Origin of the sequence: Roseovarius aestuarii (genome assembly GCF_019966515.1) — a bacterium.
GTDB classification, from domain to species: Bacteria; Pseudomonadota; Alphaproteobacteria; order Rhodobacterales; family Rhodobacteraceae; genus Roseovarius; species Roseovarius aestuarii.
The window spans coordinates 1-57,671 of sequence record NZ_JAIMIB010000009.1 but is presented as its reverse complement, the minus strand read 5'-3'; the positions used below and the strand labels follow the sequence as shown (position 1 = coordinate 57,671).

Genomic DNA, 57,671 nt, shown 5'->3' with positions numbered 1-57,671 from the left:
TGCCTTTCTGTACAGGCTTGGGACACAGCCCGCACGTTTAGCTGCAATCCGCTATCACAAAAATTGAAAAGTCGTGCCCCTTGCGGGTTTTCGAAATATGGAAGGGTTGCCTGTGACCTCGCGCACGACCACGTCGACCGTGACCTTTGTTTATCCATTCCTATTGCCTGGTTACTCCAATGAATTTCCCGCGAGCACCTACAAAATATTCGCGGAAGACGAACTTCTTACAAACCTTAGCTTCGCGGCATATCGCCGGACCGCCACGCATATACGGATCGAGCGGGCCGATGTCACGGGCCGGACCGAATTGCGACCGGTAGATCAGCACGACCTGGATTTGGCTCTTTCCCAAGACCAGTCCCGCATAAACCAACAAAACAACAGCGAAGCGGCGCTTTCTCCGCAGGAGGTAAATAAGTGACTTTTCCAGAATGGACCAAACCCGGCATCTATGGCGCCATCATAGGCGCAGTTGCCGTATCTATCATTGGCTTTAACTTCGGCGGATGGATGACCGGCGGTAATGCCGACAAGATGGCGAAAATGCATGCCAACGACGAGGTAGCGCAGGCCATGGTGCCCGTTTGCCTGGGAATGTCCGCTTCGGATCCGCAGCGGGTTGCAAAACTGGCGACCATCCGCGAGGCAAAAGGGTACAACCGGCGCAACGAGATCATGAAAACGGGCTGGGCGACACCACCTGGCACAGATACGCCGAACCGTGCACTGGCGGAAGCATGCATAGACGGGCTTGAACTTGATGCGTCGTAAACCAGAAAGGGTGGCAAGCAATTTTGCATCAGGGCAGGCTATCCGCATGCTGCCCACGCCTTTCGGCAATAAAGGTATGGCGATGCTTTTTGCAGGCACAATTTGCGCTCTGCTGGCATTTACAGTGCCGTCTTATTCGCAATCGGGGACTGGATCGATCCCAGGCAATGCGCATGCCAAAAGCTATGGTGAGGGATGGGAATGCGATCTCTCATATCGACTGGCAGGGGATCAATGTGTCGCCGTTATTGTGCCGCAAAACGCTTTTCCCACAAACCAAACCTACGGCGCGGGATGGGAATGCCATCACGGCTTTCAGGAAGTTAATGGGGGCACCTGTGTGGAAGTCGCTGTTCCTTCCGGTGGGTATCTTGATGCATCCGGGCAGCAGTGGAAATGCCTGCGCGGTTTCCGCAAAGTTGGCAAGACCTGCGAAGAAATTGAGCTGCCGGATCACTCCTATCTGTCAGAAGATACCTACGGCTCAGACTGGGATTGTGATCGGGGCTATGAGGCCAACGGAAATGAATGCGTTGCCGTCGTCGTGCCAGAAAACGCCTATCTGAATTCAAAAGGTTACGGCGCGCCCTGGACCTGTGAGCGCGGGTACATTGAGGCAGACCGCAAATGTGAAGCCGTTATCATACCCCAAAACGCTTACTTCTATGACGTGAGCTATGGCTCAGGTTGGAAATGCGACCGCGGATATGAGGCGGTTTCTGAAAACTGCGCTGAAATAATCCTTCCTGAGAACGCGCATCTCGACCGGTCTGGCAATCGATGGTCGTGCAACAAAAACTTCCGGCGTTCAAAGGGCCTTTGTCGTCTGAATAACTGACACGCTGGGCACAATTACCCAATACGCCACGCCAGGTCTCTCGGGAATGGGGTTCGGTGCGCGTGCAATTCAATCAAAAGGAAGAAATATGGACATCGAGCTCAGAATCTCAGATTCAAAAAAACGAAATTCTAGAGGGGCGCAAGCCCCGCCATCCGCAGAGGCTGGAAATTCAACGATCCCATCCAAAAACTTTATCTCAGAGGCACCAACCGCCATCGTCTATTGCGAAGGGAACTTCGGAAACACCGATGGCAAAACCGCCAACGGGCTTATCCGACATTCACAGGCATACCGCATCGTGTCGGTTATCGACAGCGAACACAAAGGACTGGATAGCGGGCAGGTCCTTGACGGTATCATCAATTTCATTCCTGTATTTTGTGATCTTGAGGCGGCTGTCGAGCATCAGGCATCCATTACCGACGCCTTTATCTACGGTATGGCCCCCTCAACCGGAAGGCTATCGCCGAAAGATCGAGGTATCGTTCTGGAGGCGATCGAATTAGGCATGAACATCGTCTGCGGATTGCACGAATATCTCAGCGATGATCCAGAGATCGCCGCCGCTGCCAGAGCGCGAGGGGTCACTATTAGGGACATCCGCAAACCGCGCCCGAGCAAAGACATGCGCCTGTTTGACGGCAGTATCGCTGGCGTGAAGGCGTTACGGATCACGGTTCTGGGAACCGATTGCGCAATCGGTAAACGCACGACTGCCACGGTGCTTGCCCGAGCGCTGAATGAGAAAGGCATCAAGACGGTACTCGTCGGCACGGGTCAGACCGGTCTGATGCAAGGCGCAAGATTTGGTGTTGCGATGGACGCGGTGCCGCCCCAGTTTTGTTGTGGAGAGCTTGAGCGGACGATTGTCGAGGCGTCGGTCGCTGAACAGCCCGAAGTCATTTTGATCGAAGGCCAGGGAGCGTTGAGCCATCCGGCCTTCTGCACTTCCGCCTTCATTTTGCGCGGCAGTCAGCCCCATGCGGTTATTCTCCAGCATGCCCCACGACGGGCCCATCGCTGTGATTTCCCCAATATGCCGATGCCCGATCCGGTAGATGAAATAGCCCTTATCGAAGCGTTCTCGGATACCAAGGTGATTGGTTGCACTCTCAATCACGAAGGCATGCAGGCTGATGAAATCCGGGTGGCGATCAACGAGCATACGACGAAACTTGGTCTGCCGGTCACAGATGCCTTGAGCCAGCCTGTGGATGAATTGGTTGCCATCGTTCTGAAGTCTTATCCCCATCTACAAAAAAATCCTGCCGTGGCCGCAGAATGACAGCACCGCGCATCGACGTAGATCTGGAGAAAATCCAGCTGAATGCTCAGTGCCTGGTCAACAGACTGAGGCCTCGGGGTATCGGTGTGACCGGTGTAACCAAGGGCGTTTGCGGCTATCCTGAAATCGCGAATGCGATGCTGCAAGGTGGTGTGGTCGGATTGGCGGATACGCGCATCGCGAATGTCGAACAGATGCGCAGAGCGGGTATTACGTGCCCGATTTCGATGCTCCGCACACCGATGCTAAGCCAGATAGACCGGATCACGAAGCACTGCGACGCCAGTTACAATACCGAGATTGCAGTGATCACATCTTTGGCAGAAGCAGCGCGGCGCCGAAACAAGGTTCACGGCATCATTCTGATGGTAGAAATGGGGGATATGCGCGACGGTATTGCCCCGGGCGACCTTGATACGATAGCGCGGGAGGTCATAAAAATGCCCGGCGTCGCTCTGAAGGGTATCGGCGCAAACTACGCTTGCCTCAACGGTACGGTCCCGGATGATAAAACGATGGCGGGTTTTTCGATGTTGGCAAATGACATCGAAGGCGCATGCGGTCCATTTATTGAAACGGTTTCCGGCGGCAACTCCGTGAACTTGCCATGGGCCATGAGCTCTCAAAAACCCGGTCGTATCAACGATCTGAGATTGGGCGAGGCGATCTTGCTCGGTGTTGACCCAATTTCAGGTCAACAAATCGGAGGACTGTATCGCGATGCATTCACGCTCATTGCTGAAGTGATTGAAACCAAATCCAAACCAGAGCCACCGACTGCGCCAATCGTTGAAACGGCCTCCTTAAGGTTACGGATCCTGCCTGATTGTTGCGACAAGAAGCGTTCGATACTCGCAATTGGACATCAGGATATTGATATTTCTGGTCTGGTGTTTCCACCAGGCGTCGCCCCAGTTGGCGCAACCAGCGATCACCTAGTGGTGGAAACGAACGACCACCGACTACAGGTCGGAAGCGAAGTCAGCTTTCAACTGAACTACAGTGCTCTGATGCGGAGCATGAGCGCACCAGGCATAGAGAAGATAATGCGCCATTCGGGGGCTTCACCCATACCTGATCTCGCGAAGCGCAATCGCTCTGAATTAGCCTTGGTTTAGCTCGAATGGAGGAAAAATTGACCAAACATCCTCAGGAAATAAATTTGACGGTGCAGTCAATCAATGATGTCCCCAAAGGCCGCACTTGTTTGAGATGCCGCCAAGTTTTTGACAGCGCAGGGTTCGGAGATAGAATTTGCCGTCGTTGCAAGGGAAGCAAGGTTTGGCGAGATGGCATTCCACCAACTTTTGGCTCGCCCAGCAAACGCTGAGTTTCCTCAGAATGCAATTGAATTTCTTGACTTTCTACCTGAGAAAACTCAGCTTTGTGCAGTTATCGGTGGTTCATACATTGCGCAGCTTTCGTTGTATTGGGGTGATCTGACCCTCTTCTGCGATAAGACAGTAGCTCTGGATTTGATTGGCGAACTGCAAGAGCCGCCTGCCAAAGTGGTTCGGATGTCATCCGTTCTGCCATGCTCAGCGCATCTTCCAACTCGACGCCAAGGTAGCGCACAGTACTATCGACTTTCGTGTGTCCAAGCAGGAGCTGAACTGCCCTGAGATTTCCAGTCTTGCGTTAGATCTCTGCCGCTTTTGTGCGGCGAAGAGAATGGGTGCCGTATCCGCTTGGGTCCAAGCCAATCGACGTGACTAAGTCTCGTACGAGTCGGCCATATTGGCGCGTAGAGATATGGGGGCGGTCATGGAAACGAATGGGAAACATGAAGCGGCAGCCGATCATCTCCGGCGACTTAATCCATGCGAAAATGGTATCGCGTGTATTTTCATTGAGTTCGAACTGAACCGGTCGCCCGGTTTTGCTCTGGATCACCGAAACCCGTTCACGAACGCGATCATCTTTGGCCAGATCGGTTACAGCGAGTTTTGCCAGATCGCGCAAACTGCCTGCAAGTTTGAGACGTGCACGGATCGCCCATACCTGCTTCGGAAGCAGCGGTCGTTTCTGACCGACGATCCGCCCCGTGTTCGAAGCTCGGCGTTTCGGGGTGACCGCGGGAAGTTGGACTCTCGGCATGGTTTGCCCTCCAATCCTCCCGCCAGACCCAGACATCAGCGCCCCGTTGACGCCTCAATCTACTAGTGGTTTGAATGGCCGTTGTCCGATTACATTTTGATTTGGCAATGCCACGGATGCATCGGGCTGGTTTGAGCCCAAACTGCTAAATGCTGCATCGCGCCCGAATGATATCCACCGGACATTAACACACATGGCAACCTTCCGGGTTATCCACTCAGAATCTGCCGAAGCGCGTAATCATCTGCGTTGTGTATGTGCTGGCGGTTTCGAGAGATGCATCGAATATCGAGCACCTACTCACCTTTTTATCTCAACATTTCTGATAATTTGTGACCGATCCTTGCTCGCATATCTGGGCTGCCACGATCAAGCCAGGCATCCGCATCCGAACGTTCAAGTAGTGTAGGGAACCAGTTCTCACTCAAATATCGGTCCTGGGTGTGTTGATCCGTCAGGTAAGAATTGTCCAACGCCGCACGCTTCACGACTTCGACAGCGATCGCATCTGCGTCCACCACACATCCTCCCGCCATCTGATTGGTCCAGCCGACCAGTTCATCGCACAATACCAGCATCTCGAGAGAGCCGGTGCGCCCTCCTGACAAGTAGCCCAGATTGTGTACAAAAGGCGTACTGGCCAGTGCCGCAATTGCCATGTTCGCTCCGGCTTCTGATGCGGCCTGGGCGTCAAAGTCATGCGAGTCGCTGCAACCTGCACCGATCCAGGATGGAATGCCTACCGAGTTAAAATAGTCTGCAGCGCCCAGACCGTTCAGCATGTATTCTGGTGATCCGTAAGCCAGGTCCGCTTGTCGCATGTCCATTGGCAATACAGCCGAGCCGCTGATGACCGGTGCGCCCGGTTCGGCCAACTGATGAACGACAATACCGGCGATGGCCTCTGCCGAGGATTGCGCGATGGCACCTGCCACGCTGATCGGGCTCGACATGCCGGGAAAGGTGGCCGGATAACAGACGATTGGCACGCGGGCTCGGGCGCCGTTAATGATGCGCTGGCAAAAGTCTTCTGGCAGCTTCAGGGGCGAAATGGGGCCCATCAGCTCGAGTGCGATCGGCTTGTCGGCAAGATTGCCCGCGCCACCCGCCAGCGTTTTCAGGTGGTCAAATATCCGGCCCTGGATTTCATCATCATGCGCCAGGATAACCGCTGGTTTGGAACAATGTTCCAAAAGTACCTTCGCGGTTTCAAGCGCTTCATCCTCGGCCGGAACATCACTTGGGTACCCAAGAGAGCACGACATCGCAATGTTGGGCAGTTTTTCGCAGACAATCGCCGTATTGCGTATGTCGTCCAACTGGCACGGCCGCAATTCACGGGTAACGTGGTCAAGAACACGCACGCAATTGTGCCCCGGAGCATAGGACGACAGCCTGGAGCTTGTATCAACGCTCAGGTTCCCGTTCAGGTCATAAAGCTTCACGCATCCCGGAACAGTTGAAAGAGCCCGGTGCACCAGGTCGGGCGACATCTGGATATATCCATTGGCAGCTTCTCGACAGCCCTGCTCTTTGAGCAGCATCGACCGGGCGCCAGCGTGTTCCACCTGCACACCAAAATCCCACAGGATCTTTAACACAGCCTCATGCACGGCACTTGCGTCTGTCTTGTTCAAAAGGGTCAGCCGATGGGTCTGCTCTTTCAGTTTGGCAATGCCCGACATATCAGCCTTCCGGCTGATGCGGGCCTTGCGAGAGCTTTCCCGGCGCCCACGGCGCGTTGTCTTTTCCTGGTCAATGGCGCTCATATTTTAAACCTGTGCTGTCTGTGTTCATCGGCGGATCCATCAACGCGAATGCGCTGTTTGGTGGTTTACGATCTGCTTCAGACTATCGGGTTTGATGCCGATGCTCTCACCTCCGAGCTGAATTCCCAAACCGTTGATCATCCTGACCCAATAGCCGAAACTCGCCGCAACCTGATTGGTCTGGACGATTTGCGCTTCGGTCAACCCGGCCTGCCTCAGCTGGTCGATATCCGCTTCGGTCATGTCAGCCGGGTTCAGGCTTAGTTTCCTGGTGTAGATGGCCATAGCCCGCATGTCGGGGTCGATTGCGTCCGATGCCAGATCACCACGTTCAAGGGCACTGAGAATGTCCCTGCCGGCCTCCCGGGTGGCGGCCGTATTCAGAAAATTTTCGCCATGATGCGCATGGGCGTAGGTGCATTCGGCCAGGATCGCGACATAAGTTGCAATGAATTCACTTTTATAAAGGCCGAGCGGGCTATCGTCTGAATGCAAAACCGCTCGGTAAAACTGATCGGCAGACAGCATCGGTGCTGGCCAGGCCAGCAATGATTGATACAGTCGATGCAACGTCCCATCTTCACGACAGATCATCGCCTTCATTTCGGGCGTCAGCGCATCGTCAAGGGTATTTTCGGTTTTGATCCAGCAAACATCATCCGCCATGTTGGGTATCCATTCAGTGTGTCGGTTATTCACAAACCGATGCTCTGGTTTGTTCGCAATTGCGTTTTGGTGATGTTGAAACGGGTTCTTACATCCGCCGTTTCGTCGGACAGGAACATCCTGACCTCACCATCGCGGATAAATTCTTCGCCATCGAAGCTGACAGTCGGGTCGATCACATGCCAATTGATCTCACCGGGAGGATAATCGCCGCAGGTGTGGAAGTGCAGATGGCGTGGGCTGCCGAAAATCATTCCATTCCAGCGCACCGGATCATCAACCGCCTTACCGTTGTAGATTGTCCCGGGGTTCAATCCTGCATGCCAGGAATGAATTTGCGTCTCATCAAGGTCGAATAGCTCTGCCACCATTTTTGAATGTGCGCGGAAGGCATCAACAACCTCGGGGTCGCCCTGCAGATCCACCGCATGACCGTCCGCGACCGTTACCGTGATTGGACTCTCCAGATGGAATACCTCGGGGGAGTAGGCATGCGTGTTGGTTCCCGTGACGAAACGGTTCAGAACAATCTGGCCGTTCATCGAGTTGGCCGGTACCGGCCGATGTACGCAGATCGGGAACAGGTTTACGGAAAAACTGCTGTCGGCCTTATCGGAAACGGTCGAAACTTCCGGCATGTCCCCGGATACATCCGTACCGGCTGGACAGGTCACGCGCCATCTTTTGCGTGTCGCCATTTCACTGTTAAACCGGCCAACCATTTCCTTCATGAAGGGATGCGGGAAGAGAGCCGCGTCCGAACCCAAGATCACATTGTCCAGAGTATAGATCATGGTTTTCGTGCCGTGCCCGGGTAACTCACGAAACCTCATCTGATCACCGATGCGGTTCATGAATACCGTGTGGTCGACATGGAGCATTGCCGCGCCCAATGCCTCCGGCACATCGTCGGGCCCATTCGCGCGTGGGGTCGACATCGTCAGAACGGTTGCGCCCATGTGTCGCGCGGTTTCTGCAATGGCCAACGGAACAGTGTCGTCAAAATATCCCAGCCCATATTCTTCTGAAACAAGAAGGATCGTCTCTCCCTTGTCCAGACCAACACAATTGATCAATAGATTCTGGGCACCCGATACAGCCTTGTCAGTCACCAGAATGCTCCCTTATGTCAGTCGAATACTTTTTTTTGTAACGTTACAATCACAAAAAATACGCGAAATGCAAGCTATAACTGATTTCGACATTCCCGATGGGTCATCTGACCCAAGAGTCGGCGAAACGCGTTACGCGGACGCACCGTCAATCAATTCGATCGGACAGGTAATCGTTGTTTGTGTAAACGTCCCGTGATCGAGGCAGTGCAACAATTCGTCGGCCCCGATCTCTCCCATCTTGTAAGCTGGTGAGCGAACGGTGGTCAGTCGAGGCCAGGACAGAAGGTGAAGTCCAAAGGCATTGTAACCTGTCACACGGACATCCTCAGGAACCGAAAACGAAGACTGCTTGAAATAGTCCAAAACGGCCAATGCCATCGTGTCGTTGATGCACATCACGGCTTCGGGCAGGCCGGAAGCGGCAACATAGTTTTTCAAGACCTGTTGAACGTCTTCGACGCCGCAATCACCACATTTCAGGACGCACACATTCTCCACACCAGCGTTTTTCAAAGTTGCAAACATGCCTTCTACACGATCATTCACGGCGGCCCATTCATTCAATCCACTGGTTAGAATGACGACGTGCTGCTTTGCGTTCTCCAGGACCTTTTCGGCCAGCGCTCGCGCTCCCGCGGTCTCATCCTGTTTTACGGTGCAAACGGTCGGTTTCCCGGCGCCAGGTATCTCAAGAAAAACCAGCGTAGGCTGATCAAGCTTCTGAATGATCTCGAATTGCGCCAAACGGTCTTTGTCGGATCCAGACAGCAAGACAGCGATGGCATCTGTTCTCAAGTTCTGAAGGAAGTTCGAGCTGTGAAAATCTTCGGGAGTGATCCCCTGCAAAAGTACGGAATATCCCTTCTGATTGAGCCGGTTGCTGAACCCCGAGATGATCTGGGTTGTGTATCCGTCCGACAAATAGTGGTCAGAGCGATCCACCACGACAATTCCGATCGACCAGGCTTGTGACGTACGCAAACTGTGAGCGCCGAAGTTCCTGCGGTAGTTCAATTCCGAGACTGATTTGCCGACGCGCTCGCGCATCTTATCCGACATCAAGTCAAACCTGCGATTGACGTAATTGGATACCGTCATCGGCGAAACCCCCGCATGTTCGGCGACCTGTTTCACAGTTGTGCGCTTGTTCTTGGCCATATTCTCACTGTGTTCAGCTTAAGAGTATTCAACTGTAACTATGCTCATCTCGCACGCAAGAGACATTAAGTCTTGCGTCAGGCTATCAGAAAACGCTCGGAACTCTATCCACAGGAATAACGGGCTGTCGAAGGTTAATATTTTTATTGTAACGTTAAAATAATAAGTTTAACGTTACAAGATCACAAGTTTAATAGCAAATGAGGTTGAAGAGATCCGGGCATCCAACTTGCGAAGCGACCTGGCGCCAAGCGCCAAGGTTTGTTGTCAGATTATGGGATATCTGGCCGCCAATAGTTGCTTCCTGCTTGTGCGCTGACACACGCGTATTTTCCCCAAAGCATCGGCTCTTGTCCGATTGGATTAGAAAATCGAAGTCGCGCGAATCCGGCTCATTTTCGGCATGGATGGGATTCCAATTTTCAACAGGGAGAAACGAAAAATGAAGGACAACAAAGATAGCACAGCTTTAAGTCGTCTATTGGCAGCAGGAAGAGGTCAAAGGATTTCGCGCCGCACCTTTATGGGCCATGCCACTGCGACCGGCTTGACCGCTTCGGCGGCTTCGGGGCTTTGGACATCCAAAGTTTCGGCAATGACACCCGCGCAGGGCGGTACGCTCCGTGTGGCGATCCATGATGCCAACACCACAGACACCAATGATCCCGGTCAATACATTTCGGTGTTCATGATCCATCTTGCTCATGCGTCACGCAGCTATCTTACGCAGGTCATGCCGGATTCAACCCTGGGCCCCGATATGGCTGACAGTTGGCGTGCTTCACCCGACGCGAAGGTCTGGACTTTCGAGTTGAACAAGGATGCTACATTCCATGACGGTCGCAAGTTCACCTCGAAAGATGCAGTAGCAACCATCCGGCATCATCTAGGAGAAGATTCAACGTCGGCCGCGAAGTCTCTGTTATCCAATGTCGTGGATGTCCGCGCCGACGGAGATCACACGCTGGTCATCGAACTGGATACAGGATTGGCAGATCTGCCATGGATTCTGACCGATTATCATCTGGCGATTGTGCCTGCGGACGGCGATGGAAATGCTGACTGGAAAGGTGGTATCGGTGCGGGGCCATACCGCGTGATCAGCTTTGAGCCGGGCGTCGGCGCAAATCTGGCGAAACACGAGGGATGGCATGGCGAAGGCGCATATTTTAATGCAATCGAGCTGCTGGCGATCAATGATCCGAACGCACGGCAGACAGCACTCGTTTCGGGCGATGTTGATGCGGTAAGCTCTGTGGATCTGAAGACGTTGTCCTTGTTGCAAAAACGCCCGGGCATCGAAATCCTAAACCTGCCCTCGGGGTCGGCCGTGACCCTTCCTATGCATGTAAACAAGGCGCCTTTTGACGACAACAATGTGCGCATGGCCCTAAAACTGGCGATTGACCGGGAAGATCTGATTGAAAAAATCCTGTTTGGCACCGCCTCTGTCGGCAATGATTTTCATATCTCACCTTCGATGCCCTACTACCCCGCAGGAATTCAGCAGCGCGCCTATGATCCGGACAAGGCCAAGTGGCACCTGAAAGAAGCGGGAGTGGACAGCTTGGATCTGGACATGTCGGCCGCAGATTCGATCATGCCTGGAGCAGTGGATTTCATCACCTTGTATTCCCAGCATGCCAAGGCTGCCAATATCAACATAAAGCCGATCCGCGAACCGAACGACGGCTATTGGACCGACGTTTGGCTTAAAAAGCCGTTCATCTTTTCGAAATGGGGTGTGCGGCCAACACCAGACACGATATTCACACTGGCCTACAAGACCGGCGGGTCCTGGAGCGAGGCTTTCTGGAGCAATGAACGGTTCGATGAACTCTTGCTCCAGGCCAAGTCAGAGCTTGACGACACGCTGCGCGCCGAAATGTATCGTGAAATGTGCGAAATTGCGCGGGACGAGGGCGGTACCATTCTGCCAATGTTCACAAACTACGTTTACGCGCATAGCGATAAGTTGGGTCACGCGGAGCAGGTCGGGGCAACGTGGGAATTGGATGGTGCCCGCGCCTATCAACGCTGGTGGTTTAAAAGCTGAATGAAACACAGTCGCGGGATAGAAATCTTCGGCTTTTGAGTCTCCTCATTCTCTGATCCTCCGTTTCCTAAACATAATGGTGGACCCATTCAAATGGGGAGGCTCACTCTCCCGAGTTCCGCGATCTCGCGTCCAGCACGCAGAAGGTCTATCGCGGGATTGTCGAGAAATTCCGGGAAAAGCATGGCGACAAGCCCGTGCAATTGATGCAGCGGCGGCATGTTCAGACGATCCTGGCAGAGAAGGCCGAGACCCCAACGGCGGCAAGCAATCTGCGCAAGCGGCTGATCCAGTTAATGGATTTCGCGATCACGCTGGACTGGCGCGGCGACAACCCCGCGCGGGCGACGAAGCCGTTTCGCGTGGGCGATGAAGCGCCAATGGTCAAAAACCTCAAGTTCAGCCTCCCCGATACCATCATAGAGCTCATCTATATCTGGAAAATTGGCAATCGAAGACTCGAGCTTCAAAGACAAAATTCGTTTTCCAGCGTCCGAATGCATTCTCATCAATCTAGTCTCGATGACTATCGGCTTATTGCTATTCTTTCCTGTTGTTAATTCATCGAGGAGTTCCACAGAAAATTTCAATAGTTCAATATCGATAGGCGACGCGATTCGATACACATCTAACTTCAGATCTCGAAAAGTATTGATTACAGCTACTTGGATCAAGCTCGTCGCCAGATGACTACTCGTAATTGCTCGCTGCTCAGTTAGTTTTGCACGAGCTCCAAGGTCATTGCCGTTTGGATCGATTTCTTTTGCTTTTTCAAGAAGTTTTCTACAACTTGCACTAATGCCAATTACCCTTTCGTCTTGGAAATTTTTGTCATCTTTGCTCCTTTCTAGGTAATATCTGTTGAGTGCGATCGCGAGGTCTTCCACAAAAAAACTTTAGCCCATTTGATTTATTTCCCGTACCTTCCTTGTGGTCTCTCACAAGCGCCAATTTGGCATCCTCGCTGTACCTAATGGCCGTGTCTAATCGTCTCTGATTTGTTGCTAGTATTCGAGTTGCAACCGCACAGAAATAATACGCTTCACGACCTGTGATATGTGATCCAGAATTTGCTTTCACCGGAATGTTACGAATTTCAGCAAGTGTTGAATTCTTAGAACGGTTAATTATTGCTAGGGCACGCTTGGCATGGCTAAGCGCCACCGCCCACTTATTTGCGCGGGCAAATGCCACAGCCAAAACAAGGTATTTGACATGGCTGAGTTGCCTGTCCATCATCAGGTGATTTGAGACAGATGACTGTTTGACTTTGTTGTGTCATTGCTCATCTGGTTTCAATTAAGCAGCGGATTTAGCGTGCCGCAAGCGCCTTAGTTTCATGGTTCTTCTTTTTGTCCTTTCGCGTACTAGCAATATTGTGTGGCCGCGGCCTGTGTAGACATCAGCGGGTGTCAGATTCCTCAAGCTCTCATGGTAACGCTGATGGTTGTAGTGGCCGACGAAGGCGGCGACATGTGCTTCGAGATCACCGGGCAGGAAGTAATTCTCCAACAAGAAGCGGTTCTTAAGTGTCTGATGCCAGCGTTCGATCTTGCCTTGGGTTTGCGGATGATAGGGTGCGCCGCGTGTGTGCGGCATGCCTGTGATTCCTTTGAGTCAAACCTTAGACGCGGAGGACCGGAAAAATGTTTCCTAAGATGGGCAAGACTTTTCCAAATGGAGACGGGAAACGAATAAATCGAATAGAATACCAAACGGCAATTGCGGCCGCTTTGAACCGAGAGTTCGGTGGTTCGCACCGGGCGATCAAGACGGTCATGAAGTAGACTGGAGTTTCTGAAAGAACTGCAAAGAATTGGATCGCTGGGTTCCATGGGCCGGCTGGAGAGCACTTGATCGAGCTTCTGCGAAATTCGGATGAGGTGGTTGCAACGGTGCTCTCGTCGTCCGCACGAACCGAGTTGCAGATTGCGGCGGGACTTCACGAAGCCCGTGAGACCCTTCTGCAAGCACGCGGAACAGTAGACGCGCTCCTGGAAGTTTCCGGGGCAGAGGCGGCTGAAAACGAGTAGGCGGGATTTTGCCCCAGCTACGCGATATTTCCGAGTAGTGCAGCGTTTCGTTAGCCCAGCTTCGCTCGATCAAAACCAATAAAATTCAGTAATTTAGGAATTCACCTAGGGTTTCCTTGGTGTTCTCGCATGTCGCCATTTTAGTAGAGACTGGTTCGCATTGGTCTCCCAGCACCGCCACTACACATGATACCACTTTGCGCGGCGCCCAAATTCGCGGAAAATCATAGAAAGCGCTCGTCGGTGCTTTAGGTCGGGCAAGAAGACATGCTATCTCCTCGCCCGAGCCGAACCATGCATCTAGCTGGTATGGGCATGGTTTCCAAAGTAAAGAAATTCACGGTCCATACCGGCGACATCACCCGCCTCGAGCGACAGGCTTGCGCTATCGAGTAACTTGAAGCTTTGTTGTGCTTTGACCCACTCGTCAGCATGTTGAAGCGTGGTCAGCGTATAGCTGGTGGTTTCGCTCAGATAATGCGTTGGAATGACGATCTTTGGCTTGAGTTTGGTGACGATATCATTGCCTTGCTGATAGTCCAGAATGTGCTGGGAGCCGTCAACCGGGAGCGTCAACACATCCACCTGGCCAATAGCATCCCAGAACTCTTGCGGCGGGTTATGGCGATTGTCACCCCAGATAAGCGTCCTGATACCACCGGTTTCCACCAGATAGACCACCATATCCATGTGGCCGACGTTGTCTGGCGGGCAGGCATTTACGCCAAATTCACCAAGCGCATTGGTCCAGTTGTACCACCCGGGAGCGCGGCAGACATGTTTGTCCGCGAAGCCCGTGATCTTGATATCAGCAAACTCGAAATTCCCGACCATCCGATCCAGGACCATTGTGGAAATCGGTCGATGGATTGCGTCGTGATCGAAATGGGTGTGTGTCGACAAGCAGATATCGACCGGTGTTTCCGGGAATTCGTTCTTGAACCAAAGTCCCCAGGCGCCGGACGGGTCGTCACGCCACGGATCAAACATCAGGGTCGCGCCGCCGGGTGAAGTGATCTTGATTGCGCAATGGCCATAGAAGTCGATGCCGACCGCGCCTGAAACGGCGTTGCCGGTGGTTTTCTGCAACTCAATGACACCATTATTGTTGCCGGGCTGCGTCCAGTCGGTCGACTGGGCGTTGGCCGAAGTACTGCTGAGCAAACTAGCAGCCCCTCCGACACCAGCGGCGCCAGCGGCCATGAAGAACGATCGGCGGGACAGGCCGGTTGCCAGATCATCCTTGTTACCATTGATGAGCGTGGGCTCTAACTTAAGGTCGTTTCTGTCCATTTTTTGTTATCCCTGTGGTTGCACATCTGGACCTGTCGCCAGATCAGACAAGGATAACAGCGATGTGGACCCACACTTGTATTAGAATAACATTGGGAAAATATGGGGATAATCCCCATGTTTAGTGAAGGGATAGCAGCAGGCTGCGCAGGTTCTTTCCACTATGCCTTAGGCCCAGCTTGGACCTGATGTTATTGCGGTGAAATTCAATTGTGCTGCGCCCTCGCGACAGTGTGCGTGCGATATCTTTTGTGGATTGCCCCCGCATAATCATCTGGGCAATCTCGCGTTCGACCGGCGTCAGGTTTTCCATGACTGCCATCAACTGCCCGCTCATGTTTGCGGTGATGGACTTCAACTGTTCTTCGGCCATATCCAGATAGGCGCATCCTTTGGGGTCGCCATCCAGCCGGGTGCGCAGCCGCGCCAGGTGAGGCATCACCAGACCTTTTATCTGGCGTAGCAGCTTGAGATCATATTCTTCGCGCGCCTGTTCGACACTGCCCAGCAACACGCGCAGTGCTGTGTTGGCCTCTTCCAGATCGGCGGTACGCTTTGTGACCCGCAGTTCAAGTTCATCCAGGGTTGTCTGCAATTCGGCTTCCAACGCGATCCGCCGGCTCATTTCCGTGAACAATTCGAGGTCCGCTTCGATCACTCGTGCAAATTCCTGCAATCCTTCGCGGAACAAAAGCGCACGCCGGTTGCGCCTGATATCGAGCACGCAGATCGTGCCGAAGATGTCGCCGTCAGGCCATTTCAGCGGGTAACCGATATAGAAGCTCATGCCATATTCCATATCGTCGTTGTCCGCCCATTTTGGATCACAAGCGGCGTCCTCGACAACAAGTTCACCGTCATTTTGCAAGACGCCGTAGCAATAGAGCTTTTCGCTGAAGGTGAACTGGCAGCCAACGGGATAGGGATTGTTCTCGGTTTGACTGGTTACAAAAACCGAATGATGCGGCTCGTCGGTGCGCATTATCAAGCTGGCCGGCACGTCGGCGACGCGGGCGATCAGGTCAACAATACGTTGCCATTTCGCGATGGTTTTCGTTGATATCTCAGGTTTCAAATGTGCCCTATCCCTGCCAGCTGACCTGGGTCAAGGCGATATTAGGTTTATTGGGCTCTTGCGGGCAAGCAGTCTCCAACCGCTATGAGGTGTCAGATGGTGGCTGTGCTCTTTGTTTTGATTTTGACCTGCAAGCAGAGTATCGCATTTATGAACTCGGGTCTTGAGACCTGATTTGCCAATCTATGGGTGTGAGATGCGCGCTGCTGTTGTCAGAAACTTCAACGAAGACCTGTCGATAGAGATGGTCGAAGATCCAACGTGCCCGGCAAACGGCGTGGTTCTGGAAGTTGCGGCCTGCGGTGTCTGTCGCTCTGATTATCATGGTTGGGTCGGAAAACATCCCAAGGTCGAAAATGGCTCGATCCTCGGACACGAATATTGCGGAACCGTGGTTGAGGCAGGCCCACAGGCGAAATACAAGGTTGGTGACCGTCTGATCGCGCCATTTATACTTGCTTGCGGCAGCTGTCCGACCTGCCACACCGGCGCGTCTAACGCGTGTGAGCATTCCGTCGTGCCCGGCTTCGGTGCCCCCGGGGCCTATGCAGAATACGTGGGTGCGCCATTCGATCATAACCTCGTGTACCTGCCCGAAGGAATGTCACCGGCGATTGCAGCGGGCTTGGGCTGTCGTGTGACGACAGCGTGGCATGCGCTGACCGATCGGGCCAATGTCAGGGCGGGGGAATGGGTCGCCGTGCATGGTACGGGCGGGATCGGTCTGGCGACGCTGCTACTGGCAAAAATGCTGGGCGCGCGGGTGGTGGTCGTTGATATCGTCGAGGAAAAACTGAACCACGCCCGGCAATTGGGGGCGGATGCGGCGGTGAACGCTATGGAAACAGATGCGGCCGCTGCCATTCGCGACATCACCGGTGGTGGCGCGCATGTCTCGATCGAGGCGCTCGGGATCGAGGCAACCACCAATGCATCGGTCGAGTGTCTGGCAACACTTGGCCGCCACGTGCATGTCGGTATGCCCGCGGGTGACGGGCAGATGCAGATCAACATGAGAGCCATTTACGCGAAGCAACTCGCGTTTTTCGGCACGCGGGGCATGCCATCCTGGAAATACCCCTCGTTGCTGGGCATGATCGAGCGTGGCGCCGTTGACATACGCCCGATGGTTGCGAGGGAAATCCAATTATCCGGTGCCAGCGCCGAGCTCCGCGCGATGCACGGCCCAACATCTCCCGGTACCGCGGTGATCACGGATTTCACGCAGTAGGGGCCAAGCCGAGTTCTCATCATAAAATGACCTCACGAGATTACCCACGGTATTCTCAAGAATGCGTGAGACGGGGTGCATGAATGCCATGGACTGTTCTAGATAGCGTTCAAGCTCATCTGAAGGAAAACGAAATGAAACTCCTCCTCCCCCTGGCTCTTGCCGCGCTGACACTACCAACGCTTTCGATTGCTGGTCCTCAATATGTTGATGAAACCGGCTTTGCTGTCTCGGGCTATGATGTTGTTGCCTATTTCGATCTCAAGCAAAGCAAAGTTGGCCAAAGCCAGCCATCCGCTATTCCGGGCAAAAGCAGCATTACGGCTGAACATAATGGCCAGACATGGGCGTTTTCGTCCGAGGAAAACAAGGAACGTTTTCTGAAAGATCCGGACACTTATACACCGCAGTACGACGGTCATTGTGCCTATGGCGTCGCAGTGGGCGGTAAAGTCCCCGGCAACCCGACTCTTTGGCGTATTGTCGACGGAAAGCTCTATTTCAACATTACCAAAGATGTGGTCGGTTTCTGGGAAGAGGACATTCCGGGGCATATCAACATGTCCACCAAAAATTGGACCGACCTCGAACCGAAAGAAGCATCCACGAATACCATTCCACAGTTCACCTCTCATGCTCCTGAAAGCTGAATGACCGGAAATCTGGAACATAGACACATGCAAAAGACCCGGGGTGCGATCTTCAGGCCCAGCAGACGGCAGGTTCTTGTCACCGGCGTGATAGTGGCTTCGGGCGTAAGTGCCTGGGGTTTGTGGCCGGCCTCCGGATATGTCGGCGATACGCTGACACCGGTTGAGGCACACCAGGAAGCACGCGGCGGTCGGATTGTACTGGTTGATATCCGCCGTCCGGATGAGTGGGCCCAGACCGGTACCGCTAAGGACGCACACCGACTGGATATGAGGCGTGCTGACTTTCTGGCCGAATTGGATGTGCTTGTCGAAGGGGACAGATCACGACCGGTTGCCTTGATTTGCGCGCGCGGTGTCCGTTCCGATAGGATGAGCCAACGCCTGACCGATGCAGGGTTTACCAATGTGATCGACGTGCCGGAAGGTATGCTTGGGTCCAGTGCGGGGCCGGGTTGGTTGAGCAGGGATTTACCAGTTGTAAAATGAAGAATTTATCAAAAGCAATTTGGGCCTTGGCCCTGTCTGCCATGATGGTGCCTGTTTCGGCTGCGGCAGAATGTGCGGATCAACCCGGCGCGTGTAAGATAGAGGCCGGTAGCTATGAACTTCAACTGCCGATGCAATCAGACAGTCCGGCCCCGGTCGTCATCTTCTTGCATGGCTATGGGGGCAATGGAAAATCGGCCCTGATATCCGAGCATATTGCCGGTCCGATACTGCGGCGCGGCTATGCTGTCATCGCCCCGAATGCTTTGCGCCGGGATGGTTCAGGGCCGCGCGCCTGGAATTTTCATCCCGATTTCCGCACCGGTCGTGATGAATATGAATTCATTCGTGCAGTGCTGGCTGATGCGGCTGCCAACCATAATCTGGATACCTCACGCGTGCTGCTGTCGGGCTTTTCCATTGGCGGGTCGATGACCGCTTATATTGCCTGTGAAACCCCCGGTTTCTTTCACGCCTATGCACCGGTGGGTGGCAATGTGTGGCGACCGCATCCACTATCATGTGCCGCTCCGGTAAAAATGTTCCATACACATGGCTGGACCGATAGTACCGTACCGCTGGAAGGGCGGGTTGTTGGCAGCGGTTTCACGCAGGGTGACGTGTTTCATGCGCTTGGGATTTGGCGTCAGTCGAACCGCTGTGACCAGCCCCGGGCAAATGTATTTTCGCAAACGGGCATGTTCATGCGTCGCGCCTGGACCAACTGTGCACCCGGCTCGGCGTTAGAGTTTGCCTTGTTCCCGGGCGGTCACACGGTTCCCGAAGGGTGGGCAGATATGGCGCTGGACTGGTTCGAAAAACATGTTCCGCCAGTCACGAACTAGAGTCTCGCATCTTATCGTGTTTTCGGGCAAGTAAACGCCGGAATGTCCTGCCGTTGAAAACCGGCCAAATTACCCTGGGGGGTTACATGTCAATCAGACCGCGTCGCGCTGCGGATTATCTTGCAGAACGCCTGTACGAAGCCGGGTGCCGCCGTGCCTATGGCATGCCTGGCGGCGAGGTTTTGACCCTTGTTGATGCTTTGGCCGAGGCAGGTATTGAAACCGTGCTGGTCAAGCATGAAAACAGCGCCGGCTTTATGGCAGAGGGCGATTATCACCGAACCGGTGCGCCGGGCATTCTGATCGCCACGCTGGGGCCGGGGGCGATGAACGGGATCAACTCCATCGCGAATGCCTATCAGGATCGCGTGCCGCTGATCGTCCTAACCGGCTGCGTCGATGCAGATGAGGCGCAGACCTATACCCATCAGATCATGGATCACGGCGCTGTCTTCAAACCGATTACCAAGGCCAGCTATTGCCTGACGGCTGCCAGTGCCGACATCATTGCGGACAAGGCGGTTGGCGTCGCCACCGAAGGCCGCCCCGGCCCGGTGCATATTGATGTGCCCATCACCGTTGCAAACACCCAGGTTGCCATAACAAAATTGCGCCGGCGCCCCGATGCGGCGCCGCTGGTACCCGCCGCAGGTGGGGAACTGGACCAGGCGCGCAGCTGGCTGGCCGCCGCCAAACGCCCGGTCATGATCGCTGGCGTCGATGCGATGAATGAAGGGGCTGGCCCAAACATCAAGGCATTCTGCGAAACGTTCAAAGTGCCCCTGATCACGACCTATAAGGCCAAAGGGGTCGTCCCCGAGACGCATCCGCTTTGCCTTGGCGGCGCGGGGCTGTCGCCGTTGGCGGATAAGCATCTGTTGCCTTTCGTGCAAAAGTCGGACCTGATCATCTGCGCGGGTTACGACCCGATTGAAATGCGTCCCGGTTGGCGCGATGTCTGGGATGTTGAGACCACGAAGGTCATCGACATCAGCGCCGAACCCAACAGCCATTATATGCATCAATCCAGCGTTAACTTCGTCGCCAATACCGGCGCTACGCTGAAGGTATTGGGGGCGGACCTGCCCGGTGGCAATACGTGGCCTGAGGGGGAGATCACGCAGGTAAAGGCTGCACTGGCAAAGGCGTTTCCAACTGACGAGGCATGGGGCCCGGCGGCCGTCATCGACGAATGCCGCAAAGCCCTGCCTGCCGAGACGCTTGCCACGGCCGACAGCGGCGCCCATCGCATATTGCTGTCGCAAATGTGGCCGGTTTCCGAGCCTCGCGGGCTGATGCAATCCTCTGCCTTTTGCACGATGGGCTGCGCCGTACCCCTGGCGCTGGGCGCCAAGCTGGCATCGCCTGAACGCCCGGTGATTTCCTTCTCGGGCGATGCCGGATTTCTGATGGTTGCGGGCGAACTGGCAACCGCGGCAGAGCGGGGGCTGGCGCCGATCTTCCTGGTCTTCGTAGATGCCAGTCTTGCCCTCATTGAGCTGAAACAGCGCCAGCGCCAGCTTGCCAACAAAGCCGTTGATTTCGGTTGTCATGATTTTGCGGCGATAGCGCAGGCGTTTGGTGGCACAGGATACACTGTATCTGATCGCGCCGGGCTACGTGCGGCGATCAAAGCCGCGCTTTCCAGCGAAATCTTTACTGTTATCGCCGCCCGGATCGACAAGGGATCGTATGATGGTCGCTTCTGAGGAAACCGCCAACGGGCCGCTGCACGGTATTGTCGTCCTTGATTTGTCGCGTATCTTGGCCGGTCCGACCGCTACGCAGATACTGGGCGACCTGGGGGCTACGGTGCTCAAGATCGAAAACCCGAAATCCGGTGGTGATGATACCCGTGCGTGGGGACCAAACTATGCCCGGGCATCGAATGGCGACCCAACGGATTTGAGCGCCTATTTCATGAGTTCGAACCGGAACAAGAAGTCCGTTGCCATCGATATCGCCACGCCCGCGGGGCAGGATATCATCCGGCAACTGGCGGCTCGCGCCGATGTTGTCATCGAGAATTTCAAACCCGGCGGACTTGCGAAATACCGCCTTGATCACGCAACGCTGTGCGCGGCCCACCCCGGTCTGGTCTACTGTTCGATCTCGGGGTTCGGCCAGACCGGCCCGAACAGCCACCGGCCCGGATACGATCTGATGGCGCAGGGCTATGGCGGTATCATGTCGCTGACCGGTGAGCCGGATGGACAACCACTGAAAGTCGGCGTTGGCATCGCGGATGTCATGTGCGGCATGTACGCCACGATCGGCGTTCTGGCAGCCTTGCGCCACCGGGATCAGACCGGCGAGGGCCAACACATTGATCTGGCCCTGGTGGATACACAAATGGCATGGCTGGTGAACGAAGGCATCAATTTCCTCACCTCGGGAAATTTGCCGGAACGACGCGGCAATGCGCATCCCAACATCGTTCCCTACGATGCGTTTCAAGTCGAAGACGGGTATTTCCTGCTGGCGGTCGGAAATGACGCCCAGTTCCAGCGGTTCTGCGATTTTCTCGGCCAGCCCGACCTTGCCCGACATCCGGATTATGCAACCAACCTAAAACGGATCGAAAACAGGGTTGCTCTGACGTCACTGTTACGAGACGCGCTGATCTCTTACTCGAAATCCGAGGTATTGGAAGGACTGGAACAACGTGGCGTTCCGGCGGGCCCGATCAATACCGTGAAAGAAGCATTGGAAACGGATCAGGCATCGGCCCGCGATACGGTCATATCCATTTCCAAAGACACCGTTCAGGGCGGATCGGTCAAATTGCTTGGCAATCCGCTGAAATTCTCGATCACGCCTGTAACATATCGCCACGCACCACCGCATTTTGGCGAAGATACACAAGACGTTCTGGAGGCTTTCGGCATTTCCCCGCCCATTAAGTGAAAGAAACGGCATTCCCAGATAAACCGAAATCAATTGCCCGTTATCTCACGCAAAACCCTTTTGTTTCCTGACCACATATCGGTCTAATCAGCGCAAAGAAATCGTGAGGGTTAAAATGTTAACTGACGTCTTCGGCAATGATATCTCGCTTAGCGACACGGAAATACGTGACGAATGGGATAAGATGCAGCTTGGGTTTCTGGCGCATGCCCAAATAACGCCAACCCATCTTGCAGCAGTATTGGAGCGCGCCCCCGATTTCGCCTATGGGCACGCAATCAAGGGCATATTCTACATGATGCTGGGGCGGCGCGAGTTGATTGAAGCTGCCCGGGGCGCTTATGGCGCTGCGCAAGAGGCGCTCAAAGCCTCTGCTGCTACCAGGCGAGAGAAAGAATTTATACGGGCTTTGGGCCTTTTGCTTGAAGGTAAACCCGTGCAGGCGCGAAATGTCGTGCAGGGTATTTTAACGGAAAACCCGCAAGACGCGCTATCGATGAAAATAGCTCATGCGCTGTCCTTCATTGTTGGTGATTCCGTGGAAATGCGGCGTTCGATCGAAGGTGTCTTGCCGGCATATGATGAAAAGCATGCCGGCTATGGCTATCTCTTGGGCTGCTACGCTTTCGCGCTGGAAGAAACCGGCGATTACGAAGCGGCGGAACGCATTGGCCGCAAGGGTATGCTCTATGCGCCGAACGACGCCTGGGGATTGCATGCGGTGGCCCATGTTTATGACATGACCGCAGATGCGCCCGCTGGCCTGCAATGGTTGCAGGAACAGGAGAATGCCTGGTCGCATTGTAACAACTTCCGCTACCACGTCTGGTGGCACAAGGCATTGATGCATCTGGATCAAAATCAGATTGATGAAGTCTTCGCCCTTTACGATACCGAAATCCGGAAGGACAAGACCGACGACTATCGTGATATTTCGAATGCAACGTCGTTGCTCAGCAGGCTTGAACTCGAAGGCATCGACGTGGGCAATCGCTGGGAGGAACTGGCCGATCTGTCGGAGCAGCGTACCGAAGATGGCTGCCTGATTTTCGCGGACCTTCACTACATTCTGGCGCTCGTTGGTGGTGATCGTGACGAGGCGATCAAGACCATGATTTCGCGGATGAACAAAGATGCGCGCACCACCGACAGTGAAGTTGCCCGGGCGATGGCCGATCCGGGACTTGCTGCTGCCGCCGGACTGGAGGCGTTTGGCGAGGCCAACTACGATGCCGCCTTCAGAAACCTCGCAGCCGCTCGCGCCAAGATGCAGCAAGCTGGCGGTAGCCATGCGCAACGTGACGTCTTTGAGCGTTTGACCATCGACGCCGGTATTCGCGGCGGACATTTCACAGAAGCCAAGCGTATATTGACAGAGCGCAAGGAAAAGCGTGGCGGGAACGAAGATCGCTATGCGGCTGTCAGATTTAAAATGTTGACCAACGGGCCGGATTTTGACCCCGCCGCCCTCGTGGCGGCCGAGTAGGCAACACGTTTCCCCAGTTTAGTAACTCATCAGGACTTTCATATGACCACGGTCGCAACCACAGAAATGGTCGCCAGTCAGCGTGACATAAGACTCGACTTTTTTCGCGGCATCGCAATGTTCATTATCCTGATCGCCCATATTCCGTGGAATTTTCTGGCACTGTGGATCCCCGCGCGGTTTGGCTTTTCTGATGCCACCGAGATTTTTGTTTTTTGCTCGGGAATGGCGTCGGCGATCGCCTTTGGCAAAGCGTTCCGGACCAAGGGCTGGTTCATCGGCACGGCGCGCGTCCTCTATCGGGTGTGGCAGGTTTATTGGGCACATATCGCGGTGTTTTTGATCGTGGCCTCCTTCCTAACCACCATCGACAGTACCGGCGCGTTCGAGAAGGCATACGCCAACGCGCCGTATGTGGTGCCGTTTTTTGATAATACAGTACCTAATCTGCTGGGTTTGCTGACGCTGACCTATGTGCCGAACTATTTTGACATCCTGCCCATGTACATTGCGATCCTGGTGATGATGCCGATCGTGGTCGCCCTCAAAAACCTGCACGGTCTGGCCGCGCTGGCCTTTGTTGTAATGGTCTGGATCGGTGCCAACGCAGGTGTTTTGTGGATGCCTGCCGAACCCTGGAGCGATCGCGAATGGTTTTTTAACCCCTTCGGCTGGCAATTGATCTTCTTCACTGGCTTTGCGTTCATGGCGGGTTGGCTGCCTGCACCGCCCTTAAACAAGTGGCTTGTCATCCTGGCGATTGTCATCGTGCTGGCGACCATTCCATTTGCGTATTTTCGTATCCTCAGGGCTGTGCCCGAGCTCAAGGAAGCGTCTACAGCGATCCAGTTTTTCAAAGCAAAGACGGATTTTGGTATCTTCAGATATGTGCACTTTCTCGCACTGGCCTATCTCGGCTGGGCCGCAGCGGGTCCGGGCGGACACAGGCTGCGCTCAACCGGGGCAGGCCTGCTGGCACGCCTTTGGCAGGTAATCCTTAAATTCATTCTGAAGGTTGGGCAGCAATCTCTTGCCGTCTTTGTATTCTCGATGGTCGCGGCGCGCGTCATCGGCTTTGTACTCGATCTGATCGGCAGAACTACGCTCATAGTGTGGCTCGCCAATCTGGTCGGATTTGCGTTGATCGTGGGTGTCGCCTACTTGGCTGCCTGGTTCAAGTCGCAACCCTGGCGAAACATCCCCGAGGCAAGAACATGAAGGATTATCTATTCCCTGCTCGGCAAGGATACGCTTCGATGGCCTGGATGCCGCCGGTGAAGCCGTTGGATATGCCGATCCAGGATTTTTCGCGGAGCCACCGGGACCCAAAGGTGCCACCCAAGCCTGCGCAACCGTTTATCTGGGCCAAGCGCATTGCAGTTTTCGTTCCTGCTTTGATTTGCACAATCGTTCTGGCCATGCTCTTTCGTGACACCGTGCCTGCCGGTGGTAGCACGATGAAAAATGCAGCATGGATTGCCACGATTACGGTTACCTTCTTCTGGATTTCATTCGTGCTTTGCCTATCCGCGGCAGGGCTAATTACAATGATGCGACGCAGGGTGGCGGTAATAAAGCCCAAGTTCACGCCGCCGCTTAAGGTTGCCATCCTGATGCCCGTCTATAACGAGGATGTCAGCGAGGTTTTTGCCAACGTCCTGACGATGCAGGACGACCTGAATGAGACCCCCAACCTGCACCGGTTTTCTGCCTTCGTTCTCAGCGATAGTCAGGACCCGAAGATAATTGCCCAGGAGCATCGCGCCTTCACCCATGCGCGCGCGACCCATGCCCTTAGTGACCAGCTTTATTATCGGCGCCGCGAAAATAATCAGGACTTCAAGACCGGAAATCTGCGTCATTGGGTGACGAACTGGGGTGCGCACTACGATGCGATGCTGGTACTGGATGCGGACAGCCTGATGAGCGCGCAGGCGGTGCTGCGCCTAACCAATACGCTGGCCCAGAACCCGCATCTGGGTATCGTCCAGGGCGCGCTGCGCATATTCCGTGGGCGTAGCCTGATCGCCCGCTGGCAGCAGTTCGCCGGCGTCGCATTTGGCGCCTTTTTCGCGCGTGGCCTGGCGCTTTGGTCAGGAGATGAAGGCAACTTTTTCGGCCACAATGCCATCGTGCGCACGCGCGCCTTCGCCGCCTGTTCGGGCCTTCCGGCCATGCCTTCGCGCGAGGACGTGCATATCCCAATTCTTAGCCATGATTTTGTCGAGGCCGCACTGATGCGGCGCGCCGGCTGGGGTATCCGGATTTTGCCCGATCTTGAAGACAGCTATGAGGGCACGCCCGAGACGTTGATTGATTTCATCAGACGGGATCGGCGTTGGTGTCAGGGCAACATGCAGCACCTCCGGATTATGTCCTCTGCGGGCTTCCATCTGATTTCGCGCCACCACCTGCTGCACAATGCACTGACCTATCTGATGTCACCAGCCTGGCTGGCGCTCATCCTGTTCTGGACCGCACATGGTTTTACGACCACAGAGCCGAATTCCAGTGCAAATTTCCTGATCTTCGGTGTGATCTATGCCATGCTGCTTGCGCCGAAAATTGCCGGTGCGATTGTGATATTGGCATCAAAATCGAAGCTCAGGACATTTGGTGGCGTCGCTGATTTCGCCAAATCGTTTGCGGTGGAAATCGTCGTTTCGTTCCTCATCGCGCCAATCATGATGATCCATCAAACCATAGGCGTGGGCCGCAGCATCTTCAGGTTACCGCCACATTGGGGCACCCCGGTGCGGCAAGGTGAAAAGCACTCGCTCAAAACGCTGATTCACTTCCACGCCATCGAAATCGTTCTGGGCTTCGTCCTGGCGTCTGGCATCGCCTTGGGCAGCTTGTCTGTCTGGCTTTCACCTATTGCGTTCAGTCTGGCACTAGCCCCGGTGATTTCGCATTTCAGCAGGTTTGACCTGAAGGGGCGCCCATCAAACGTGATCACATTGGACACGATACTGGACCAGGAAAAACCGGAAATTCTTTCAGCCGCAGACGTGCATCGCAGGACGTTCGAAAAACTGCTGCGATCACCTCTGGTGTATGATGCGTCGATCAAACTCAAACGCCCCGCCTTCCGGCAGAAGCCGGTCGAAAAACGCGCATGAGCTACCCTTCGAAGATGTGGGATCAATAGGTCCTCCCCTCAGGCGCTGACGCTTATGAGCTCCGCAAGAACGTCCCCGGCACGTGTCCCTTGACACGCGGACCATGTGTCGACTAGCTGGCGGTGATGGTTCCCGTAAAACCGCCAAGGGATGAAAAGGGAATACGGTGAGGCTTGCCGATCAGCGCCAAATCCGTAGCTGCCCCCGCAACTGTGAGCGGCGAGCAATGTCGAAACACCACTGGCCCGTTTGGCCGGGAAGGACGGCAGAGCAGAGACCCGCAAGTCAGGAGACCTGCCATCATATGTTCAACCAACCCGGGGCGGGGCGTCCTGGAAGGAGGCTTTGATGGCACGTTCCGTACGTGTTGACATGACTGGCACCTTCCGTTCGCACTTGGTGACAAGTGGAGCGGACCATGACCGACGCATCTGACCATCTTGTTCTTGTCTGCTCTGCCTGTAATGGTGGGCTGGCCGCAAAACAGGTTTGTGACGCGCTCGCGCCGCGATTGCCGACCGGGCTGGAAATCCGGTTGGTGAAATGCATGGCGGGGTGCGAACGGCCGCTCACGGTGGGTTTTCAGGCACCGGAAAAGGCGCAGTATCTTTTTGGTGACATCCGCGATGCATCGGATCTGGACGCGCTGGTTCAGTTTGCCTGCCAGTATCAGCAAAGCACTGATGGCTGGACGAACGCTACGGACCGGCCCCCGGCGCTATTGGCGAAAACACTGGCCCGGCTGCCCCGGATAGACGCTGGGGCGGTGCGATGAGTGGTGTTCTGACGTTTCTGGAAGTTCGCGATCTTGGTCATTTGGCGCAAAACGGCGATGCGCTGCTACGCGATGTGTCCTTTGAACTGGATGACGGGGCCATTCTTGCGATTGCCGGTCCGAACGGGGCGGGCAAGACGACGCTGATGAACTTGCTTTCGGGGATTGAAAGCCTGACCCTTGGAGAGGTTCGGATCAAGGGGCGCAATCTGCGGGAGCTTTCCGCGCAACAGCGGGCCCGGATGATCGCGGCGGTCAGTCAGCAGGAGTTCCCGGATGGTAGGCTTTGCCTGAGAGACTACATCGCCCTGGGGCAGATGCCGATCTGGGCGGACCGGTCTGCGACCGAACATGCCAAAGCACTGGAGCGCATTCTGGAGCTGACGGGGTTGACCAGGCGTGCCGATCAACGCATGGCGCAGCTGTCTGGTGGCGAGCGCCAGCGCGCGCATATCGCCCGGGCATTGGCGCAGAACCCGGTGCTGCTCTTTCTTGATGAACCGACCAATCATCTGGACCCGGACGCGAAGGGGCGCATGTTGTCGCTTGTAGCAGAGCTTGGGATAACGGTTGTGATGATCGTGCACGATCTGGTGATGATCCCGGAATTCGCGACTCATGTCGGCCTGATGAAATCCGCCCGGCTGACCGCGTTCGGCCCGGTTGACGAGGTGCTGACCGCGCAGCGGGTGCGTGACACTTTCGGCGTCGATTATCTGAGCCTTCAGCACGAAGGCCGTTTGATCCCGGCCCTTGATATACGAAAATCCAGAGTTTCAACCTGAAGGACCCTATATGATGAACCGGATCTGGCCAGTGGCCTTGGCTGTCAGCCTTGCGGGAAGCGTCGCCTACGCTGAGGTGACGGTCGATAATTGTGGCGAGCCACTGGTATTTGACGCCGTGCCCGAGCGACTGGTCGTGCATGATGTGAACATGACCGATATGGCATTCGCCTTGGGACTGCAGGACAAGATCGTTGGCCTGACCGGCATCAGCGGTTGGTATAAAACCAGCCCCGAGTTCGACAAGTTGCGCGGCGACATCCCTGAACTGGCGCCGAAATATCCCACGGTCGAGACCCTGGTAGCCGCTGAGCCAGACCTGTTTATCGCCGGCTGGTACTATGGCATGAAGCCGGGGGGCGAGGTGACACCCGACACCCTTGCGCCGTTTGATATCAAGACCATGATCCTGACCGAAAGCTGTGTGCATCTGGATAAGGATCGCCCACACGCCAGCATGGACCTGCTGTTCGATGATGTACTGCGTTTGGGTCGGGTCATGCAGGTCGCAGATAAGGCCGAAGCGCTTGTCGCCAGCTGGAAGGATCAGCTTGCCGCCATCGAGGCCGCAACCTCTGATCTGCGCAAGCCGCGTGTATTTCTGCTGGATGGCCCGGCGGATGCGCCCTTTACCGCCGGGAAATTTGCCATTCCGGATGCGATGATTTCGGCGGCGGGCGGCGAGAACGTGACCCATGATCTGGACACAAGCTGGGGCCGCACTTCGTGGGAGGTGGTCGCTGCCGCCAATCCCGAGTTTTTGATCTTGCTGGACTACCAGACCGGCAACGGCGCCGCCGATACGTTCAGGTTTCTGCAAGACCACCCGGTGATGGCCCATACCGACGCTGTTAAGAACGAACGTTGGATCGGGCTGCGCTATGAAGAGCTGACGCCGGGGCCTGCAAATATCGATGCGATCGCCAAAATGGCGATGGCGATGCATCCGGCGCTGAACTAATTGGGCCGTTTTGGCCTGTCCATCTTTCTGGGGGCGATTTTACTGAACGCCCTTTTGCTGGTGTCCGTGCTCTACGGCACCACGTCGATCCCGTTTTCCGATGCGTTCACCGCTATTGCGCGCGGCATCGGCATGACAGAGGGGCAGGTGACTCCGACCGACCGGATCATATTTGATTTGCGTTTGCCTCGTGCGCTCTTTGCGGCGGTGATCGGTGCCGGGCTGGGGCTGGTCGGCGTTGTACTGCAAACGACTACACGCAACGATCTGGCCGATCCGTTCCTGTTCGGACTGTCGTCAGGGGCGGCGGCGGGGGCGGTTCTGGTGATCACCGTCACCGGCGATGTGCTGGGGGTCTGGACATTGCCGCTGGCGGCATTCTGTGGCGGGCTGGTGGCTTCTGGCGTCGTGCTGGCGCTGGTGCATGGTCTGCAAACCTCGGCGCCCGAAAAGCTGATCCTTGCAGGGCTTGCGGTGTCGTTTCTGTTTTCGGCGATCACCAATTATCTGACCTTTGCAGGCGACAGCCGGGCGGCGCATTCGGTGATCTTCTGGATGCTGGGCGGATTGGGCTTGTCGCGGTGGGAGACTTTTCCGCTGGTTCTGGTCGGGCTGGCGCTGATCCTTGCCTATTCGCTCTACCGCAACCGCTGGCTCGATGCGCTTTTGACCGGGGATATCACCGCCTCTACCTTAGGTGTGCCGGTGCGTGGGTTGCGGTTCAGGGTATTTTTTGTGGCGGCGCTGGCGACGGCTGTGTTTGTGTCTGTCGCAGGCGTGATCGGCTTTGTCGGTTTGATGGTGCCGCATATCGCGCGCGGGATTGCCGGGCCACTGCACCGACGGTTGTTACCTGCCGCAGCCCTGATCGGCGCCATTCTTCTGACCGCCTCGGATATCCTGTCCAGGCTCATTTTAGCGCCGCAGGAACTGCCTGTCGGCATCGTCACAACTTCGCTGGGATCTCTGTTTGTCGTCCTGCTGCTGTTCGGGTCCAGAAAATCCGCCCGGTAGGGGGCGGAGCGACTGTCAGAGATTTGGCACTAGAGCGCCGTTTGCTTGTCAGAAATCGAGGAAGGCGCTTAAGGCCTGAATATCGCCAGCGACACCAATCCCGCCAGAACCAGTGACCCGATCCAGACCAGGTAGGTATAGACGTCGGATATCATGGGTTCGTGGTTCAGATGCAGCGCAGCACCCAGCAGGAACAGCATCGCGACAAGCAGGCCGATTGCAATCCCGAACAAAAGGAAGGTGAGAAATCTGGCAACCTTCAAGAACCTTGTGTCTTTTGACTCAAAGGCATTATGAATGCCCGCCCAGGAGGCTTCGGCGCGGCCATGCTGAAGATGTTTGCCCATGGAATCCCCCGGAGCTTCAAAATGCCAAAATCGGTTGTTAGCATGTGATAAGATTGATGGACGCGAGATGAGAGAGCCATCACGAGCAGTTGCGGCGAAGTGATGCGACAAAGCATCTATTTCAGTGCCCGGATGCGCGGAGCTTTGCCCAAAACACCCGACGCCGGCAACCAAATGCCGAACCGGTCGAAGGCCTACAGCAACGCCTGCAACCACAGGAGGATCGTTAAGATACACAACGTGCATAGGTAGTGTTTTTTGGCAGATTGTGGCCCGGAAAGTAAAATCCCATCCGGCGACTCAGCAGGACCCGCATAACGAAATCTACCAGAAGCTGCCTAGCGTACGGGATCGAACAACGCGTCTTCCATCCGGCAATCGCGTATAACGTCGCGACCGCAGGGGACAGGCGCCAACTCTTTGGACATGCACAGCCGTGCTTCCTGAATACGGCCATCGCGGCAGGTGATCGTCAGCATATCGGGTTCCCAAGTCGGGTTGACTTTCAAAAACGCCTCTTCGACCACTTTGGCGGGTAAGCGGACCGGTTGGGTGAGCTTGCGGAACACCTCTGGCCGGTTCACGGCATTGTATGTCTCGCGAGACAGGGCGAAATAGGCAGGGGCCGATAGGCCGGTGCAGGTGCCATGCTTTTTCCACTGATACCAGGCAAGCCCCGGGGTCCCCATGATATCGGCCATTTCAGTCGTCATGGCGCGGGACGGGGGGCGTTCGGCGCTTTGGCAATGGGCGGGGAAGCCACGGTGATATTGTGGCCAGAGCCCGTGCAACACCCAGCCGTGATCCGTCGTCGCCTCGCATTGCGGAGACCCGCGCGCATCGCCTTCGGTCGCGCACCAGTTGGGTGACCAGCTGAGCGACAATACATAGTAATCGAAGGTGCCTGCGCGGTCCTCGTCGCCAAAGGCGGCGGTAGCGAAGATCAGCAATAGCAGGAAGGCGCGCATATTTCGGTCTTTCTTTTCCCGTTCAACGCCACTATATACCGGCCAAGTTCCCCGACAACGGAAACCCGTCCCGGCCCCCGGGACCGCCTTTCCAGGCGACGGGAAAGATATGCCTGAAGGAGACCCGAGACATGGCAAAACCGCTTATGGCCCGCGCCACCGCCGTCTGGCTGGTGGACAATACAACGATCAGCTTCAAGCAGATCGCGGATTTCGTCGAGATGCACGAACTTGAGGTTCAGGGCATTGCCGACGGTGACGTGGCCGCTGGCGTCAAGGGCTTTGATCCGATTGCCAACAACCAGCTGACCCAGGATGAGATCGACGCGGCGGAAAAGAACCCGCTGCACAAGCTGAAGCTCAAGTTCAACGCAGCAGCGCAGGGCGAAGAGAAACGCCGTGGTCCGCGTTACACGCCGCTCAGCAAACGGCAGGACCGTCCGGCCTCGATCCTGTGGCTGGTCAAGTTTCACCCCGAGCTTGCCGATAGCCAGATCGCCCGTCTGGTCGGTACCACTAAGCCGACGATTCAGGCGATCCGCGAACGGACCCATTGGAACATCTCCAACATTCAGCCGATCGACCCGGTGGCGCTTGGCCTCTGTAAGCAGTCCGAATTGGACGCCGCTGTGCAGAAGGCCGCTGCCAAGAAGGCCAAGGAAGGCGAAGCCATGAGCGACGATGAGCGCCGCAAGCTTCTGAGCACCGAACAGAGCCTCGGCCAGGAGGCAGAGCCACGCATTCCGACCGCGATCGAGGGTCTGGAGACCTTCAGCCTCAGCGGTGGTTCGGATGATGACGAAGAAGAGGAAAAGGAATACGACGCCGACAGCCTCTTTAATCTGCCCGAAAACCAAGGCGATGACGAAGACGATCAACCCTGATCGGCATGGCTCCGCAGAACAGAGGCCCGGACATCGTTCCGGGCCTTTTTACGTTCTCTGTTGTGCGTCGGCATTGTACCCTGATCCCCGTGTGCGCAATGTTCTGTTCGACGCCCCTTTGACGTATCAGTACATTTGGACAAGATTGCCGGGCACCATTCGCTGAAGGGGAAAGCCGATGAATGACGATATGTCAGGGGCGTCCGAGTATATTCACGGCAATTCGCCAGAGGAACAACACCGGCTGTCACTGCTCAATGACATCCTGAACGAGTCTTGCTTGAAAGAGCTTAATCTCCAATCAGCAGAGAAAGTCCTGGATGTTGGCTGCGGGCTAGGTCAGTTTACGCGCCTCATTGCACGCACAATGGGTCGCGACGGGCAGGTTGTCGGGGTCGAGCGAGAGCGAGATCAGATACTGCAAGCGCAAAGGCTGGCCGACAGTTCCGGGGAGCCAGAACTTGTGGAGTTTCGCCAGGGCGATGCGCTGGACCTCCCTTTGAGCGACGCAGAATGGGGGACGTTTGACATCGCGCATGCTCGTTTTCTACTGGAGCATGTTCCTCGCCCGGCATTGGTCATTGAACACATGGTTAGCTCGGTTCGTCCGGGCGGGCGGGTTTTTGTCATTGATGATGATCATGGTGATTTTCGCCCGTGGCCTGAACCCCAGGGCTTCCAGGCCCTTTGGCACGCTTACGTACGCTCGTATGAAATGCTTGGTAATGACCCCTATGTTGGGCGTCGTCTTGTCTCGTTACTTCGAGAGGGCGGGCTGACCTCTATTCGCAACAGTTGCGTGTTTTTTGGGGGATGTGCGGGAAATGAAAGATTTCAGGCTATCGCTGACAATCTGATTGGCGCTCTTGCAGGAGCCAAACAGGCAATATTGTCTGGAGAACTTCTGGACGAAGAGGTTTTCCAAGTCGGTTTAGACGGGCTTGAGCAATGGAAAGCGGACCCCTCTGCTGCTTTGTGGTATTCGGCGTGTTGCGCTGAAGGGATCGTGCCGACCTAAGGTATCTGACCTGTTCGATGTTTACGCCGGTGGGCCGGTATAGAGCGATGTAACAAGGCGGGGTTCAGCATATCGTGGCCAACAAGCGACTGTGGTGGCGTTGAAACCCGGAATATCAACGAGCGCTCAAAGCGCCTTACGGGCATTCAGGGCGGCGCTGATGGTGCCGTCGTCAAGGTAATCGAGTTCGCCGCCAATAGGTACACCTTGGGCAAGCGAGGTCAGGGTTACATGCTCTTCCAATTGATCGGCGATGTAATGGGCCGTGGTCTGACCGTCCACGGTGGCGTTAAGCGCCAGGATCACCTCGGTGATCGCTTCGCTTTCGACCCGGTCAATAAGTTTGGGGATACGCAGCTGATCCGGGCCGACCTGATCCAACGCCGAGAGCGTGCCGCCCAGCACATGGTAGCGGCCCTTGAAGACGCCCGCGCGTTCCATCGCCCACAGATCCGCCACATCCTCGACCACGCAGAGCATGCCGTTGGCGCGTTTTTCGGCCTCGCAGATGTCGCAGATATCCGTGGTGCCGACATTGCCGCAGTTCAGGCATTCACGGGCGGTCACAGCGACTTTTTGCAGCTGGTCCGCGAGAGGCATCAGTTGCAAATCACGCTTGCGAATGAGGTGCAGCACCGCGCGCCGGGCTGATCGCGGACCCAGCCCCGGCAGTTTCGCCATCATCTGGATCAGGGCGTCGATATCGCGCGTGCTGCTCATCAGGTGGCCTGCCTCAGAATGGCAGGTCCATGTCCTTGGGCAGGCCCATGCCTTCGGTGATCTTGCCCATTTCTTCCTTGGCACGTTCACCGGCTTTTTGCTGTGCATCCTTGATCGCCGCCAGGATCAGGTCTTCGACGACTTCCTTGTCATCGGCGTTGAAGATCGACGGGTCGATATCGAGGCCCTTCAATTCACCCTTGGCGGTGCAGGTGGCCTTGACCAGCCCGGCGCCACTTTCGCCGGTGACCGTCAGCTTGTGCATCTCTTCCTGCAGGCTGGCCATCTTCTGCTGCATTTCCTGCGCGGCCTTCATCATCTTGGCCATGTCGCCCATCTGGCCCAGTCCTTTGAACATGTCATTTCTCCCGTTTGTCTGCGCGCTCAGCGCGCGGAGCGGTGTAAAGAATCATCGCGACACATATCGCAGCCACGATCCCGATGAACAAGCTCGGGCTGCCGATACAGCCTTCTTTGATCGCCTGTATCCGCACTGCGTCTGGCTCGGAAAAGACAAGCAGCGAAACAAGTCCGGTCCACAAGACCATAACGATCAACCCGCCCCATAAGCTGCGAAAGCGGATCACCAGTGCGGTCAATAAGAGTAAAACCAGCGATGGCGGCGCCGCGAAGAGACCAATCATTTCGGTCCAGATCGTCGCCTCGGTTCCGTGCACCCAATTGGGTCGTTCCTTGTCGCAGACCTCCGCCCAGCCAGCGCCAGGGACGAGGCTCAGAATCAATCCTCTTCGAATGGATCCCATTCGCCGTCCACTTCTGGCAAAGCTTCGGCCTGGGCCTCGGCCTGTTGGTCTTTGGGCGTGCGTATATTGGTGATCTGTGCCTTAGGGAAAGCGGCCATGACAGCCTGTACCAGCGGATGATCTTGGGCTTCGGCTTGAAGCGCAAGATCGGCGGCATCGCGTTTCTCGGCGATGGTTTCGGCCCCGCCTTCGTTGACCAGCGTGACTGCCCAGCGATTGCCGGTCCAGCGCTGTAGCGCGCCTCCCAAGCGCTGCGCCAGATCATGAGGCGCGCTTTCGGTGGGAACGAATTCGATCCGGCCGGGTTGGTACGCGGCCAGCCGAACACATCCTTCGACCTCGACCAGCAGTTTCACATCACGATTGGCACGGACAAGCTCGACCACATGATCGAACGTGGGATAGCGCGCGAGCGCGGCATCCACATCTCTGGCCAGCGCCGCTTGCGGCCCCGCACCTGCGTTAGTGGCTGTCCGGGCCGAGGCGATAGCCGAGGCCCCCCCGCCCGCCGCAGGCGACCCCGTGCTTTGCACGGGTTTCCCGCCACCAGGTGCCGGAGGCGGCGGCGTGTCGCGCAGTTTGCGCACCAGCTCTTCCGGGCTGGGCAGGTCAGCCACATGGGTCAGGCGGATCACGGCCATCTCGGCCGCCATCATCGCGTTGGGTGAGGTGGCAACTTCGTCTAGCGCTTTCAGCAGCATCTGCCACATCCGTGTCATTACCCGCATTGGCAATTCCGCGGCCATCGCCTGGCCGCGGGTGCGTTCATCGGGGCTGATGGTGGGGTCTTCGGCGGCTTCGGGCGTGATCTTGACGACGGAAATCCAGTGGCTGACCTCGGCCAGATCGCGCAGCACCGCCATCGGGTCGGCACCTTCGGCATATTGGCTGGAAAGCTCGCTCAGGGCGCCCGCCGCATCACCGCGCATGATAAGATCAAAAAGGTCCAGTACCCGGCCGCGATCCGCCAGTCCTAGCATGGCACGCACCTGATCCGCCGTGGTCTCGCCCGCGCCGTGGCTGATGGCCTGATCCAGCAGTGACGTCGCATCCCGGGCCGAGCCTTCGGCCGCGCGGGTAATGAGTGCCAGCGCATCCCCGGTGATCTCGGCGCCTTCGGCCCGGGCGATCTTCTGCATCAGGGCGATCATCACCTCGGGTTCGATTCGCCGCAGATCAAAGCGCTGGCAGCGGGACAGGACCGTCACGGGTACCTTGCGGATCTCGGTGGTGGCGAAGATGAACTTCACATGTTCCGGCGGTTCTTCAAGCGTTTTCAGCAGCGCGTTGAAGGCGCTGGTTGAGAGCATATGCACTTCGTCGATGATGTAGATCTTATAACGGGCGCTGGCCGCTCGATAATGCACGCTCTCGATAATCTCGCGGATATCGCCCACGCCGGTACGACTGGCCGCGTCCATTTCCATCACGTCGACATGGCGGCCCTCCATGATGGCCGTGCAATGTTCGCATGTGCCGCACGGGTCGGTCGTGGGGCCGCCCGTACCATCCGCACCGATGCAGTTCATGCCCTTCGCGATGATCCGCGCCGTCGTGGTTTTGCCGGTGCCGCGGATACCGGTCATGATAAAGGCCTGGGCAATCCGATCCGCCCGAAATGCGTTTTTCAACGTGCGCACCATCGCGTCCTGCCCCACCAGATCGGCAAAGGTTTCAGGCCGGTATTTCCGAGCAAGGACTTGATAAGCGGAGGTTTTGGTCACGTCGGCGCTGCCTGTCAACTGGGATTCGCTTGCGCCAGCCTATGGCGTGGCTAAGGCGAGGTCCAGCGGTCACGGAAGTTTGCCGTTGATAGTGAAATAGGTACGCATTTCTTAATGATTTTGAGTCAGTTTGACGCTGAGGTTTTACTGGAGCTTTGCCGTGCGCTTTATCTTAATGGCTGCGACCCTGATTTGCGTGACGGGCATCGCCAATCCGGCGCAGGCCAGCCAATTGGACAGTTGCGACATCGTTGAAGGGCTTCTGGCGCTGCCGACCGACATTGAATTGGTGCGTGCCGGGCGCGGGGATGCTCGTCAATTCAAAAGAAATCTTGCGCAGTCACTGAGTGTTTTGAAAGACCGCAGGCGTGTCGCCGTGTTCTCAAAGGCCGAGGTCCGTACGCTGCGGATTTTTGCCGGGGCAGTGCGTGAAGACTGGAAGCTCAACGGCACATCGGCCAATGGGCGGAAAATCCCGGGTCTGACCCGTACATCGAAGACCATTCAGTCTCAACTCTCGGCGATTGTCGAAAAATTTGGCTGTATCCCGCACGGTTCCAACGCCGGATCTTCCCTGTGGAGTACTGGCAGTGCGCCGATCAAACCTTTTACCTTGCTCTTTGTGGTGGTGGGTATGGTGCTGGTGCTGCTTGGTGCCTATTGGCTGGTCCGCTCCCGTTATTCGGCTCAGCGCAAGATATGCCGTCTACCGGCGTTAATACGGTATGATGGCATTTGCACAGCGACCACGATGCTGGACATCAGTCGCGGCGGCACAATGATCGAAGCCCCGGCCGAGGCGTTTCCTACCAATGAAGTAACTCTTCATTTGCCTGGTCTCAGCATCCCGTCCCGGGTGGCCTGGACCAATAAAAACTTCGCCGGGCTGAAATTCGTCAAGAATTTATCGGCAAGGCGTGTGGACAGCATAGCGAATTTGAAACTCGATTCCGATCAGCCCGTCGACCTGACAGACGAGGCGCCCTCGTGTTTTGAACCTGGGTGTCATCTACTTTGCAAAACCCATCGAATGACCATGCAATTGTTGCAAGCGAATGTGGCTTAGCGGGCGTAAGAAGTACCCGGTGGCCTGATTGAGCATCATAGACCTCACACGGTATCAGAGCTTATGTGGGTCATAAGCGCGGCCCATCGCGGAAAAAACTAAACTGACATCATTAAAGCACCATTCCATTCAGCCGTTCGAGTATTTTGAGATGCTTTTATGTGGCCAAAGACGGCGATTTGCAGGGTGTACTAGGCCACGGATTTTGTGAATTAAAATGTCATCCCTGATTTCTGAACAGCATAAAGGGCCCTTGCGGCTCTGACATGCATTTGGGCGCTGATTTGCGTGATTTGGGTTGTCCGCTAGGCAAGGAAAAAAGAAAATGTGTATGCTGGCTCTTGAGCCTGAGGAGGAGATGGGACATGCGGTTAAGGGGTGTACGTGGCAGTCGGAATGTAGAGGACCGACGGGGTCGACGCGGTAAGGCCGGAGCTGGTATCGGCGGGATCGGCCTGCTGGTGGTGCTTGCTGTGGGGTATTTTGCCGGGATTGATGTAACGCCGTTTCTTCAGGGACAAGGGCCATCGATTGAAACGCAGGCGGGTTCTCCGCGCGAATTAAGCGCGGAAGAGAAGCAGGCAGGAGAATTTTCGGTGCGGGTTCTGGCCACAACCGAGGCGGTCTGGAGCGGGATTTTTGCGCAGCACATCGGACGGGATTATCGCCCGCCGGTGATGGTGCTTTATTCTGGCGTGACCAGCAGTCCTTGCGGCAATGCTTCCGGGGCCACCGGCCCATTTTACTGTCCCGCCGACCGGAAGGCCTATCTGGATACGGAGTTTTTCAGCACGCTGTCACGGCAGATGGGGGCCAAGGGTGATTTCGCTGCGGCTTATGTGATCGCGCATGAGGTGGCGCACCATGTTCAGAACGAGCTTGGCATTCTGCCCGAGGTGAATCAACGCCGCCAGGCAGTTAGCGAGACCCAGGCCAATGCCCTGACCGTGCGGCTGGAATTGCAGGCCGATTGCCTGAGTGGTGTCTGGGCGCGTTCGGTGGACGGTATGCTTGAGCCCGGCGATCTTGAAGAAGCCCTGAATGCGGCGCGCAAGATCGGCGATGATTATCTGCAGAAACGCGCGGGCCGGGTGCCGCAACCGCATACCTTCACACATGGCACATCAGAACAGCGGTCGCGCTGGTTTGCGACCGGGTATCAAACCGGCGACCCCGGGCAATGTGATACGTTCGGCGTGGATCAGCTCTAGCGATCAATGGCTGGCTTTGACATCTACTCGTTACCGGTGGCCGGAGGTGTCGCGGCGCTTTGTCCTTTGCCGGGGCGTCAGGATGACTACAGCGCCGATCTTCAGAGATTATGCGACTGGCGACCGTCTCTCGTGATCAGCATGACGACACAGGCCGAAATGGTCGCGTGCGATGCGGCCGGGTTGGGTGATGACATAGAGGCGCTGGCAGCGTGCTGGATACATCTTCCCGTCGCCGATTTCGGCGTGCCGACACCTGATATCGAAGAGCTTTGGCGCGTGGCTGCCGACACGGCGCTGGCGACATTGCAGCGTGGCGGGCGCGTGTTGATCCATTGTAACGGCGGGTGCGGACGCTCGGGCATGGCGGTATTGAGGCTCATGGTTGAAGCCGGCGAGGAGCCCGAAGCCGCCCTAGCACGATTGAGGGCCATCAGGCCCTGCGCCGTAGAGACCGAGGCGCAGATGCGGTGGGCATTTTCGGGCCGGGATTAGCCGCGCCAGATGGGATTGGACCAGGCGCGTTTGCCCGCGCGATCCACAACCGTCACCCGCAGCCATTTGCTGCCCTTCAGGCGTTTAAGATCCAGTTCGGCTACGGTCATGGACGCCCCATGTTTTGCAAACGATGCCGAGCCATGGCCCTGCACGATCACCGCCTCTGCTGCCGAGCATTCCACACGGACAGTGTCGCCCTCAACCTCGATTCCATACAGTTCCGGCCCCTGGCTGGCGTAGAAGTTTCCGTTTTTCAACGCAGCGAGCAAGGCATCCGGCGCATTCGTTTCGGCCTTGACCATGACCCAACCGCCAAAGGCGTCTGGGGCGGCGAAATGTGCGTCGTCTGTCGCTATCAACGTCAGATCATGCCCAGCCGAGATCAGCATATCGGCGGTGTGGAAGCCTTCCGCGCGGTCACAATCCACACCGCAACCGTGGTTATACACTTCCACCGCATGGGCCGCCTCGATGGACCCGGCATCAGCCAGGCTCATGCCCGACCAGTGGGGATGCGCCACGGCAACGAATGCGCCGGCATCACGGGCGCGTCGGGCAAGTTCCGGGCCGGTTTCCTGGTCGGCGCGCGGCGCGAAGTCAGGGGCGTTGGGCGGTGCGAAATCCTCAGGAAGGCCAATCGCCAGAATGTGCCATATCTCGCCGTTCTCCATGGCGCCCGAATGCAATTCGACGCCCGGAATCGTTGTGAAATCCGCCGTATGGTAGGGCTTCGTATCAGCAATAGGGTAATTGAACAGCCCGACGAAATGATCGGTCAGGCTGATGAAGTCATATCCTTCCGCCCTGTAACGGCGACAAACTTCGGCCGGGTCAAGAACGCCATCAGAGAGGGTGGAATGTGTGTGAAGGTTCCCGCGATAGAATCGGCCCGGTGCGGAAAAGGCGGTAGGCTTCATTGTGTCGCCTCATGTTCTGGCACGTGATTTGACCGCAGCCTAACAGTGCAATTTTCAGGATCAATTCCATTTGCGACGCCGGGTTCGTTTTTGGACCTGGGTGTGCGTCAGGCCGAGCGTTTGTAACGGTCTTCGAGATCTCGGGCGAACCCGGCGATCCGCAGCTTGTAGCGGTTTGTCAGGTTGCTGCGTGCCAGCTTGAGCGATTGTACCAGCAACCGGGATGACAGGTTCTTGGGCCGCAGGTCGATATCCATGCTCATCCGCGTTCGGTTGCGTGACAGCGGCACCAGATCGACGACCATATCGCCCCCCATCGCAGGCGAGCGCGACGAGAGGACAAAGCCATTGGGCGCGTCCAGATTGGTCAGCTCCATCTGCAAATCACGCATTTTGCCGCGCAGCTTGAAGGAGACATCCCAGGCCATGCCAACGCCGTTCGACTTCCGGCTGTCGACGCGTTGAACCTCCGCGCCCCGGCGAAGGGCGGAACGTTCGAAAGTTTGGAAGTCGGTCAGTTGCTCAAACACGTAATTGATCGGGGCTTCTACATCTTCCCTTGCGCTGAACTTCATGGCCGGGCCTTCATTGTTTTCTGCTCCGGGGTATTGTCGCGCTAATAGTTTATATCCGCAAGCCAGTTGCGCAGTAAAAAATGCGCGATGGCACCTTGCCTCGCAGGGGCCAGCGTGGGGTGCAGACCGGCGAAGGCCCGCAGGATTTCTTCACGCGCGAACCAGCGCGCATCCTCGATCTCGGATGGGTCGATCGTTAGGTCTTGTGTCAACGCGGTGCCGCGGCAGCCAATCATCAGCGATGACGGAAAGGCCCAGGGTTGGCTTGCCAGATATCCAACCGGACCCACGCGTATACCGGCCTCTTCATAGACTTCCCGGCGCACTGCGGCCTCGATGGTTTCGCCCGGTTCGACAAATCCCGCCAGCAGCGAATACATGCCCTCGGGCCAGCCCGGGGAGCGCCCCATCAGCACGGAATTCCCGCGCGTGATCAACATGATAACCACCGGATCGGTGCGTGGGAAATGTTGCCCACCGCAAGCATCGCAACTACGCTGCCATCCCGCCTGAACTGGCCGGCTTTCCGCTCCGCAGCAGGCACAGAAGCGGTGGCTGACATGCCAGTTAATCACCGCCCTGGCGGTCGCTGCCAGTTCGGCATCGCGCGCATCAAGGCGGGTCATGATCCGGCGCAGTTCGACGAAGATCGCACCGGGAAGCGCGGGGTGCTGCTGCTCGCTTGTGTCGAGAAACTTGTTTAGCGCGTCTTCGTCCACCCCGGCTGGCGTCCAATCCGAGATATCATGAGCGAAGAGAAGATCTCCAGTTTCGTTGCGTCCCAATAGCAGCGACATAGTCGCCTCAGCGAGGATAGGATGATCCATCGGGAGCCGGATCAGCCGGTCCTGCGTGCCTTCGGCGACCAGGGGTTTACCGCGCCAGATCAGGGTGCAAGCGGCTCGGCCCGTTGAAATCGCTTCGGCTATGGCGTCGTCGTCACCACGCAGTTCGGCAGCGCGATCAAGACCGCTACCACCGAATGTGACGGTTTCTGGATCGACCATCTGTTACCCTCGCATTCTCTGCGGCTATCGGTGACATTTTCGCTGATAAGGGGCAAGCAGGATTACATGCGCAATCGGGTTGCTAAAATCCCCTTAAAACAACTTTAAGTAGATATACGGATATGCCAATGTGTTTTTGAGGTCGTAACCAAGATGGGAAGCGTCAATAGCATTTGGGGGTATGAAGGCAAATCAGCACTCGAAACTTCGAAGAACATGTAATGAGCTTGAATGAATCACAGTTGCCGGCGGAATTGACAGGCCGGATATCGGAGGGCGCCCCGTATATCCGTCTGAGGATTTTGGAGACGACCGATGTTCATTGCAACCTGTTGCCCTTCGACTATTACGCAGATGGTTGCGAAAACTCCTTTGGGCTGGCGCGGACTGCTACATTGATCAAGCAGGCAAGGGATGAGGTGGCGCATTCGCTGCTTGTTGATAATGGTGACTTTTTGCAAGGCACGCCGCTTGGTGACATGACGGCGCAACCCGGCAGCGGCTGGTCCGGCCCACACCCGGCCGTTACGGCCATGAATTACCTGGGCTATGATGCGGCTTGTCTGGGCAATCATGAATTCAACTTCGGACTCGACTGGTTGCAATCGGTGCTCGCGGATGTGTCTTTTCCGATTACTTGCGCCAATGCTGTGATCTCCGAGGGAGCCACCATTGGCGATGACAAAACGCTTTACCCGCCATTTGTACTTATTCATCGGCAGGTGACCGACAGCGATGGCAATCAACACGAAATACGCATCGGCCTGCTTGGTCTGGTGCCGCCTCAGATTACCACATGGGATCATTTTCACCTCAATGACCGGCTGATCACCCGCGATATCGTGGATACCGCCCGGGCGCGTTTGCCCCAGATGCGCGCAGCGGGCGCGGATATCGTTATCGCCCTGGCACATACCGGCATCGACCCCGACGATTATTATCCTTTCAAGGAAAATGTCGCGTTGGCGCTGGCCGATCTGCCCGGTATCGACGCGATCATCGCGGGTCACACCCACGAGGTATTCCCGCAACCCGGCGAGCCGGATATTTCCGGGGCAAAAAATGACGAAGGTACCTTAAGCTGCAAGCCCGCAGTTATGGCCGGGTTTCGGGGGTCACATCTGGGCGTCCTTGACCTCTTTCTGCAGAATGAGAATGGCAAATGGCAGGTAGCCGCTCACAAATCCGAAGCCCGCAGTGTTGCTGCTGGCACCGCGTCGGACCCTGTTCCGGCCGATGAGCCCCTCAAGACATTGCTGTGGCCCGCGCATCAGCATACGCTTGACCTGATCCGAAAACCTCTGGGTCGTAGCGCCACACCGCTGCACAGCTATCTGGCGCTGGTGCGCAATGATCCTGCGACCCAACTGGTTACCCGGGCGCAGCGCGCCGCCCTGTCGCGGATGGTGCAGGGGTCAGCTGATGCCGGTCTTCCGATCCTGTCGACCTCGGCGCCTTTCAAGACCGGCGGGCGTGGTGGCCCGAAGTATTATTCCGACGTATCTCAAGGAGATTTTCGACTGCGCAACGCCGCTGACCTCTATCCCTTTCCAAATACGCTCTGTGGCTTGCGGTTAACGGGCGGGCAATTGTACGACTGGCTTGAACGCGCGGCGGTATGCTTCAATATGATCGACCCGGGTTGCGCCGACCAACCTTTGATCAACCCGCTGGTGCCGGGCCATAATTTTGATGTGATCGACGGGCTCAACTATGTGATCGATCTGTCGCAACCTGCGCGTTACGATCGTACAGGCCGTATGATACGAAAATCGGCCCGGCGTATCCACGATCTTCGGTATCAGGGGCAGCCGGTAGACGACGATCAGTTGTTTCTGATGGCGGTCAACAGTTTTCGTGCCCATGGTGGCGGACCCTATCCGCATCTGCCGGAAGATAGTTTCGCCGTCGTAAGCCGGATACCGGTGCGCAGCATCGTCTCTCAATACATCAGCGAGGCGGATGGTATTTCTCCTGCGGTCGATCCGATCTGGTCCTTTGCACCGATGCAACAGACCAGCGTGGTATTCGAGACCGGCCCCGGCATTCGGCGTTACCCTGACGAGATTAGCGCGCTGGATGCCACCGATCTGGGCGACACGTCGGCGGGCTTTGCCAGATTGCGCTTGCCGCTGAGTGCAATCGTCCCCGAAAGCCTTGCGAATCCGTCTCGGGCAGCCTATTTATCACCTCGAGAGGTTGGCGCGGGCGAGCGCCTCGCCAACCCGGTCAGATCCGGAAGGAAGCAGCCGTAACGAGCCCCGCTTGGGTCGTTGTCCAGCCTCTCACTCTTTCCGTTAATTCACGGGTCTTGGTCTAGTGGCGTCTTGGATCGGCTGGATAGACCCCCAGCATCTTCACCTCGGATGTGAAGTAATCAAGTTCTTCTAACGCCAGCTTCACCCCAGCATCTTCCGGGTGGCCTTCGATATCGGCGTAAAACTGCGTGGCCGAGAACGAGCCGTTGACCATATAGCTTTCGAGCTTGGTCATGTTGACACCGTTGGTGGCGAACCCGCCCATCGCCTTGTAAAGTGCGGCGGGGATGTTGCGGACCTGAAAAACAAAACTGGTCATCATCCCGTGATCGCCGCGGGGCGTATAATCGGGTGTGCGCGACATCACCAGGAACCGCGTGGTATTGTTGCCCTCGTCTTCGATATGGCGGGCCAACACGTCGAGGCCATAGATCTCACCGGCCAACTCGCTTGCCAGGGCTGCCATCGTCGGATCGCCCAATTCAGCCACATGATGCGCCGATCCGGCGGTGTCGGCACCTGTTACCCGGCTAATACCCTGTTTCGCCAGATAATCGCGGCACTGACCCAGAAGCATTGTGTGGCTCATCGCCGATTTCACCTGGTCGAGTGTCGTGCCGGGCAGGGCCAGTAGGTTGATATGCACCCGGACGAAGGCCTCGTTGATGATATGCAGCCCGCTTTCAGGCAGCAGGTGATGGATATCCGCCACCCGGCCAAACGTCGAGTTTTCCACCGGCAGCATCGCCAGTTCCGCTTGCCCCGAGCGTACCGCCGTAATCGCGTCCTCAAAGGTACGGCAGGGCAGGGCCTCCAGTTCGGGGTAGGTCTCGTGGCAGGCCTGGTGCGAATAGGCACCCAGCTCTCCCTGGAAGGCGATGCGCTTGGTCATTTGCGGCTTTTCCTGTCAATTTGTTCCGCCCGGGCGTTTCGTCGCGGAAACTACACCTTGCACCCGTCTAGGGGAAGCGGATAGATACGATCCCAACAGATTCAAATGGAAGCGGGCCTATGTTCGATACAATGACACTTACCAAGATCGTTGGCAGCCTTTGTGGGGCATTGCTGATCTTCCTGATGGGCAAATGGGCTGGTGAATTGTTGTATGATACCAGCCCGGGTCATGGTGGCGATCATGCGGCGGGATATGTGATCGAAACTGGTGGCGAAGAAGATGCTGGCGCCGCTGATCAGGACGGCCCGTCGCTTGCTGAACTATGGGCTGCCGCAGACGTCGAGAAGGGCGCAAAGGTCTTTGGCAAGTGCAAGGCCTGCCACAAGCTCGAAGATGGTGCCAACGCAACCGGCCCATATCTTTACGGCGTGGTTGGTCGCGACGTGTCTTCCGCGGCAGGTTTTGGTTATTCCGGCAGCCTCAAGCCGGTGGCCGATGTCTGGACACCAGAAACCCTGGATGCCTTCTTGGAAAACCCCAAAGGCTATGCGCCCGGCACTTCGATGGGTTTTGCGGGCTTGAAGAAGGCCACCGACAGGATCAACGTCATCGCCTATCTCGACCAGCTAGATGGCGATACCTATGAGATGGCCGCGCCGGAAGCGATGGAAGAAGAAGCCGCGGCCGAACCTGCCGAAGCGGAAACCGAAATGGCTGCCGCCGAAGAGAACGTGGCCGAAGAAGTGACCGCCGAGGAGCCAGCGGTAGCCGAGGTTGATCCCGCGCCGGAGGCTGAAGCCGCTGCCGAAGAGCCCGCAGCCGAAGAAGCAGCCGCTGAGGCCTCAGGCTTTGTCGCTATGGTGGCCTCTGCTGATGTTGCCAACGGCGAAAAAGTATACAAAAAGTGTAAGGCCTGCCACGCGCTGGAAGACGGACAAAACCGCGTTGGTCCGCATCTCTTCAACGTGGTTGACCGTGATATTGCCAGTGTTGACGGTTTCAAATATTCAGACGGTCTTGCGGCTATCGATGGCAACTGGACAGCAGATCAGCTTAGCGCCTTTCTGACAAAGCCTAAGGATTTCGCACCGGGCACGAAAATGAGCTTTGCTGGCCTGCGGAAGGAAGAAGATCGCGCAGCGGTGATCGCCTATATCCAGAGCGCCGCTCAGTAAGCGCCTAAAACTTAACAAATTGACCGCCTGTCCCGTTGGGGCAGGCGGTCTTTTGTTGATAACGGGCGATTTCACACCCGCATCAACTTTCCGCGCTTGAATGTAATGCCGTGCCTCCAGTAGCTTGCTTTCAATCAGCAAGATGCCACATGCAGGATGTGGAACAGAGGAGATCAGCATGACCGGACCCCGCCGCCGGGCTAAAGCCCGGGCGCTTCCGATGAAAGCACCCCTAAAAGCGATTCTGACCCTGATGGGCCTGGTGATTGCAACACTGATCGCACAGGCTGCGCTGGCCGACGAAAAAATCATCAGAAGCCACGGATATTCGTTTTTCGGAGAGTTGAGCTATCCTGCCGATTACCCCCATTTCAACTATGTGAATCCCGATGCCCCCAAGGGCGGTGAGATTTCGATTGCCCTTTCGGGCAGCTTCGATTCGATGAACCCCTATACCCGCAAGGGCCGTGCCTCGGCGCTTTCAACAGTGATGTATGAAAGCCTGCTGGGCGAGGTTCTGGCAGGCAGCGGCGGCTTGCCCGCAGATGCCTATGGTGAGATGTACGGGCTTCTGGCCCACACGGTGGAATATCCCGAGGATAAATCCTGGGTTATCTTCCATATGCGCCCCGAGGCGCGGTTCTCCGACGGTACGCCGGTCACCGCGCATGATGTCCTTTTCAGCCATAACCTGCTGTTGGATGAAGGATTGAAATCCTATGCCGACGCGGTGCGTCAACGCATCCCGAACGCCGAGGTGATCGACGATCACACCGTCAAGTTCCATTTCGCCGATGGTATCTCGCGCCGCAGCCTGATTGATCAGGTCGGATCGGTGCCGGTCTGGTCAAAGAAATGGTACGAGGAAACCGGCGCCAAGCTGGACGAAGCCCGGTTTGAGGTCTCACCCGGCTCCGGCCCTTACATCATTGAGAATGTCGAGCCCAACCGCCGCGTCACCTTTACCCGCAACCCCGATTACTGGGGCTGGGATCTTCCGATCAACAAGGGGCGGCACAATTTTGATCGCATCCGCCTGGAATATTTCGCTGATTCCACCGCCGCGTTCGAGGCGTTCAAGGCAGGTGAAGTCACCTACCGCACCGAGTCCGACCCCAAGAAATGGGCAACCGCCTATGAATTTCCGGCATTGGCGCGCGGCGATGTGGTCAAGGAAGAAATCCCCGACGGTACGCCCCCGAACATGACAGGTATCGTCTTCAACCTTGGTAGTGAGGTGTTCAAGGACAAGCGCGTTCGGCAGGCTGTGGCCCTCGGCTTCAATTTCGACTGGACCAACAAGTCGCTGCTATATGGGCTCTATGCGCAGCAAAAATCCTTCTCTGATGGCACCCATCTTGAGGCCGAGGGCCTGCCGGAGGGCGACGAGTTGGAATTTCTGAAATCGCTTGGCGATGTGGTCCCGCCCGACCTGCTGACGACCGAACCTTATGTGCCGCACACCTCCGACCCGGACCGGCTGACCAACCGACGCAATCTGCGGCAGGCCCTGAAACTGCTGCAAGAGGCGGGCTGGAGCGTCGGCGATGACGGCTTGTTGCGCGACGAAAGCGGCGAACAACTGAAAATCGACTTCCTGATGAATGCCTCGGCCGAACCGACCGACCGCGCCATCGCCGAAAACTTCGTGTCTAACCTCAAGCAGATGGGCGCCGATGCCAAACTGGAATCGGTTGATTCCTCGCAATACACCAAACGCGAGCGGGACCGTGATTATGATCTGGTCTTTGATGGCTATCCATCGCTTCTGGGTACCGGCACCGGGCTCGCGCAGCGCTTCGGCTCCGAGGCTGCGGAATTCAGCCTGTTCAACCCCGCCGGCCTGGCCAGCCCGCTGGTCGACAGGATCATCGAGGAATCTCTGCTAACCAGCAGCCAGGCCGAAGAAGACATGACCATCCGCGCGCTCGACCGGGCGCTGCGACACGAGTTCTTCCTGATCCCGGATGGTTTCGCGCCCAATTATTGGGTGGCCTACTGGGATATGTATGAACACCCCGCTGAACAGCCGCCCTTCGCGCTTGGCTCGCTGGATTTCTGGTGGGTCAATGCCGAAAAAGCCGAGGCGCTGAAAGCCTCGGGCGCGCTGAGGTAATCCGCGCATGGGCGCCTATATCCTTCGCAGGCTCTTGCTGATCATCCCCACGCTTCTGGGGATCATGATCATCAATTTTGTGCTGGTGCAATTCGTCCCCGGCGGGCCGGTGGAGCAGATGATCGCGCAATTGCAGGGCGGCGGAGATGTGTTCGAAGGTTTTGCTGGCGGGGCCGAGGATGCGACGCTGTCCGGCTCGGAAGAAAACTCGGAATATCTTGGCGCCCGCGGTTTGCCGCCCGAGTTCATCAAGGAGCTGGAACAGCAATTCGGCCTCGACAAACCGCCGCTGGAACGCTTCCTGAACATGATGTGGAACTATCTGCATTTCGATTTCGGCGAGAGCTATTTCAAGAAACAAACGGTGACCGAACTGGTGCTCGACAAGATGCCGGTCAGTATCACCCTGGGCCTCTGGTCGACGCTAATCGCCTATCTGGTTTCGATCCCGCTGGGCATCCGCAAGGCGGTGCATGACGGCAGCTCTTTCGACACCTGGACCAGCGGGATCATCATCGTCGCCTACGCCATCCCGGCCTTCCTCTTTGCGATCATGCTGCTGGTTCTTTTTGCCGGGGGCAGCTACTGGCAGCTTTTCCCGCTCCGGGGCCTCACCTCGGATAATTTTGACCAGCTCAGCCTTGTGGGCAAGGCGCTCGATTATTTCTGGCATATCGCCCTGCCGGTCACCGCCTCGACCATCGCGGCCTTTGCCACGCTGACGCTGCTGACCAAGAACAGTTTCCTTGACGAGATCAAGAAACACTACGTGATGACCGCCCGCGCCAAGGGGTTATCCGAGGGCAAGGTGCTCTACGGTCACATCTTCCGCAACGCCATGCTGATCGTGATCGCGGGTTTCCCGGCGGTCTTCATCGGTGTGTTCTTCGGCGGTTCGGTCCTGATTGAGACGATCTTCTCGCTCGACGGTCTCGGGCGGCTCGGGTTCGAGGCGGCGGTGGGTCGTGACTACCCGGTCATGTTCGGCACGCTCTTCCTCTTTGGCCTCATTGGGTTGGTGGTGAACATTTTGTCGGATCTGATGTATGTGTTGGTCGATCCGCGCATCGATTTCGAAAAGCGGGCGGGCTGAATGGCGCTTTCGGCCCTCAACCAGCGCCGTTGGCGCAACTTTCGCCGCAACAAGCGCGCCTTCTGGTCGCTCATTCTCTTTGCGATCATCTTCAGCTTCACCCTCTGTGCCGAGTTTGTCGCCAATGACAAACCCATTCTGGTGAAATACCGCGGTGAATTCTACACGCCCATCTTCAACTTTTACCCCGAAACCACCTTTGGCGGCGATTTCAAGACCGAAGCAATCTACCGCGACCCCGAGGTCGCCTGCCTGATCACCTCGGGCGGGTTGGAGGATTGCTTCGACGATCCTGACGGCATCATCGAAGACGCCGGCGACGGCGTGGTCAACGGCGAGGAGATCGCCAAAGGCTGGGCGTTCTGGCCGCTCATCCCCTACAGCTACGACACGCCGGTCGACCGCGTCGGCGCCGCGCCCCTGCCGCCCAACGACCAGAACTGGCTGGGCACAGACGACACAAAGCGCGACGTGCTGGCCCGCGTGATCTACGGTTTCCGCCTGTCGGTGCTTTTCACCCTGATCGTGACCGGGTGTTCCACCGTGATCGGCATATTTGCTGGTGCGGTACAGGGTTATTTCGGCGGTAAAACCGACCTCATCTTTCAGCGGATCATCGAGATCTGGGCCTCGACGCCGCAGATATACGTGATCATCATCCTATTCGCGATCCTGCCGCGCAGTTTCTGGCTGTTGGTGGTGATCACCGTGCTGTTCGGTTGGATGGCGCTGGTGGGCGTGGTGCGGGCCGAATTCCTGCGCGCCCGCAACCTCGAATATGTCCGCGCGGCGAAGGCGCTTGGCGTCTCGAACCTGACGATCATGTTCCGCCACATGCTGCCCAACGCCATGGTCGCCACGCTGACCATGCTGCCATTCGTGATCACCGGTACCATCTCGCTGCTCGCCGGGCTCGATTTTCTGGGCTTCGGCTTGCCGTCCTCTTCCCCGTCGCTGGGTGAGCTCACCCTACAGGCCAAGCAGAACCTGCAAGCGCCGTGGTTGGCCTTCACCGCGTTTTTCGCCTTTGCCATCATGCTGTCGCTGCTGGTTTTCATCTTCGAAGGCGTCCGCGACGCGTTCGATCCCAGAAAGACCTTTGAATGAGCCTCTTGGATGTTCAGGATCTGACCGTCAGCTTCCGGCAGGACGGGCAGCTTATCCCGGCGGTAAAGGGTGTATCGTTTACCGTCGACAAGGGGGAAACCGTCGCGCTGGTGGGTGAAAGCGGCTCGGGCAAATCCGTGACGGCGCTGTCGACGGTTTCGCTGCTGGGCGCATCGGCCCAGGTGGCGGGCAGTGTCACCTATGACGGCCAGCAAATGATTGGCGCAAAGGAGAAACTCCTGCGCAAGGTTCGCGGCAACGATATCAGCTTTATTTTTCAGGAGCCGATGACCTCGCTCAACCCGCTGCACACGCTGGAAAAACAGATCAGGGAATCGCTGGAGCTGCATCAGGGCATCACCGGCGAGGAGGCGCGTGGGCGTATTATCGAACTGATGGAGCGCGTCGGCATCCGTGACGCCGAAAGTCGTTTAGACGCCTACCCTCACCAGCTTTCCGGCGGGCAGCGCCAGCGCATTATGATCGCCATGGCGTTGGCCAACAAACCGGATATCCTGATCGCGGACGAACCCACCACCGCGCTCGACGTGACCATCCAGGCGCAGATCCTCGACTTGCTGGCGGAACTCAAGCGCGAAGAGGGGATGGGGCTTCTCTTCATCACCCACGATCTGGGCATCGTCCAGCGCATCGCCGACCGGGTCTGCGTGATGAAGGATGGCGAGATTGTCGAGACCGGTCCCACGGCTGAGATCTTTGCCAACCCGCAGCATGATTACACCCGCAAACTGCTGAGCGCCCGTGCCGTGGGCGAGCCCGACCCCGTCCCCGAGAACACAGAAACACTGGTTGAAACCGATGCCTTGCGCGTCTGGTTCCCGATCCAGCGCGGTTTTTTCAAGAAAACCGTCGGCCATGTGAAGGCGGTGAACGAGGCCAGCATCAGCGTGCGCGCGGGTGAAACCCTCGGTATCGTCGGTGAAAGTGGCTCGGGCAAGACCACGCTGGCGCTGGCGATCATGCGGCTGATAGAAAGCGAGGGCGGCATCCGGTTCGACGGCGAGGATGTGAATGGCTGGAATACCCGCCAGCTCCGCCGCCGCCGTGCCGACATGCAGATCGTGTTTCAGGACCCGTTCGGCAGCCTCTCGCCGCGCATGACCTGCGAACAGATCATCGCCGAAGGCCTGGGCGTGCATGGCAACCCGGATGGCCGCCCGGTGCGTGATCTGGTGGCCGAGGTGATGCGCGAAGTGGAGTTGAACCCCGAGACGATGGACCGCTACCCACATGAGTTTTCGGGCGGTCAGCGGCAGCGTATCGCCATCGCCCGTGCCATGATCCTGCGCCCCAAACTGGTGGTGTTGGACGAGCCAACCTCGGCGCTGGATATGACCGTGCAGGTGCAGATCGTGGACCTGCTGCGCCGGTTGCAGGTCAAATACGGGCTGGCTTATCTGTTCATCAGCCACGATCTGAACGTGGTGCGCGCGATGAGCCACCGGGTGCTGGTAATGAAACAGGGCGACGTGATTGAGACTGGCGAGGCGCAGGCGCTGTTTGATGCGCCGCAGACCGAATATGCCAGGACTCTGCTGCATGCCGCGCTTGATCTGACGGCCTGATCCATGACCCGCCCTCACTCGATCGCTGAAATGCAGGCTGTTGACCAGCTTTTCGTGACACAGGCCAGCTTGCGACGCGGGCTTGAATACCAACCGGACACCAGCGATATTTTCATCTCTCCCTACGCCAAATGCGGCACAACCTGGATGCAGCAGATCGTGCACGGGTTGCGTACGGGCGGGTCGATGGATTTCGATGAGATCACCCAGGTCGTCCCCTGGCTGGAACTGGCCTGGGACATGGGCGCGGATGTGAATGCGCCGCAGGTCGCCACACCCCGTGCTTTCAAAAGCCATCTGGGATGGGATGACATCCCCAAGGGAGGCCGCTACATCACCGTACTGCGTGACCCGCTGGATGCCATGATCTCGCTTTTTAACTTCCTTGATGGCTGGCGTTTTGAAGCGGGCAGCATATCGCTGGCCGACTTTGCCGATTACTATCTGGACCGTGCCGAGAGCAATAATTACTGGACCCATGCGGCCTCGTGGTGGCGGCAACGTATGCGGCCCGAGGTATTGCTGCTGTCCTTTGAGGGGCTCAAGAAGAACCTGCCGGGCACGGTGGCACGTGTGGCTGATTTCATGGGTGTGGCGGACAACCCGGATTTGCGCGAGATCGCAACAAGGCAGGCGGGGTTCGACTTCATGAAGACCCACGGTACGCAGTTCGATGACCATCTTCTGCGTGCTGCCCGCGATGAAGCTTGCGGCCTCCTGCCTGGCGGCACCGCAACCAAGGTCGCCACCGGAAAGATCGGCGCTGGTAAGCCGCTGATATCCGCCGATATCCGGGCAAGTTTCGATGCTCGGTGGCAAGAAGTGATGACCGCCGAGTTTGGCCTGTCGTCATATCAGGCGCTTCTGAGCGCCCTTGATCAGCACAATCACGCTGGGCGATAGATATCCGCTTTAGACTCCTTTTTCTATTTGAAATTCTTACCGCGCGGCTGTTCAGATCGCGGCGCTATGGCCGGCTTTGCTTAACTCATAGGCATCGATCTGGCGGGCGATCATGCGGGTCAAGGGGCGGGCAGCCGGGGGGATGGTCAGGCCGTTCTGATCATGATCCAAGACGCCCTCGAATTCCTTGGCGGTTTCGCTAAACATTTTTGACAGCGCTGCTTCCGACACTCCAAACTGGCTACGGATTTCTTTGGCATCTATGCGAAAGTCGCACATCAGCGCCTCGATCATCCGGGCACGCATGCGGTCGTCGGGTGTGAAACTATGTCCCCGCGTGGTTGAAAACAGCCCGTCTCGAATTGCCGCGGTATGTGCGCCGGTGGCAGGGGCGTTCTGCGCATAGCCCTGCGGAAAGCGTGAGATTGACGATGCGCCGACCCCGATCAGCACCTCGGCCGTATCGTCGGTATAGCCCTGGAAATTTCGCCGCAATTGTCCCGCTTTCTGCGCCAAGCTAAGCCCATCTTCGGGGCGGGAAAAATGGTCAATCCCGATCTCGTCATAACCATCCCACAAGAACAGTTCGCGCGCGGTCTCGTAGAGCGCCAGACGTTCTTCCGGGGTGGGCAGCACGTCTGAGGGGATCATCTGCTGGCGCTTCGCCATCCACGGTACATGGGCATAGCCATAAAGTGCGACGCGGTCCGGGTTAAGCGACAAGAGCTTCTGCACGCTTTCGGTGATGCGCCCACCGGTTTGATGCGGTAGGCCATAGAGGATATCGGTATTCAGGCTTGCGACGCCGCGCGTGCGAATCTCTTCGACCGCGTCGCGGGTGATGTCATAGCCTTGTATCCGCCCGATGCTCTGCTGGATTTCCGAATCGAAATCCTGCACGCCGATCGATGCACGGTTCATCCCTGCCGCTGCCAGGGCGTCCAATCGCGGGCCGTCGATTTCATTCGGGTCGATCTCGACCGAAAACTCGGTTGTTCCGGTAAAAGGCACCACGTCGCGAATGGCCTCGGCAAGCTCTTCCATCATTGCGGGTGTTAGCAGTGTCGGTGTGCCGCCGCCCCAATGCAGCCGCGACAGACGCACGCCTTCGGGCAACAATTGGCCAAGCATCTTCAACTCGGCCTTGAGCGTTTCCAGATATGCCAGCACGGGCTTATCGCTTTGGGTGCCTTGGGTGCGGCAGGCGCAAAACCAACATAATCGCCGACAAAACGGTACGTGCACGTAAAGCGAAATCCGGCTGCCCGGTTTGATTGCGCTGATCCAGCTTGTATACTCAGTCGCGCCGATATCGCGATTGAAATGCGGCGCCGTCGGATAACTGGTGTAACGCGGCACCTTTGCGTCAAAGAGACCCAGCCTGCTTAGTTGTGCTTTCGTAACCATGTGACAAGCGGTAAAACCACTTGAATGCGTGAACCTTGATGCAGATCAATTAATGGGAAAGTGACCCCCCGATGCTGAATGAAACGCTGACTGCCGCCCCACGCTCATGTGGAGATTGCCCGATCCAGCATCGCGCGGTCTGTGCGCGCTGCGATGCCGACGAACTCGCCCAGCTTGACAAGATGAAATATTATCGAAATTTCGAGGCGGGCCAGACGCTGATCTGGGCCGGTGACCGGATGGAGTTTGTGGGGTCGGTCGTGTCGGGGATTGCCACGCTGACCCAGACGATGGAAGACGGGCGCACCCAAATGGTGGGTCTGCTTCTGCCCAGCGATTTCGTCGGCCGGCCAGGCCGGGGCGTGGCACCTTATGACGTGGTGGCAACCACCGACATGGTGATGTGCTGTTTTCGCATGAAGCCGTTTGAGGCGATGATGGAAGCCACGCCGCATATCTCTCAGCGTCTGTTGCAAATGACACTGGACGAACTCGACGCCGCCCGCGAATGGATGCTGGTACTGGGACGCAAGACCGCGCGGGAAAAGATTGCATCGCTTCTGTCGATCATCGCGCGGCGCAACTCGACCCTGCATCTGGAACAGCCCACTGGCCAGATAGTGTTCGATCTGCCGCTGACCCGGGATGCGATGGCTGATTATCTCGGCCTGACACTTGAAACCGTCAGTCGCCAGGTGTCGGCACTGAAAAGGGACGGTGTGATCGAACTGGAGGGCAAGCGCCATGTCACCGTTCCCGATTTCCACCGTCTGTTGGCTGAAGCGGGTGACGACAGCGATGGTGGCATGCTGGTGTGAGTGGGGCGTGCCGGGTGCTGCGACCTAGTTTGCGGCGGCCAGGCGCGGCGATATTGATACCGGCTTATCGACGTCATGCGAGAACATCGCGCCGCTGATCTCGCGCAATAATTTGGTTTCCATCGCCTCGGTAAACGCGTCAAAGCCGCTGGCTGTAACCACAAATGCGTTTGGTCCACCGATCACGTGGGCCTCGAAATATTGCGTCAGCGTGGTGTCGTCTTCTTCAATCGCAAGGCCGTTAATGACGATCCCCTTCGAGAGCAGTTTGCCGCGGGTTTCCAGCAACCGGTTTTGGCCGTCTGATTGACCATTTGCCGCTATATCAATCACCTGCCGGCGCGCGTATCCGGGCGCTGCTTCCAGCAGGCGGGCGGCGAAGGCGAGGCCCGAATGAATCATCGTGCCTCCGCCCGGCAGGCGGCGTGGCATTGCATCGACCTCGTCGGCATAAGCAATGACATCCGCCTGATTGCGCAACACGACCCAATCCATTCCCAGTGCCTGGCGGGTGACACTGGACCATTGCACGATTGCAATGGCCACGCCGCCCGGCGATCGTTCGACCGCTGCGGCCACAAGCTTCGAGCGCAACGCATCCGCCGTGCCCGCGCGTTGCAGATCGAACTCTTCATCGTTGACACTGGCTGAGACGTCGAAGGCCATGACAAGATGCAATTCCATCCGATCCTCGGCGACAACACGCCCCGTCAGGAACGTGATTGCGACCAGAATCCAAAGACCACAACGCCTCATGTTCCAGGGCTTTCATGATATCGGATGAATGGCCGCATGGGTCAGAACCTCGCTTCCGGGCGCATCCGTGATCTCGCGCCCTGGAAGTTGAGACCTATCTGAACTCCTGGTCAACCCGTGTCAGCAATGGATAGTTTTTTCGCCAGCTCCTAATGGGCCATCAGAACCGGTATAGTGGCTTGTTCTAACATATTTCGTGTCGCGCCGCCGAAAACGGCCTCGCGGAATCGTGAATGGCCGTAAGCTCCCATTACCAACAGGTCCGCATCCATATCGGTAGCATGCCGCGTCAATACATCCGAAACGCGGGGCAGTGTTTTGGAGAGCACATCAATTTCGGCACTGACCCCGTGTCGCGCCAGATATTGCGACAACATTCCGCCGGGGTCAGAACGGCTTGGGCCATGCGTCGGTGGGTCGATCACCACCACATGAACGGTATCGGCCTGCGTCAAAAGCGGCATGGCGGCACGCACCGCACGCAGCGCTTCAAGGCTTTCGTTCCAACCGACCATGACACGGCGCGGATGTGGTTTGAATTGATCCGGCTCCGGCAGGATGATCGTTGGCGCGTCGCCGTCGAAAAGAGCAGCTTCGGTAATGGCTTCCAGTTCGGCTCCGCGCTCCTCTCCATAGGGTTTGGGCAGCACCACCAGATCCGAAAACCGCGCCCTCGCCGCGACGTGCCGCGCCACGTCCGCAAGCTGCGCGACGCCGGTTTCGCTGCCCCAACGCAGGGTCGAATTTTCTAGGACATGCTTGGCCCTGGCTTCTATCTCTTGCGCCTCTTCAGTGGCGCGGGTGATAGTTTCCTGGAGGACAATAGCACTCGCCCCGGCATAGTAGAATCCCGATTGGGTGCAATCTACGCCCAAGCACAGCACATCGAGATGGGCATCGTGAGCATCGGTCGCAGCCATCGCCTGGCTCAGAGTGTCTTCAACCAGGTCCAAATCCGTCAATACGGTAAAAAGGCAATTATAGGTCATCTTGTGCACCGCTTTGTCGTGGTTCAAGTATTAGCAACACTAGCCACGGTGACGGCTCCGGCGCCTTGATGTGTATCAAACGCCACCGCTGTGGCTGACGAGAACGGTGCGTACAACAAGGTTTTCTTGTAAACCGGTTAGAGCGGTAGCTTCGCCGTTAATAACGCAAGCACGATTATCATCCACAACCTGCGTCCCATCATTCTAACAGGCGTGCCGGACCACCCGATGGGGCCTCTTCAGGAGATCAAAAGGGAACCCTGCGGATTTCTGTCCATCTCGGACTGATGAAAAGTTGTCTGATAAAACAAAACGGGAGTTTTGCGATGAATGGCGCAAAACTCCCGCTTGGTCTTGATGTTTGCTGTGTTGTCAGCCGGGTAAATCTTCGCCCTCACCCCACACGGTCACCAAGAGAGTAGCTGTATCGCCTCCGTCGATT

General features: G+C 56.9%; 53 protein-coding genes, 1 other RNA gene, 4 pseudogenes and 1 riboswitch. Of the genes and pseudogenes, 35 read left to right on the top strand and 23 right to left on the bottom strand.

The annotated features are described in order from the left end of the window. Positions 1–112: 112 nt before the first annotated feature. The 5 genes from LC334_RS12225 to LC334_RS12205 are packed head-to-tail and all read left to right on the top strand — an operon-like array spanning position 113 to position 4,018. Positions 113–424, top strand: coding sequence for a hypothetical protein (locus tag LC334_RS12225; RefSeq protein WP_223412968.1), 312 nt, complete (start codon positions 113–115; stop codon positions 422–424). After that, positions 421–774 (top strand): hypothetical protein, encoded by a 354-nt coding sequence (locus LC334_RS12220; RefSeq protein WP_085801050.1) that lies wholly within the window; start codon positions 421–423, stop codon positions 772–774. The genes LC334_RS12225 and LC334_RS12220 overlap by 4 nt, the downstream gene beginning before the upstream one ends. Before the next feature lie 46 nt (positions 775–820). After that, positions 821–1,612 carry a hypothetical protein gene (locus tag LC334_RS12215; protein WP_223412967.1) on the top strand — a complete coding sequence of 264 codons (792 nt, stop codon included), beginning with the start codon at positions 821–823 and terminating at the stop codon, positions 1,610–1,612. 46 nt (positions 1,613–1,658) lie between these two features. Next, the gene (locus tag LC334_RS12210; protein ID WP_223412966.1) at positions 1,659–2,900 is read left to right on the top strand and encodes a DUF1611 domain-containing protein; all 1,242 of its coding nucleotides are present in this window, start codon (positions 1,659–1,661) and stop codon (positions 2,898–2,900) included. Next, a complete protein-coding gene (locus LC334_RS12205; protein WP_085801052.1) occupies positions 2,897–4,018 on the top strand; it encodes an alanine/ornithine racemase family PLP-dependent enzyme in 1,122 nt (373 codons plus the stop codon). Before LC334_RS12210 ends, LC334_RS12205 begins: the two co-directional genes overlap by 4 nt. A 403-nt stretch (positions 4,019–4,421) precedes the next feature. Here LC334_RS12205 and LC334_RS12200 read toward each other — a convergent pair. The 5 genes and pseudogenes from LC334_RS12200 to LC334_RS12180 all read right to left on the bottom strand — a co-directional run. After that, positions 4,422–4,997 (bottom strand): annotated as a pseudogene (locus LC334_RS12200) (tyrosine-type recombinase/integrase); the annotation flags it as partial. Positions 4,998–5,305: 308 nt separating this feature from the next. Further along, positions 5,306–6,766 carry a trimethylamine methyltransferase family protein gene (locus LC334_RS12195; RefSeq protein ID WP_085801053.1) on the bottom strand — a complete coding sequence of 487 codons (1,461 nt, stop codon included), beginning with the start codon at positions 6,764–6,766 and terminating at the stop codon, positions 5,306–5,308. A gap of 39 nt (positions 6,767–6,805) precedes the next feature. Beyond that, entirely contained in the window at positions 6,806–7,432 is a 627-nt protein-coding gene (locus LC334_RS12190) for a carboxymuconolactone decarboxylase family protein (RefSeq protein WP_085801054.1), read from the bottom strand. A gap of 29 nt (positions 7,433–7,461) precedes the next feature. Then, positions 7,462–8,544 (bottom strand): hypothetical protein, encoded by a 1,083-nt coding sequence (locus LC334_RS12185; protein ID WP_085801055.1) that lies wholly within the window; start codon positions 8,542–8,544, stop codon positions 7,462–7,464. A gap of 132 nt (positions 8,545–8,676) precedes the next feature. Then, positions 8,677–9,705, bottom strand: a complete 1,029-nt coding sequence (locus LC334_RS12180) for a LacI family DNA-binding transcriptional regulator (protein WP_085801056.1) — start codon at positions 9,703–9,705, stop codon at positions 8,677–8,679. A gap of 403 nt (positions 9,706–10,108) precedes the next feature. On the opposite strand from LC334_RS12180, the gene LC334_RS12175 reads away from it, so the two are divergent. After that, positions 10,109–11,761 carry an ABC transporter substrate-binding protein gene (locus LC334_RS12175; RefSeq protein WP_377151088.1) on the top strand — a complete coding sequence of 551 codons (1,653 nt, stop codon included), beginning with the start codon at positions 10,109–10,111 and terminating at the stop codon, positions 11,759–11,761. 293 nt (positions 11,762–12,054) lie between these two features. Here LC334_RS12175 and LC334_RS12170 read toward each other — a convergent pair whose 3' ends face one another. From LC334_RS12170 to LC334_RS12160, 3 genes and pseudogenes are all read right to left on the bottom strand, one after another. Then, positions 12,055–12,648 carry a hypothetical protein gene (locus LC334_RS12170; RefSeq protein WP_139836427.1) on the bottom strand — a complete coding sequence of 198 codons (594 nt, stop codon included), beginning with the start codon at positions 12,646–12,648 and terminating at the stop codon, positions 12,055–12,057. After that, a complete protein-coding gene (locus tag LC334_RS12165; RefSeq protein WP_223412965.1) occupies positions 12,593–12,997 on the bottom strand; it encodes a hypothetical protein in 405 nt (134 codons plus the stop codon). Before LC334_RS12165 ends, LC334_RS12170 begins: the two co-directional genes overlap by 56 nt. Before the next feature lie 63 nt (positions 12,998–13,060). Further along, positions 13,061–13,363 (bottom strand): annotated as a pseudogene (locus LC334_RS12160) (integrase core domain-containing protein); the annotation flags it as partial. A gap of 251 nt (positions 13,364–13,614) precedes the next feature. Between LC334_RS12160 and LC334_RS12155 the strand changes: the two are divergent. After that, positions 13,615–13,794: a hypothetical protein gene (locus LC334_RS12155; RefSeq protein ID WP_085801058.1), complete on the top strand. Its 180-nt coding sequence runs from the start codon at positions 13,615–13,617 to the stop codon at positions 13,792–13,794. A gap of 300 nt (positions 13,795–14,094) precedes the next feature. On the opposite strand, the gene LC334_RS12150 is transcribed toward LC334_RS12155, so the two are convergent. Together LC334_RS12150 and LC334_RS12145 are read right to left on the bottom strand one after the other, a co-directional pair. Next, positions 14,095–15,087 carry an MBL fold metallo-hydrolase gene (locus tag LC334_RS12150; RefSeq protein WP_085801059.1) on the bottom strand — a complete coding sequence of 331 codons (993 nt, stop codon included), beginning with the start codon at positions 15,085–15,087 and terminating at the stop codon, positions 14,095–14,097. 121 nt (positions 15,088–15,208) lie between these two features. Continuing rightward, complete coding sequence (locus tag LC334_RS12145; RefSeq protein ID WP_085801060.1) at positions 15,209–16,162, bottom strand: LuxR C-terminal-related transcriptional regulator; 954 nt, start codon at positions 16,160–16,162, stop codon at positions 15,209–15,211. Between the two features lie 196 nt (positions 16,163–16,358). Here LC334_RS12145 and LC334_RS12140 point away from each other — a divergent pair, with 196 nt between their 5' ends. The 13 genes from LC334_RS12140 to LC334_RS12080 all read left to right on the top strand — a co-directional run bounded on the left by LC334_RS12140 (position 16,359) and on the right by LC334_RS12080 (position 30,427). After that, on the top strand, positions 16,359–17,393 hold the full coding sequence (locus LC334_RS12140; protein ID WP_085801061.1) for a zinc-dependent alcohol dehydrogenase family protein: 1,035 nt from the start codon (positions 16,359–16,361) through the stop codon (positions 17,391–17,393). A 134-nt stretch (positions 17,394–17,527) separates the two neighbouring features. Further along, entirely contained in the window at positions 17,528–18,043 is a 516-nt protein-coding gene (locus tag LC334_RS12135; protein ID WP_085801112.1) for a YHS domain-containing (seleno)protein, read from the top strand. 27 nt (positions 18,044–18,070) lie between these two features. Next, on the top strand, positions 18,071–18,532 hold the full coding sequence (locus tag LC334_RS12130) for a rhodanese-like domain-containing protein (protein ID WP_139836428.1): 462 nt from the start codon (positions 18,071–18,073) through the stop codon (positions 18,530–18,532). Further along, entirely contained in the window at positions 18,529–19,377 is an 849-nt protein-coding gene (locus LC334_RS12125) for an alpha/beta hydrolase family esterase (RefSeq protein WP_085801063.1), read from the top strand. The genes LC334_RS12130 and LC334_RS12125 overlap by 4 nt, the downstream gene beginning before the upstream one ends. 86 nt (positions 19,378–19,463) lie before the next feature. Next, a complete protein-coding gene (locus LC334_RS12120; protein WP_085801064.1) occupies positions 19,464–21,086 on the top strand; it encodes a thiamine pyrophosphate-binding protein in 1,623 nt (540 codons plus the stop codon). Continuing rightward, positions 21,073–22,284 (top strand): CaiB/BaiF CoA transferase family protein, encoded by a 1,212-nt coding sequence (locus LC334_RS12115; RefSeq protein ID WP_085801113.1) that lies wholly within the window; start codon positions 21,073–21,075, stop codon positions 22,282–22,284. The genes LC334_RS12120 and LC334_RS12115 overlap by 14 nt, the downstream gene beginning before the upstream one ends. A 115-nt stretch (positions 22,285–22,399) precedes the next feature. Further along, positions 22,400–23,770, top strand: a complete 1,371-nt coding sequence (locus LC334_RS12110) for a tetratricopeptide repeat protein (protein ID WP_085801065.1) — start codon at positions 22,400–22,402, stop codon at positions 23,768–23,770. 42 nt (positions 23,771–23,812) lie between these two features. After that, positions 23,813–24,988, top strand: coding sequence for an OpgC family protein (locus LC334_RS12105; RefSeq protein WP_085801066.1), 1,176 nt, complete (start codon positions 23,813–23,815; stop codon positions 24,986–24,988). Continuing rightward, positions 24,985–26,892 (top strand): glucans biosynthesis glucosyltransferase MdoH, encoded by a 1,908-nt coding sequence (gene mdoH / locus LC334_RS12100; RefSeq protein ID WP_085801067.1) that lies wholly within the window; start codon positions 24,985–24,987, stop codon positions 26,890–26,892. Before LC334_RS12105 ends, mdoH begins: the two co-directional genes overlap by 4 nt. A 109-nt stretch (positions 26,893–27,001) precedes the next feature. After that, positions 27,002–27,208, top strand: a riboswitch (cobalamin riboswitch). A gap of 102 nt (positions 27,209–27,310) precedes the next feature. Further along, on the top strand, positions 27,311–27,667 hold the full coding sequence (locus LC334_RS12095) for a DUF1636 family protein (RefSeq protein ID WP_085801068.1): 357 nt from the start codon (positions 27,311–27,313) through the stop codon (positions 27,665–27,667). Beyond that, positions 27,664–28,452, top strand: a complete 789-nt coding sequence (locus LC334_RS12090; RefSeq protein ID WP_085801069.1) for an ABC transporter ATP-binding protein — start codon at positions 27,664–27,666, stop codon at positions 28,450–28,452. Before LC334_RS12095 ends, LC334_RS12090 begins: the two co-directional genes overlap by 4 nt. Before the next feature lie 13 nt (positions 28,453–28,465). Continuing rightward, positions 28,466–29,413, top strand: coding sequence for an ABC transporter substrate-binding protein (locus tag LC334_RS12085; RefSeq protein ID WP_085801114.1), 948 nt, complete (start codon positions 28,466–28,468; stop codon positions 29,411–29,413). After that, positions 29,414–30,427, top strand: a complete 1,014-nt coding sequence (locus tag LC334_RS12080) for a FecCD family ABC transporter permease (RefSeq protein WP_085801070.1) — start codon at positions 29,414–29,416, stop codon at positions 30,425–30,427. Positions 30,428–30,495: 68 nt separating this feature from the next. On the opposite strand, the gene LC334_RS12075 is transcribed toward LC334_RS12080, so the two are convergent. Continuing rightward, positions 30,496–30,774, bottom strand: a complete 279-nt coding sequence (locus LC334_RS12075; protein WP_085801071.1) for a hypothetical protein — start codon at positions 30,772–30,774, stop codon at positions 30,496–30,498. Positions 30,775–31,112: 338 nt separating this feature from the next. After that, positions 31,113–31,742, bottom strand: coding sequence for a ribonuclease T2 family protein (locus LC334_RS12070; protein WP_085801072.1), 630 nt, complete (start codon positions 31,740–31,742; stop codon positions 31,113–31,115). A 131-nt stretch (positions 31,743–31,873) separates the two neighbouring features. Between LC334_RS12070 and LC334_RS12065 the strand changes: the two genes are divergently transcribed. Both LC334_RS12065 and LC334_RS12060 read left to right on the top strand, forming a co-directional pair. Beyond that, on the top strand, positions 31,874–32,626 hold the full coding sequence (locus LC334_RS12065; protein ID WP_085801073.1) for a DUF1013 domain-containing protein: 753 nt from the start codon (positions 31,874–31,876) through the stop codon (positions 32,624–32,626). 178 nt (positions 32,627–32,804) lie between these two features. After that, positions 32,805–33,644 (top strand): class I SAM-dependent methyltransferase, encoded by an 840-nt coding sequence (locus LC334_RS12060; protein ID WP_085801074.1) that lies wholly within the window; start codon positions 32,805–32,807, stop codon positions 33,642–33,644. 126 nt (positions 33,645–33,770) lie between these two features. On the opposite strand, the gene recR is transcribed toward LC334_RS12060, so the two are convergent. From recR to LC334_RS12040, 4 genes are read right to left on the bottom strand one after another with little or no spacing between them, the layout of a single operon-like run. After that, the gene (recR, locus tag LC334_RS12055; RefSeq protein ID WP_085801075.1) at positions 33,771–34,364 is read right to left on the bottom strand and encodes a recombination mediator RecR; all 594 of its coding nucleotides are present in this window, start codon (positions 34,362–34,364) and stop codon (positions 33,771–33,773) included. Between the two features lie 13 nt (positions 34,365–34,377). Then, a complete protein-coding gene (locus LC334_RS12050; RefSeq protein ID WP_085801076.1) occupies positions 34,378–34,722 on the bottom strand; it encodes a YbaB/EbfC family nucleoid-associated protein in 345 nt (114 codons plus the stop codon). A gap of 1 nt (position 34,723) precedes the next feature. Then, positions 34,724–35,128: a hypothetical protein gene (locus tag LC334_RS12045; protein ID WP_139836429.1), complete on the bottom strand. Its 405-nt coding sequence runs from the start codon at positions 35,126–35,128 to the stop codon at positions 34,724–34,726. Next, positions 35,104–36,852: a DNA polymerase III subunit gamma/tau gene (locus LC334_RS12040; RefSeq protein WP_085801115.1), complete on the bottom strand. Its 1,749-nt coding sequence runs from the start codon at positions 36,850–36,852 to the stop codon at positions 35,104–35,106. Before LC334_RS12040 ends, LC334_RS12045 begins: the two co-directional genes overlap by 25 nt. Before the next feature lie 196 nt (positions 36,853–37,048). Between LC334_RS12040 and LC334_RS23200 the strand changes: the two genes are divergently transcribed. The 3 genes from LC334_RS23200 to LC334_RS12025 all read left to right on the top strand — a co-directional run bounded on the left by LC334_RS23200 (position 37,049) and on the right by LC334_RS12025 (position 39,624). Next, positions 37,049–37,918, top strand: a complete 870-nt coding sequence (locus LC334_RS23200; protein ID WP_176237713.1) for a PilZ domain-containing protein — start codon at positions 37,049–37,051, stop codon at positions 37,916–37,918. Positions 37,919–38,283: 365 nt separating this feature from the next. Continuing rightward, entirely contained in the window at positions 38,284–39,129 is an 846-nt protein-coding gene (ypfJ, locus tag LC334_RS12030) for a KPN_02809 family neutral zinc metallopeptidase (protein WP_085801079.1), read from the top strand. 6 nt (positions 39,130–39,135) lie between these two features. Then, on the top strand, positions 39,136–39,624 hold the full coding sequence (locus LC334_RS12025; RefSeq protein WP_085801080.1) for a protein-tyrosine phosphatase family protein: 489 nt from the start codon (positions 39,136–39,138) through the stop codon (positions 39,622–39,624). Here the strand turns inward: LC334_RS12025 and LC334_RS12020 are convergent. The 3 genes from LC334_RS12020 to nudC form a co-directional block, all read right to left on the bottom strand. After that, a complete protein-coding gene (locus LC334_RS12020; protein ID WP_085801081.1) occupies positions 39,621–40,544 on the bottom strand; it encodes a PHP domain-containing protein in 924 nt (307 codons plus the stop codon). The two genes, LC334_RS12025 and LC334_RS12020, sit on opposite strands and share 4 nt — an antisense overlap. 107 nt (positions 40,545–40,651) lie before the next feature. After that, positions 40,652–41,119 (bottom strand): SRPBCC family protein, encoded by a 468-nt coding sequence (locus tag LC334_RS12015; protein WP_085801082.1) that lies wholly within the window; start codon positions 41,117–41,119, stop codon positions 40,652–40,654. Positions 41,120–41,160: 41 nt separating this feature from the next. Beyond that, positions 41,161–42,126 (bottom strand): NAD(+) diphosphatase, encoded by a 966-nt coding sequence (gene nudC / locus LC334_RS12010; protein WP_085801083.1) that lies wholly within the window; start codon positions 42,124–42,126, stop codon positions 41,161–41,163. Between the two features lie 221 nt (positions 42,127–42,347). Between nudC and LC334_RS23280 the strand changes: the two are divergent. Both LC334_RS23280 and ffs read left to right on the top strand, forming a co-directional pair. Continuing rightward, positions 42,348–44,204: pseudogene (locus tag LC334_RS23280) on the top strand (bifunctional 2',3'-cyclic-nucleotide 2'-phosphodiesterase/3'-nucleotidase); the annotation flags it as partial. Between the two features lie 115 nt (positions 44,205–44,319). Then, an RNA gene (gene ffs, locus LC334_RS12000) (signal recognition particle sRNA small type) lies at positions 44,320–44,416 on the top strand. Positions 44,417–44,442: 26 nt separating this feature from the next. Here the strand turns inward: ffs and LC334_RS11995 are convergent. After that, positions 44,443–45,276, bottom strand: coding sequence for a prephenate dehydratase (locus LC334_RS11995; RefSeq protein WP_085801084.1), 834 nt, complete (start codon positions 45,274–45,276; stop codon positions 44,443–44,445). Between the two features lie 119 nt (positions 45,277–45,395). On the opposite strand from LC334_RS11995, the pseudogene LC334_RS23275 reads away from it, so the two are divergent. From LC334_RS23275 to LC334_RS11965, 7 genes and pseudogenes are all read left to right on the top strand, one after another. Then, positions 45,396–45,911: pseudogene (locus LC334_RS23275) on the top strand (c-type cytochrome); the annotation flags it as partial. Positions 45,912–45,926: 15 nt separating this feature from the next. Continuing rightward, positions 45,927–46,454 (top strand): c-type cytochrome, encoded by a 528-nt coding sequence (locus LC334_RS23270; protein WP_377151132.1) that lies wholly within the window; start codon positions 45,927–45,929, stop codon positions 46,452–46,454. A gap of 178 nt (positions 46,455–46,632) precedes the next feature. Next, positions 46,633–48,570: an extracellular solute-binding protein gene (locus LC334_RS11985; protein WP_085801116.1), complete on the top strand. Its 1,938-nt coding sequence runs from the start codon at positions 46,633–46,635 to the stop codon at positions 48,568–48,570. Between the two features lie 7 nt (positions 48,571–48,577). Beyond that, on the top strand, positions 48,578–49,663 hold the full coding sequence (locus LC334_RS11980; protein ID WP_085801086.1) for a microcin C ABC transporter permease YejB: 1,086 nt from the start codon (positions 48,578–48,580) through the stop codon (positions 49,661–49,663). Next, positions 49,664–50,770 carry an ABC transporter permease gene (locus LC334_RS11975; RefSeq protein WP_085801087.1) on the top strand — a complete coding sequence of 369 codons (1,107 nt, stop codon included), beginning with the start codon at positions 49,664–49,666 and terminating at the stop codon, positions 50,768–50,770. Then, a complete protein-coding gene (locus LC334_RS11970) occupies positions 50,767–52,356 on the top strand; it encodes an ABC transporter ATP-binding protein (protein WP_085801088.1) in 1,590 nt (529 codons plus the stop codon). Before LC334_RS11975 ends, LC334_RS11970 begins: the two co-directional genes overlap by 4 nt. Positions 52,357–52,359: 3 nt before the next feature. After that, a complete protein-coding gene (locus LC334_RS11965) occupies positions 52,360–53,259 on the top strand; it encodes a sulfotransferase domain-containing protein (RefSeq protein ID WP_085801089.1) in 900 nt (299 codons plus the stop codon). A 51-nt stretch (positions 53,260–53,310) separates the two neighbouring features. On the opposite strand, the gene hemN is transcribed toward LC334_RS11965, so the two are convergent. Next, positions 53,311–54,666 (bottom strand): oxygen-independent coproporphyrinogen III oxidase, encoded by a 1,356-nt coding sequence (hemN, locus tag LC334_RS11960; protein ID WP_085801090.1) that lies wholly within the window; start codon positions 54,664–54,666, stop codon positions 53,311–53,313. 71 nt (positions 54,667–54,737) lie between these two features. On the opposite strand from hemN, the gene fnrL reads away from it, so the two are divergent. After that, entirely contained in the window at positions 54,738–55,484 is a 747-nt protein-coding gene (gene fnrL / locus LC334_RS11955) for a transcriptional regulator FnrL (protein ID WP_085801091.1), read from the top strand. A 24-nt stretch (positions 55,485–55,508) separates the two neighbouring features. Here the strand turns inward: fnrL and LC334_RS11950 are convergent, their stop codons facing one another. After that, positions 55,509–56,240 (bottom strand): DUF1194 domain-containing protein, encoded by a 732-nt coding sequence (locus LC334_RS11950; protein WP_085801092.1) that lies wholly within the window; start codon positions 56,238–56,240, stop codon positions 55,509–55,511. A 149-nt stretch (positions 56,241–56,389) separates the two neighbouring features. Continuing rightward, complete coding sequence (locus tag LC334_RS11945; RefSeq protein ID WP_085801093.1) at positions 56,390–57,229, bottom strand: universal stress protein; 840 nt, start codon at positions 57,227–57,229, stop codon at positions 56,390–56,392. Positions 57,230–57,671 lie beyond the last annotated feature (442 nt).

Excerpts from the sequence above, each read along its gene's own strand:
- LC334_RS12215 (WP_223412967.1), top strand. The coding sequence starts at position 821 with ATGCTGCCCACGCCTTTCGGCAATAAAGGTATGGCGATGCTTTTTGCA.
- LC334_RS12210 (WP_223412966.1), top strand. The coding sequence starts at position 1,659 with ATGGGGTTCGGTGCGCGTGCAATTCAATCAAAAGGAAGAAATATGGAC.
- LC334_RS12205 (WP_085801052.1), top strand. The coding sequence starts at position 2,897 with ATGACAGCACCGCGCATCGACGTAGATCTGGAGAAAATCCAGCTGAAT.
- LC334_RS12195 (WP_085801053.1), bottom strand. The coding sequence starts at position 6,766 with ATGAGCGCCATTGACCAGGAAAAGACAACGCGCCGTGGGCGCCGGGAA.
- LC334_RS12190 (WP_085801054.1), bottom strand. The coding sequence starts at position 7,432 with ATGGCGGATGATGTTTGCTGGATCAAAACCGAAAATACCCTTGACGAT.
- LC334_RS12180 (WP_085801056.1), bottom strand. The coding sequence starts at position 9,705 with ATGGCCAAGAACAAGCGCACAACTGTGAAACAGGTCGCCGAACATGCG.
- LC334_RS12175 (WP_377151088.1), top strand. The coding sequence starts at position 10,109 with ATGGATGGGATTCCAATTTTCAACAGGGAGAAACGAAAAATGAAGGAC.
- LC334_RS12165 (WP_223412965.1), bottom strand. The coding sequence starts at position 12,997 with ATGGACAGGCAACTCAGCCATGTCAAATACCTTGTTTTGGCTGTGGCA.
- LC334_RS12150 (WP_085801059.1), bottom strand. The coding sequence starts at position 15,087 with ATGGACAGAAACGACCTTAAGTTAGAGCCCACGCTCATCAATGGTAAC.
- LC334_RS12140 (WP_085801061.1), top strand. The coding sequence starts at position 16,359 with ATGCGCGCTGCTGTTGTCAGAAACTTCAACGAAGACCTGTCGATAGAG.
- LC334_RS12135 (WP_085801112.1), top strand. The coding sequence starts at position 17,528 with ATGAAACTCCTCCTCCCCCTGGCTCTTGCCGCGCTGACACTACCAACG.
- LC334_RS12130 (WP_139836428.1), top strand. The coding sequence starts at position 18,071 with ATGCAAAAGACCCGGGGTGCGATCTTCAGGCCCAGCAGACGGCAGGTT.
- LC334_RS12125 (WP_085801063.1), top strand. The coding sequence starts at position 18,529 with ATGAAGAATTTATCAAAAGCAATTTGGGCCTTGGCCCTGTCTGCCATG.
- LC334_RS12120 (WP_085801064.1), top strand. The coding sequence starts at position 19,464 with ATGTCAATCAGACCGCGTCGCGCTGCGGATTATCTTGCAGAACGCCTG.
- LC334_RS12115 (WP_085801113.1), top strand. The coding sequence starts at position 21,073 with ATGGTCGCTTCTGAGGAAACCGCCAACGGGCCGCTGCACGGTATTGTC.
- LC334_RS12110 (WP_085801065.1), top strand. The coding sequence starts at position 22,400 with ATGTTAACTGACGTCTTCGGCAATGATATCTCGCTTAGCGACACGGAA.
- LC334_RS12105 (WP_085801066.1), top strand. The coding sequence starts at position 23,813 with ATGACCACGGTCGCAACCACAGAAATGGTCGCCAGTCAGCGTGACATA.
- mdoH (WP_085801067.1), top strand. The coding sequence starts at position 24,985 with ATGAAGGATTATCTATTCCCTGCTCGGCAAGGATACGCTTCGATGGCC.
- LC334_RS12095 (WP_085801068.1), top strand. The coding sequence starts at position 27,311 with ATGACCGACGCATCTGACCATCTTGTTCTTGTCTGCTCTGCCTGTAAT.
- LC334_RS12090 (WP_085801069.1), top strand. The coding sequence starts at position 27,664 with ATGAGTGGTGTTCTGACGTTTCTGGAAGTTCGCGATCTTGGTCATTTG.
- LC334_RS12085 (WP_085801114.1), top strand. The coding sequence starts at position 28,466 with ATGAACCGGATCTGGCCAGTGGCCTTGGCTGTCAGCCTTGCGGGAAGC.
- LC334_RS12075 (WP_085801071.1), bottom strand. The coding sequence starts at position 30,774 with ATGGGCAAACATCTTCAGCATGGCCGCGCCGAAGCCTCCTGGGCGGGC.
- LC334_RS12070 (WP_085801072.1), bottom strand. The coding sequence starts at position 31,742 with ATGCGCGCCTTCCTGCTATTGCTGATCTTCGCTACCGCCGCCTTTGGC.
- LC334_RS12065 (WP_085801073.1), top strand. The coding sequence starts at position 31,874 with ATGGCAAAACCGCTTATGGCCCGCGCCACCGCCGTCTGGCTGGTGGAC.
- LC334_RS12060 (WP_085801074.1), top strand. The coding sequence starts at position 32,805 with ATGAATGACGATATGTCAGGGGCGTCCGAGTATATTCACGGCAATTCG.
- recR (WP_085801075.1), bottom strand. The coding sequence starts at position 34,364 with ATGAGCAGCACGCGCGATATCGACGCCCTGATCCAGATGATGGCGAAA.
- LC334_RS12050 (WP_085801076.1), bottom strand. The coding sequence starts at position 34,722 with ATGTTCAAAGGACTGGGCCAGATGGGCGACATGGCCAAGATGATGAAG.
- LC334_RS12045 (WP_139836429.1), bottom strand. The coding sequence starts at position 35,128 with ATGGGATCCATTCGAAGAGGATTGATTCTGAGCCTCGTCCCTGGCGCT.
- ypfJ (WP_085801079.1), top strand. The coding sequence starts at position 38,284 with ATGCGGTTAAGGGGTGTACGTGGCAGTCGGAATGTAGAGGACCGACGG.
- LC334_RS12025 (WP_085801080.1), top strand. The coding sequence starts at position 39,136 with ATGGCTGGCTTTGACATCTACTCGTTACCGGTGGCCGGAGGTGTCGCG.
- LC334_RS12020 (WP_085801081.1), bottom strand. The coding sequence starts at position 40,544 with ATGAAGCCTACCGCCTTTTCCGCACCGGGCCGATTCTATCGCGGGAAC.
- LC334_RS12015 (WP_085801082.1), bottom strand. The coding sequence starts at position 41,119 with ATGAAGTTCAGCGCAAGGGAAGATGTAGAAGCCCCGATCAATTACGTG.
- nudC (WP_085801083.1), bottom strand. The coding sequence starts at position 42,126 with ATGGTCGATCCAGAAACCGTCACATTCGGTGGTAGCGGTCTTGATCGC.
- LC334_RS11995 (WP_085801084.1), bottom strand. The coding sequence starts at position 45,276 with ATGACCAAGCGCATCGCCTTCCAGGGAGAGCTGGGTGCCTATTCGCAC.
- LC334_RS23270 (WP_377151132.1), top strand. The coding sequence starts at position 45,927 with ATGGCCGCGCCGGAAGCGATGGAAGAAGAAGCCGCGGCCGAACCTGCC.
- LC334_RS11985 (WP_085801116.1), top strand. The coding sequence starts at position 46,633 with ATGACCGGACCCCGCCGCCGGGCTAAAGCCCGGGCGCTTCCGATGAAA.
- LC334_RS11980 (WP_085801086.1), top strand. The coding sequence starts at position 48,578 with ATGGGCGCCTATATCCTTCGCAGGCTCTTGCTGATCATCCCCACGCTT.
- LC334_RS11975 (WP_085801087.1), top strand. The coding sequence starts at position 49,664 with ATGGCGCTTTCGGCCCTCAACCAGCGCCGTTGGCGCAACTTTCGCCGC.
- LC334_RS11970 (WP_085801088.1), top strand. The coding sequence starts at position 50,767 with ATGAGCCTCTTGGATGTTCAGGATCTGACCGTCAGCTTCCGGCAGGAC.
- LC334_RS11965 (WP_085801089.1), top strand. The coding sequence starts at position 52,360 with ATGACCCGCCCTCACTCGATCGCTGAAATGCAGGCTGTTGACCAGCTT.
- hemN (WP_085801090.1), bottom strand. The coding sequence starts at position 54,666 with ATGGTTACGAAAGCACAACTAAGCAGGCTGGGTCTCTTTGACGCAAAG.
- fnrL (WP_085801091.1), top strand. The coding sequence starts at position 54,738 with ATGCTGAATGAAACGCTGACTGCCGCCCCACGCTCATGTGGAGATTGC.
- LC334_RS11950 (WP_085801092.1), bottom strand. The coding sequence starts at position 56,240 with ATGAGGCGTTGTGGTCTTTGGATTCTGGTCGCAATCACGTTCCTGACG.
- LC334_RS11945 (WP_085801093.1), bottom strand. The coding sequence starts at position 57,229 with ATGACCTATAATTGCCTTTTTACCGTATTGACGGATTTGGACCTGGTT.